Annotated in this window: 61 protein-coding genes and 1 tRNA gene (2 of these 62 running past the window's edge); 35 read left to right on the top strand and 27 right to left on the bottom strand. The window is 59.9% G+C overall.

Going from position 1 to position 54,333, the window contains the following annotated elements; all coding sequences use genetic code 11:
- From HU727_RS00275 to HU727_RS00290, 4 genes are all read right to left on the bottom strand, one after another.
- Window positions 1–293, bottom strand: the 5' end (the start) of a protein-coding gene (locus HU727_RS00275; RefSeq protein WP_186532225.1) for an alpha/beta fold hydrolase. 592 nt of this gene lie to the left of the window's left edge; only the first 293 of its 885 coding nucleotides appear in the window; it begins with the start codon at window positions 291–293; its stop codon lies beyond the left edge, outside the window.
- Window positions 294–607: 314 nt separating this feature from the next.
- Entirely contained in the window at window positions 608–1,300 is a 693-nt protein-coding gene (locus HU727_RS00280) for a pseudouridine synthase (RefSeq protein ID WP_186532224.1), read from the bottom strand.
- A gap of 33 nt (window positions 1,301–1,333) precedes the next feature.
- Entirely contained in the window at window positions 1,334–1,564 is a 231-nt protein-coding gene (locus HU727_RS00285; RefSeq protein ID WP_186532223.1) for a cysteine-rich CWC family protein, read from the bottom strand.
- Window positions 1,557–1,748 (bottom strand): hypothetical protein, encoded by a 192-nt coding sequence (locus HU727_RS00290; RefSeq protein ID WP_186532281.1) that lies wholly within the window; start codon window positions 1,746–1,748, stop codon window positions 1,557–1,559. The genes HU727_RS00285 and HU727_RS00290 overlap by 8 nt, the downstream gene beginning before the upstream one ends.
- 135 nt (window positions 1,749–1,883) lie before the next feature.
- Here HU727_RS00290 and HU727_RS00295 point away from each other — a divergent pair, with 135 nt between their 5' ends.
- Window positions 1,884–2,288, top strand: a complete 405-nt coding sequence (locus tag HU727_RS00295) for a hypothetical protein (protein ID WP_186532222.1) — start codon at window positions 1,884–1,886, stop codon at window positions 2,286–2,288.
- Between the two features lie 57 nt (window positions 2,289–2,345).
- Here the strand turns inward: HU727_RS00295 and dspII are convergent, their stop codons facing one another.
- Window positions 2,346–3,458 (bottom strand): enoyl-CoA hydratase/isomerase DspII, encoded by a 1,113-nt coding sequence (gene dspII / locus HU727_RS00300; protein ID WP_186532221.1) that lies wholly within the window; start codon window positions 3,456–3,458, stop codon window positions 2,346–2,348.
- Window positions 3,459–3,590: 132 nt separating this feature from the next.
- Between dspII and ung the strand changes: the two genes are divergently transcribed.
- Window positions 3,591–4,286, top strand: coding sequence for a uracil-DNA glycosylase (gene ung, locus HU727_RS00305; protein WP_186532220.1), 696 nt, complete (start codon window positions 3,591–3,593; stop codon window positions 4,284–4,286).
- Between the two features lie 37 nt (window positions 4,287–4,323).
- Here ung and HU727_RS00310 read toward each other — a convergent pair whose 3' ends face one another.
- Genes HU727_RS00310 through HU727_RS00325 form a run of 4 tightly spaced genes read right to left on the bottom strand, consistent with a single transcriptional unit; the run spans window position 4,324 to window position 8,362 of the window.
- Entirely contained in the window at window positions 4,324–5,361 is a 1,038-nt protein-coding gene (locus HU727_RS00310; RefSeq protein ID WP_186532219.1) for an AbrB family transcriptional regulator, read from the bottom strand.
- The gene (locus HU727_RS00315; RefSeq protein ID WP_186532218.1) at window positions 5,354–6,868 is read right to left on the bottom strand and encodes a tripartite tricarboxylate transporter permease; all 1,515 of its coding nucleotides are present in this window, start codon (window positions 6,866–6,868) and stop codon (window positions 5,354–5,356) included. Before HU727_RS00315 ends, HU727_RS00310 begins: the two co-directional genes overlap by 8 nt.
- Window position 6,869: 1 nt before the next feature.
- The gene (locus HU727_RS00320) at window positions 6,870–7,328 is read right to left on the bottom strand and encodes a tripartite tricarboxylate transporter TctB family protein (protein ID WP_186532217.1); all 459 of its coding nucleotides are present in this window, start codon (window positions 7,326–7,328) and stop codon (window positions 6,870–6,872) included.
- Between the two features lie 56 nt (window positions 7,329–7,384).
- Complete coding sequence (locus tag HU727_RS00325; RefSeq protein ID WP_186532216.1) at window positions 7,385–8,362, bottom strand: Bug family tripartite tricarboxylate transporter substrate binding protein; 978 nt, start codon at window positions 8,360–8,362, stop codon at window positions 7,385–7,387.
- A gap of 459 nt (window positions 8,363–8,821) precedes the next feature.
- Between HU727_RS00325 and HU727_RS00330 the strand changes: the two genes are divergently transcribed.
- Window positions 8,822–9,493 (top strand): response regulator, encoded by a 672-nt coding sequence (locus tag HU727_RS00330; RefSeq protein ID WP_186532215.1) that lies wholly within the window; start codon window positions 8,822–8,824, stop codon window positions 9,491–9,493.
- Entirely contained in the window at window positions 9,486–10,871 is a 1,386-nt protein-coding gene (locus HU727_RS00335) for a sensor histidine kinase (protein ID WP_186532214.1), read from the top strand. The genes HU727_RS00330 and HU727_RS00335 overlap by 8 nt, the downstream gene beginning before the upstream one ends.
- 99 nt (window positions 10,872–10,970) lie before the next feature.
- Here HU727_RS00335 and HU727_RS00340 read toward each other — a convergent pair whose 3' ends face one another.
- Both HU727_RS00340 and ygfZ read right to left on the bottom strand, forming a co-directional pair.
- Window positions 10,971–11,792 carry an HDOD domain-containing protein gene (locus HU727_RS00340; RefSeq protein WP_186532213.1) on the bottom strand — a complete coding sequence of 274 codons (822 nt, stop codon included), beginning with the start codon at window positions 11,790–11,792 and terminating at the stop codon, window positions 10,971–10,973.
- A 34-nt stretch (window positions 11,793–11,826) separates the two neighbouring features.
- Entirely contained in the window at window positions 11,827–12,768 is a 942-nt protein-coding gene (gene ygfZ / locus HU727_RS00345) for a CAF17-like 4Fe-4S cluster assembly/insertion protein YgfZ (RefSeq protein WP_186532212.1), read from the bottom strand.
- A gap of 150 nt (window positions 12,769–12,918) precedes the next feature.
- Here ygfZ and HU727_RS00350 point away from each other — a divergent pair, with 150 nt between their 5' ends.
- Window positions 12,919–13,173 carry an FAD assembly factor SdhE gene (locus tag HU727_RS00350; RefSeq protein ID WP_186532211.1) on the top strand — a complete coding sequence of 85 codons (255 nt, stop codon included), beginning with the start codon at window positions 12,919–12,921 and terminating at the stop codon, window positions 13,171–13,173.
- Window positions 13,157–13,609 (top strand): protein YgfX, encoded by a 453-nt coding sequence (locus tag HU727_RS00355; RefSeq protein ID WP_186532210.1) that lies wholly within the window; start codon window positions 13,157–13,159, stop codon window positions 13,607–13,609. Before HU727_RS00350 ends, HU727_RS00355 begins: the two co-directional genes overlap by 17 nt.
- On the opposite strand, the gene nadB is transcribed toward HU727_RS00355, so the two are convergent.
- Complete coding sequence (gene nadB, locus HU727_RS00360; RefSeq protein WP_186532209.1) at window positions 13,578–15,194, bottom strand: L-aspartate oxidase; 1,617 nt, start codon at window positions 15,192–15,194, stop codon at window positions 13,578–13,580. The genes HU727_RS00355 and nadB overlap by 32 nt on opposite strands.
- Window positions 15,195–15,751: 557 nt before the next feature.
- Here nadB and rpoE point away from each other — a divergent pair.
- From rpoE to HU727_RS00380, 4 genes are all read left to right on the top strand, one after another.
- On the top strand, window positions 15,752–16,333 hold the full coding sequence (gene rpoE, locus HU727_RS00365) for an RNA polymerase sigma factor RpoE/AlgU (RefSeq protein WP_003172477.1): 582 nt from the start codon (window positions 15,752–15,754) through the stop codon (window positions 16,331–16,333).
- A gap of 30 nt (window positions 16,334–16,363) precedes the next feature.
- Window positions 16,364–16,951: a sigma-E factor negative regulatory protein gene (locus HU727_RS00370; protein ID WP_186532208.1), complete on the top strand. Its 588-nt coding sequence runs from the start codon at window positions 16,364–16,366 to the stop codon at window positions 16,949–16,951.
- Window positions 16,952–16,959: 8 nt separating this feature from the next.
- Window positions 16,960–17,925 carry a MucB/RseB C-terminal domain-containing protein gene (locus HU727_RS00375; protein ID WP_186532207.1) on the top strand — a complete coding sequence of 322 codons (966 nt, stop codon included), beginning with the start codon at window positions 16,960–16,962 and terminating at the stop codon, window positions 17,923–17,925.
- 208 nt (window positions 17,926–18,133) lie between these two features.
- Entirely contained in the window at window positions 18,134–19,564 is a 1,431-nt protein-coding gene (locus HU727_RS00380) for a DegQ family serine endoprotease (RefSeq protein WP_186532206.1), read from the top strand.
- Between the two features lie 78 nt (window positions 19,565–19,642).
- On the opposite strand, the gene HU727_RS00385 is transcribed toward HU727_RS00380, so the two are convergent.
- Window positions 19,643–21,076 carry a M48 family metalloprotease gene (locus tag HU727_RS00385; protein ID WP_186532205.1) on the bottom strand — a complete coding sequence of 478 codons (1,434 nt, stop codon included), beginning with the start codon at window positions 21,074–21,076 and terminating at the stop codon, window positions 19,643–19,645.
- 97 nt (window positions 21,077–21,173) lie between these two features.
- On the opposite strand from HU727_RS00385, the gene HU727_RS00390 reads away from it, so the two are divergent.
- Together HU727_RS00390 and HU727_RS00395 are read left to right on the top strand one after the other, a co-directional pair.
- Window positions 21,174–21,416 carry a sulfurtransferase TusA family protein gene (locus HU727_RS00390; protein ID WP_186532204.1) on the top strand — a complete coding sequence of 81 codons (243 nt, stop codon included), beginning with the start codon at window positions 21,174–21,176 and terminating at the stop codon, window positions 21,414–21,416.
- Window positions 21,417–21,448: 32 nt separating this feature from the next.
- The gene (locus HU727_RS00395; RefSeq protein ID WP_186532203.1) at window positions 21,449–22,519 is read left to right on the top strand and encodes an AI-2E family transporter; all 1,071 of its coding nucleotides are present in this window, start codon (window positions 21,449–21,451) and stop codon (window positions 22,517–22,519) included.
- A 118-nt stretch (window positions 22,520–22,637) separates the two neighbouring features.
- Here the strand turns inward: HU727_RS00395 and HU727_RS00400 are convergent, their stop codons facing one another.
- Window positions 22,638–23,111, bottom strand: a complete 474-nt coding sequence (locus HU727_RS00400) for a peroxiredoxin (protein WP_186532202.1) — start codon at window positions 23,109–23,111, stop codon at window positions 22,638–22,640.
- Window positions 23,112–23,121: 10 nt separating this feature from the next.
- Complete coding sequence (locus tag HU727_RS00405; RefSeq protein ID WP_090282208.1) at window positions 23,122–23,682, bottom strand: glycine cleavage system transcriptional repressor; 561 nt, start codon at window positions 23,680–23,682, stop codon at window positions 23,122–23,124.
- 328 nt (window positions 23,683–24,010) lie between these two features.
- On the opposite strand from HU727_RS00405, the gene dapA reads away from it, so the two are divergent.
- The 8 genes from dapA (at window position 24,011) to HU727_RS00445 (ending at window position 30,860) form a co-directional block, all read left to right on the top strand.
- On the top strand, window positions 24,011–24,889 hold the full coding sequence (gene dapA / locus HU727_RS00410; protein WP_186532201.1) for a 4-hydroxy-tetrahydrodipicolinate synthase: 879 nt from the start codon (window positions 24,011–24,013) through the stop codon (window positions 24,887–24,889).
- Window positions 24,890–24,906: 17 nt separating this feature from the next.
- On the top strand, window positions 24,907–26,022 hold the full coding sequence (bamC, locus tag HU727_RS00415) for an NlpB/DapX family lipoprotein (protein ID WP_186532200.1): 1,116 nt from the start codon (window positions 24,907–24,909) through the stop codon (window positions 26,020–26,022).
- 6 nt (window positions 26,023–26,028) lie between these two features.
- Window positions 26,029–26,790, top strand: coding sequence for an MBL fold metallo-hydrolase (locus HU727_RS00420; protein WP_186532199.1), 762 nt, complete (start codon window positions 26,029–26,031; stop codon window positions 26,788–26,790).
- 28 nt (window positions 26,791–26,818) lie between these two features.
- Window positions 26,819–27,532, top strand: coding sequence for a phosphoribosylaminoimidazolesuccinocarboxamide synthase (purC, locus tag HU727_RS00425; protein ID WP_186532198.1), 714 nt, complete (start codon window positions 26,819–26,821; stop codon window positions 27,530–27,532).
- 84 nt (window positions 27,533–27,616) lie between these two features.
- Window positions 27,617–27,706 (top strand) — tRNA-Ser (locus HU727_RS00430).
- 121 nt (window positions 27,707–27,827) lie between these two features.
- The gene (gene chrA, locus HU727_RS00435) at window positions 27,828–29,183 is read left to right on the top strand and encodes a chromate efflux transporter (protein WP_186532197.1); all 1,356 of its coding nucleotides are present in this window, start codon (window positions 27,828–27,830) and stop codon (window positions 29,181–29,183) included.
- Between the two features lie 196 nt (window positions 29,184–29,379).
- Window positions 29,380–30,264, top strand: coding sequence for a manganese catalase family protein (locus HU727_RS00440; protein ID WP_186532196.1), 885 nt, complete (start codon window positions 29,380–29,382; stop codon window positions 30,262–30,264).
- Window positions 30,265–30,350: 86 nt separating this feature from the next.
- Window positions 30,351–30,860 (top strand): ferritin-like domain-containing protein, encoded by a 510-nt coding sequence (locus HU727_RS00445; RefSeq protein WP_186532195.1) that lies wholly within the window; start codon window positions 30,351–30,353, stop codon window positions 30,858–30,860.
- Between the two features lie 48 nt (window positions 30,861–30,908).
- Here HU727_RS00445 and HU727_RS00450 read toward each other — a convergent pair whose 3' ends face one another.
- A complete protein-coding gene (locus HU727_RS00450; protein ID WP_186532194.1) occupies window positions 30,909–31,898 on the bottom strand; it encodes a ribonuclease Z in 990 nt (329 codons plus the stop codon).
- Between the two features lie 221 nt (window positions 31,899–32,119).
- Between HU727_RS00450 and HU727_RS00455 the strand changes: the two genes are divergently transcribed.
- The 3 genes from HU727_RS00455 (at window position 32,120) to HU727_RS00465 (ending at window position 35,080) form a co-directional block, all read left to right on the top strand.
- Window positions 32,120–33,700 (top strand): histidine kinase famiy protein, encoded by a 1,581-nt coding sequence (locus tag HU727_RS00455; RefSeq protein WP_264081964.1) that lies wholly within the window; start codon window positions 32,120–32,122, stop codon window positions 33,698–33,700.
- Between the two features lie 152 nt (window positions 33,701–33,852).
- Window positions 33,853–34,083: a hypothetical protein gene (locus HU727_RS00460; RefSeq protein WP_186532192.1), complete on the top strand. Its 231-nt coding sequence runs from the start codon at window positions 33,853–33,855 to the stop codon at window positions 34,081–34,083.
- Window positions 34,084–34,102: 19 nt separating this feature from the next.
- Window positions 34,103–35,080, top strand: coding sequence for an SDR family oxidoreductase (locus HU727_RS00465; protein ID WP_186532191.1), 978 nt, complete (start codon window positions 34,103–34,105; stop codon window positions 35,078–35,080).
- A 119-nt stretch (window positions 35,081–35,199) separates the two neighbouring features.
- Here the strand turns inward: HU727_RS00465 and HU727_RS00470 are convergent, their stop codons facing one another.
- From HU727_RS00470 to HU727_RS00480, 3 genes are all read right to left on the bottom strand, one after another.
- Complete coding sequence (locus tag HU727_RS00470) at window positions 35,200–35,721, bottom strand: DUF4142 domain-containing protein (protein WP_186532190.1); 522 nt, start codon at window positions 35,719–35,721, stop codon at window positions 35,200–35,202.
- A 50-nt stretch (window positions 35,722–35,771) separates the two neighbouring features.
- The gene (locus HU727_RS00475; protein WP_186532189.1) at window positions 35,772–35,996 is read right to left on the bottom strand and encodes a hypothetical protein; all 225 of its coding nucleotides are present in this window, start codon (window positions 35,994–35,996) and stop codon (window positions 35,772–35,774) included.
- Window positions 35,997–36,156: 160 nt separating this feature from the next.
- Window positions 36,157–36,348 (bottom strand): YegP family protein, encoded by a 192-nt coding sequence (locus tag HU727_RS00480; protein ID WP_186532188.1) that lies wholly within the window; start codon window positions 36,346–36,348, stop codon window positions 36,157–36,159.
- Window positions 36,349–36,623: 275 nt separating this feature from the next.
- Here HU727_RS00480 and HU727_RS00485 point away from each other — a divergent pair, with 275 nt between their 5' ends.
- The 6 genes from HU727_RS00485 to HU727_RS00510 all read left to right on the top strand — a co-directional run bounded on the left by HU727_RS00485 (window position 36,624) and on the right by HU727_RS00510 (window position 42,331).
- Window positions 36,624–37,589: a glycosyltransferase family 2 protein gene (locus HU727_RS00485; protein WP_186532187.1), complete on the top strand. Its 966-nt coding sequence runs from the start codon at window positions 36,624–36,626 to the stop codon at window positions 37,587–37,589.
- A 3-nt stretch (window positions 37,590–37,592) separates the two neighbouring features.
- A complete protein-coding gene (locus HU727_RS00490; RefSeq protein ID WP_186532186.1) occupies window positions 37,593–38,303 on the top strand; it encodes a class I SAM-dependent methyltransferase in 711 nt (236 codons plus the stop codon).
- Window positions 38,300–38,686: a GtrA family protein gene (locus HU727_RS00495; protein WP_186532185.1), complete on the top strand. Its 387-nt coding sequence runs from the start codon at window positions 38,300–38,302 to the stop codon at window positions 38,684–38,686. Before HU727_RS00490 ends, HU727_RS00495 begins: the two co-directional genes overlap by 4 nt.
- Complete coding sequence (locus HU727_RS00500) at window positions 38,683–40,788, top strand: DUF6311 domain-containing protein (RefSeq protein ID WP_186532184.1); 2,106 nt, start codon at window positions 38,683–38,685, stop codon at window positions 40,786–40,788. The genes HU727_RS00495 and HU727_RS00500 overlap by 4 nt, the downstream gene beginning before the upstream one ends.
- A 92-nt stretch (window positions 40,789–40,880) precedes the next feature.
- A complete protein-coding gene (locus HU727_RS00505; RefSeq protein WP_186532183.1) occupies window positions 40,881–41,801 on the top strand; it encodes a LysR substrate-binding domain-containing protein in 921 nt (306 codons plus the stop codon).
- Between the two features lie 164 nt (window positions 41,802–41,965).
- The gene (locus HU727_RS00510) at window positions 41,966–42,331 is read left to right on the top strand and encodes a 5-carboxymethyl-2-hydroxymuconate Delta-isomerase (protein ID WP_186532182.1); all 366 of its coding nucleotides are present in this window, start codon (window positions 41,966–41,968) and stop codon (window positions 42,329–42,331) included.
- Window positions 42,332–42,334: 3 nt separating this feature from the next.
- Here the strand turns inward: HU727_RS00510 and HU727_RS00515 are convergent, their stop codons facing one another.
- Both HU727_RS00515 and HU727_RS00520 read right to left on the bottom strand, forming a co-directional pair.
- Complete coding sequence (locus tag HU727_RS00515; protein WP_186532181.1) at window positions 42,335–43,270, bottom strand: LysR family transcriptional regulator; 936 nt, start codon at window positions 43,268–43,270, stop codon at window positions 42,335–42,337.
- Window positions 43,271–43,446: 176 nt separating this feature from the next.
- Window positions 43,447–44,625, bottom strand: coding sequence for a cyanate transporter (locus HU727_RS00520; protein WP_186532180.1), 1,179 nt, complete (start codon window positions 44,623–44,625; stop codon window positions 43,447–43,449).
- A 404-nt stretch (window positions 44,626–45,029) separates the two neighbouring features.
- Here HU727_RS00520 and HU727_RS00525 point away from each other — a divergent pair, with 404 nt between their 5' ends.
- From HU727_RS00525 to HU727_RS00545, 5 genes are all read left to right on the top strand, one after another.
- Window positions 45,030–46,679: a phosphoethanolamine transferase gene (locus HU727_RS00525; RefSeq protein WP_186532179.1), complete on the top strand. Its 1,650-nt coding sequence runs from the start codon at window positions 45,030–45,032 to the stop codon at window positions 46,677–46,679.
- Window positions 46,680–46,842: 163 nt separating this feature from the next.
- On the top strand, window positions 46,843–47,976 hold the full coding sequence (gene rnd / locus HU727_RS00530) for a ribonuclease D (RefSeq protein WP_186532178.1): 1,134 nt from the start codon (window positions 46,843–46,845) through the stop codon (window positions 47,974–47,976).
- Entirely contained in the window at window positions 47,973–48,266 is a 294-nt protein-coding gene (locus tag HU727_RS00535) for a YcgL domain-containing protein (protein WP_186532177.1), read from the top strand. The genes rnd and HU727_RS00535 overlap by 4 nt, the downstream gene beginning before the upstream one ends.
- 105 nt (window positions 48,267–48,371) lie before the next feature.
- Complete coding sequence (locus HU727_RS00540; RefSeq protein WP_186532176.1) at window positions 48,372–49,304, top strand: D-2-hydroxyacid dehydrogenase; 933 nt, start codon at window positions 48,372–48,374, stop codon at window positions 49,302–49,304.
- Between the two features lie 102 nt (window positions 49,305–49,406).
- On the top strand, window positions 49,407–49,856 hold the full coding sequence (locus tag HU727_RS00545; protein WP_186532175.1) for a YcgN family cysteine cluster protein: 450 nt from the start codon (window positions 49,407–49,409) through the stop codon (window positions 49,854–49,856).
- 147 nt (window positions 49,857–50,003) lie between these two features.
- Here the strand turns inward: HU727_RS00545 and HU727_RS00550 are convergent, their stop codons facing one another.
- The 4 genes from HU727_RS00550 to HU727_RS00565 form a co-directional block, all read right to left on the bottom strand.
- Entirely contained in the window at window positions 50,004–50,381 is a 378-nt protein-coding gene (locus HU727_RS00550; RefSeq protein ID WP_186532174.1) for a YgaP family membrane protein, read from the bottom strand.
- Window positions 50,382–50,462: 81 nt separating this feature from the next.
- Window positions 50,463–50,933, bottom strand: coding sequence for an RNA methyltransferase (locus tag HU727_RS00555; RefSeq protein ID WP_007911337.1), 471 nt, complete (start codon window positions 50,931–50,933; stop codon window positions 50,463–50,465).
- A gap of 103 nt (window positions 50,934–51,036) precedes the next feature.
- Window positions 51,037–51,408 (bottom strand): YajD family HNH nuclease, encoded by a 372-nt coding sequence (locus tag HU727_RS00560; RefSeq protein ID WP_007911336.1) that lies wholly within the window; start codon window positions 51,406–51,408, stop codon window positions 51,037–51,039.
- A 49-nt stretch (window positions 51,409–51,457) separates the two neighbouring features.
- A complete protein-coding gene (locus tag HU727_RS00565) occupies window positions 51,458–52,144 on the bottom strand; it encodes a spermidine synthase (RefSeq protein WP_186532173.1) in 687 nt (228 codons plus the stop codon).
- A gap of 79 nt (window positions 52,145–52,223) precedes the next feature.
- Between HU727_RS00565 and HU727_RS00570 the strand changes: the two genes are divergently transcribed.
- Window positions 52,224–52,508: a hypothetical protein gene (locus tag HU727_RS00570; protein ID WP_186532172.1), complete on the top strand. Its 285-nt coding sequence runs from the start codon at window positions 52,224–52,226 to the stop codon at window positions 52,506–52,508.
- Here HU727_RS00570 and HU727_RS00575 read toward each other — a convergent pair.
- Window positions 52,505–52,978 (bottom strand): cyclic nucleotide-binding domain-containing protein, encoded by a 474-nt coding sequence (locus HU727_RS00575; protein ID WP_186532171.1) that lies wholly within the window; start codon window positions 52,976–52,978, stop codon window positions 52,505–52,507. The two genes, HU727_RS00570 and HU727_RS00575, sit on opposite strands and share 4 nt — an antisense overlap.
- Window positions 52,979–53,088: 110 nt before the next feature.
- A protein-coding gene (locus HU727_RS00580) for a S9 family peptidase (RefSeq protein ID WP_186532170.1) crosses the window boundary here: on the bottom strand, window positions 53,089–54,333 show its 3' portion. The gene runs 810 nt beyond the window's last position; only the last 1,245 of its 2,055 coding nucleotides appear in the window; the start codon falls outside the window, past its right edge; its stop codon occupies window positions 53,089–53,091.

Below are 54,333 nucleotides of genomic sequence, written 5' to 3' on the forward strand. Positions count from 1 at the left end.
ACGTGCTCGGCGGCGAAGTGGTCGATCAGCTCCAGCAGAATCTGCCCTTCGACTTCCTTCGTCAGATGTTTCTCGTGCAGGTTGTGGACTTTTGACCGGCCCGCGTAGGGCTGGTCGTAGCAGACCACGTTGAATTGCGGGTGCAGGTTTTTCACGGTCTGTGCAAACGACGCAGTCGTGGCCATCGAGCCGTTGACCAGAATGATGGTCTTTTCTGCGGCGTCTGCGCGATAGAACTCCGTGTAAACCCGATACTGACCCTGTATATCCAGCACAGCGATTTCTGGCCTCATGTCGTAAGACTCCTGGCAAGCAAGCGGGTATGCGCGCAATCGAGATTGCACGAGCTTTGTGACAGGTAGGCATACGCCTGGAATTTGCTGGCCCATGTCGATCCGGTACGGCAGGTCGACGGGTATTGTTATTGGCGGGCAGTCTGCCGGCTGAGGCGCAGCCCTGGGGCTGACGACCGGCAAAAAGTTTCTTGGAAGTATGTTGTGACTCATCGGTCACATTTCGGCCGACGTCCTGATTCAAGCAGGGGAGTCAGGATCACGCAAGTGCCGCCGGTAAATTGTTCGACAACTTCGGCTGAGCGGTCGGCTGCTTAGAACAAACGAATCTCTTCGGTGCGCAAAGCGCGGTACTCGCCCGGTTTTAGCGCGCTATCGAGGGCCAATTCGCCCATGGATTCGCGGTGCAGGCGCAGCACTTTGTTGTTGAAGAAACCAAACATGCGCTTGACCTGATGGTAGCGGCCTTCAACGATACTCAGCCGTGCCGAACGTGGGCCGAGCTGCTCCAGTTGCGCCGGTTGCGTGGTCAGATCCTCGAAGGCGAAATAGATGCCCTCGGCAAACGTCAGCGCGTATTGCGCACCGATGTCCTGTTCGGTTTCAACGTAGTAGACCTTCGGCAGTTTGGTCTGCGGCTGGGTCAGACGTCGCGACCAGGCGCCGTCGTTGGTGATCAGCATCAGCCCGGTGGTGTTGAAATCCAGGCGCCCGGCAATGTGCAGATCGTCCTTGTCCGGTTCATCGAGCAGGTCGAGTACGGTCGCATGCTGCGGATCCCGAGTGGCGCTGACGTAGCCCGGCGGTTTGTGCAACATGAAATAGCGCGCCGGTTTGCCGTTCTGCAGGACCTCATCGTCGACTTCAACCCGGCTGAATTCGAGCACTTCACTGTGCGGATCGCTGACGACTTTTCCGTCAACCCGCACGCGCTTTTCCACCAGCAACAGGCGAACCTGCTGACGGTTGTAGCGGGGCAGATTGCTGAGGAAACGGTCGACGCGCATGGTCAGATTTCGACGGATAAAGGGCCGCGCATCTTACGGGATCGGTGGCCGGCCTGCTTGCAGTTGCGCCTCGACCTGCGCGCAACGCGGGCACAGACAGGCTTTATCGCGCAACTCGGCCGGCAGCGCTTCGAGCACAGCGGGGTCAATGCTGACGCCGTAGCACCAGCATTCGCTGTCGGCGGTGCGCGGATCGGCGAGGCTGCAATCGTTGCGTGCGCCGCAGGCCGGGCAGTGGTCGGGTTTGACGTCGGTATCAGGCATAGGTCGAGTTCGGCATTTCCATGCAGGTGCGATTGCGCCCGCTTCGCTTGGCGCGGTACATCCCATGATCGGCGCGGAGCAGCAGGCTGTGCAAGGTGTCATCATTGATCAGATCAGGATCGGTCGGACCAGGGCTTCCTGGTTTGGCGATCGAAAGGTCATCCTGCGGATAAACAAGATTCATAATCACTTGTTTCAACGTGTTGCAGGAACGCACCAGATTCCGAAAATGCTGTCTGAATCTTCGTCAGTCACAGAATAAATGACTGTCGCCTGCCAGCGTCGCTGGTGTGGCCAACCCGCGGTCCAGGAGGCCGCCATGTATCGCCGAATCCTATTGCTTGCCGTGATGCTTTTTTCCCTTGGCGGATGCGTCCCTTATTCCTACGGAGACAGCTATTACAGGTCAGAGGTCTACACATCACCCGCACCGGCCTACTACAACGGTGGCGGCTCTTATTACCGCAGCGGCGGCACCTATTACACGCAACCGCGCTACTACCAGTCAGCGCCGCGGTACTACCAGCAACCGCGTTATTACCAGGCGCCACGCCACTACCAACCGGCGCCGCGTTATTACGAAAGCCGTCGCTGGCACGGTAACGATCGCGGACGTTGGGAAGGCCACCGTCGCGGCGGTTGGGACAACGACCACCGTGGTCGCGGCAACTACGACCGCCACAGCGGCCGCCGTGACCACAACGGCCGTGGCAACCGCTGGTAATCAACCGCAAATGAAAGCGGCGCATGAAGCGCCGCTTTTTTTTGCCTTGCGATTCGCTCAGTAAGCCGTCAAATCCGCCAGTGGATGCCGGCCCTCCCAAACCTTTTGAAAATGCGCCTCGACCACCGCGTCCGGCACGTTATGGATATCCGGCCAGTGCCAGTGCGGCTTCTGATCCTTGTCGATCAAGCGTGCGCGCACGCCTTCGCTGAATTCCGGATGCCGACAGCAGTTGAGACTCAGGGTGTATTCCATCTGAAACACCTCTGCCAGCGACATATGCCGGGCGCGGGTGATTTGTTCCCAGACCAGATGGGCGGTCAATGGCGAGCCCTCGGTCATGGTTTTCGCTGCGCGGGCGATCAACGGGTCGCTGCTGTCGCGGTGCAGGCTGATGGCTTTCCAGGCGCAGGCAACGTCGCTCACGTCGAGCAGTTCGTCGATCTGCTGACGACGCGGCAGCCACTGCGCTTCGGGCATTTGCCCGAGGGCCTCCTGTTGCAGGGCCTTGAGCAGACTGTTGAGTTGCATGTCGGTCTGTTCCTGCCAGTTCAATTGCAGCAGGCCTTCGATCAGGTCCGGCTGCTGGTCATCGAGCAGGAAGCGGTCGGCCAGATCCAGATCCAGCGCATCTCGTCCGTTGATATGTGCACCGGTCAAACCGAGAAACAAGCCGAGCTTGCCCGGCAACCGCGCGAGAAACCAACTGGCACCGACGTCGGGGTACAGGCCAATGCTGATCTCCGGCATTGCCAGACGGCTGCTCGGCGTGACGATCCGTGTGCTGGCACCCTGCAACAGGCCCATGCCGCCGCCGAGCACATAACCGTGGCCCCAGCAGATCAACGGTTTGGGGTAGGTATGCAAACTGTAATCCAGACGATATTCCGCGCTGAAAAACTGCGCTGCCAGCGGCGGCACTTCGCCGGGATGGGCGCGGCAGGCTTCGACCAGGCTGCGCACCTCACCCCCCGCGCAGAAGGCCTTGGCGCCGTTGCCACGCAGCAGCACGCAGACGATTTGTGGATCCTTGGCCCAGGCGTGCAGTTTGTCGCTCAGGGCGTTGATCATCGGCAGGGACAGCGCGTTCAGCGACTTTTCGGCATCCAGGCTGGCGATGCCAATGCGCGCGCCGTCGGTGCCGGTAAGTTCTTCGAAGTGCAGATTCATCGTGACCTCGATCGGAAATTTGAACGATCAGTATGATCGCTGTGGGGGAAAGTGCCGGATCTGCGTCAGATCAATTGACAAGCGTGGTCGGCTTTCCTAGGGTTCGCCCCATTGTTTTTGCCGGGTAAGACCATGACTGCTGACGACCGTATCAAACTCGAACCGAGCTGGAAGGAGGCACTGCGTGCTGAGTTCGACCAGCCCTACATGGCAGAGTTGCGCAATTTCCTGCAGCAGGAGCGGGCGGCCGGCAAGGAGATCTATCCGCCGGGGCCGATGATTTTCAATGCGCTGAATTCGACGCCGCTGGATAAAGTCAAAGTGGTGATCCTTGGTCAGGATCCGTATCACGGCCCGGGCCAGGCTCACGGTCTGTGCTTTTCGGTGCAACCGTGTGTGCCGGCGCCGCCCTCGCTGGTCAACATCTATAAAGAGCTGAAACGCGACCTCAATATCGATATTCCCAACCATGGCTACCTGCAGAGCTGGGCCGATCAGGGCGTGCTGATGCTCAACACCACCATGACTGTCGAGCGCGCCAACGCCAATGCGCACAAGGACAAGGGCTGGCAGCACTTTACCGACCGGATCATTGAAGTGGTCAGCGAAAAGCAGCCGCATCTGGTGTTCATGCTTTGGGGCGCCCATGCGCAGAGCAAACAGAAGCTGATCGACGCGACCAAACATCTGGTGCTGACCTCGGTGCATCCGTCACCGCTGTCGGCCTATCGCGGCTTTCTGGGTTGCGGGCACTTCAGCCGGACCAATAAGTTTCTGGAGCAGAACGGCGAAACACCGATTGAGTGGCGTCTTCCGCCGCTCACGTAAGATTGTTCCCACTCGGAGCGTGGGAATGATCAGTCGCTCAGGACTCTGGAATACGATTCCAGTACTTGAACAACGGCTCTGCCAGAAACAACACGAACAACAGCCGCATCACCTGCATCGCCGTTACCAGCGGTACCGACAGTTGCAGGGTCTCCGCTGTCAGGCTCATTTCGGCAATGCCGCCGGGCATCATACCCAGCGTCAGTGAGCGCAGATCTAGATGGGTCATCGCGCTCAGACCCAACGCCGCCAAAGTCGCGATCAGCATGGTCAGCACCGTGCCGATCAACGTCCGCCCCATGAACGAAGGCGCGCGACGGAAGAACTGTCGATTGAAATGACACCCCAGGCCGCTGCCGATCAACCACTGGCCGATCTGACTGCCGCCGTTGGGCAGGCTGATATGCAAATCGCAACCGATGCTCACCGCCGCACTCACCAGCAGCGGCCCGAACAGCCACGGGTTGGGTTGGCGCAAACGCTGCCAGAGCCAGGCGAGCAGGGCGCCCGCCGGAAACAGAACCGCCAGCCAGCGCCAATCGACGCTGCCGGCGTGAGAAACAGGTGTGCCGTCGCCAAGCAAATATTTGAACGCTGCCGGCACGCATAACACCACCACCAGCACCCGCAAACTTTGCCCCGCCGCCACGTGGCTGAGCAGTGCGCCGTTGCGCGCGCCGAGGTTGACCATCTCCCCGGAACCACCGGGCATGCTCGAAAAAAACGCAGTGGCGCGATCCTCGCCGGTGCGGCGCATCAGCCACACGCCAACCACCGCTGACAGGCTGGTGACCAGTGCGCCGAAGAAGATCAAACCGAAATGACTGAGCACCTGCTCCATCACCATCGGGGTGAAGTGCAGGCCGATACCGATGCCGACGATCCACTGGCCGCACTTGCGGCCGCCAGGGATTTCGGCCAGTTGCCAGGGGGTCAGGCAGCGCACGAGAATGATCGCCAGCAACGAGCCGACCATCCACGGCAACGGCCAGCCGATCTGGCTGGCGATGAAACCGCCAAGCAGACCGACCAGCGGGGTTCCCCACCAGGATTTGAAGGACGAGCGATCAGACATCGACGATGGCGCGACGAGCGACCGCGCGTTTGCGCCAGATGCGGATCAGCGGCAAGACCAGCATAAATGCAGTCAATACCCAGACACCGAAGGTGATCGGGCTCGACCAGAGGATCTCCAGCGCACCGTTGGAAATCGACAATGCACGACGCAGGTTTTGCTCCATCAGACCACCCAGGATGAAGCCCAGCAGTACCGGCGACAGCGGGAAATCAAGCTTGCGCAGGATGTAGCCGAAGATGCCGATGCCGACCATCAGGAACAGGTCGAAGGTGGTGGCGTGAACCGCGTAAACGCCGATCCCGGTGATGATCGCGATGACCGGCACCAGTGCCCAGTTCGGCACGGCGAGGATGCGGGTGAAGATGCGGATCATCGGGATATTGAGGATCACCAGCATGATGTTGGCGATGAACAACGACGCGATCAGGCCCCAGACGATGTCCGGTTGTTGCTGGAACAGCAGCGGGCCCGGGGTGATGTTGTACAGCGACAACGCGCCGATCATGACCGCCGTGGTGCCCGAACCTGGCACGCCCAGCGTCAGCATCGGCACCAGTGCGCCACAGGCCGAGGCACCGATCGCGGTTTCCGGCGCAGCGAGGCCACGGGCGTCGCCCTGACCGAACGTGCCGCTGGCACCGGCGATGCGTTTTTCGGTCATGTAGGCCACGGCACTGGCCAGCGTCGCGCCGGCGCCCGGCAACACGCCCATGATGAAACCGAGCAGCCCGCAACGAATGTTCACCGTGAACACCGATGCCGCTTCCTTGAAATTGAACATCATGCGCCCGGTGGCTTTCACCGCTTCCTGGCCGCGATGGGTTTTTTCCAGCAGCAGAAGAATCTCGCTGATGGAGAACAGGCCCAGCACCAGCACGACAAATTGAATGCCGTCAGTCAGGTGGATGTTGTCGCCGGTAAAACGGTACACGCCGCTGTTGGCGTCGATGCCCACCGTGGAGAGAAACAGGCCGATCAGCGCCGCGATAAAGGTTTTCAACGGTCGGTCGCCGGCCATGCCGCCGAGACAGACAATTGCAAACACCATTAGCACGAAATATTCCGCCGGCCCGAAGGCAATCGCCCATTTCGCCAGCAGCGGGGCGAACAGCACCATGCCGCAAGTGGCGATGAACGCGCCGATGAACGAACTCCACGCCGACAGCGACAGTGCCACACCGGCCATGCCTTTGCGGGCCATCGGGTAGCCATCAAGGGTGGTCATCACGGTCGATGCTTCGCCTGGGATGTTCAGCAGGATCGAGCTGATCCGGCCGCCGTATTCGCAGCCCAGATACACCGCTGCGAGCAGGATCAGCGCCGACTCCGGCGGCAGGCCAAGGGCGAAGGCAATCGGAATCAGCAGCGCCACGCCGTTGATCGGGCCGAGGCCCGGCAGCAAGCCGACGACGGTGCCGATCAACGTGCCGGTGAGCGCGGTAACGAGGTTGTACGGGCTCAGCGCGACGCCGAAGCCTTGACCCAAATAACCGAGGGTATCCATATCAGTTCTCCAGCACGTCGAGCAGACCAAGGGGCAGCGGGACTTCCATCACGCGGTCGAACAGCAGATACAGACCGATGGCCATCAGCGTGGTCACCACGACGCTCGGCACCCAGCGTCCGCCATACAGGCGCGCCATCGGAATACCGATCGCCACGCTGCTGAGGATGAAGCCCAGCGGTTCGAACAGGCCGGCAAATACCAGCAACAGCGCGACGCAGATAGCAATCTTGGTCAGCGTTTCGCGGTCCAGCGGTGGCTCGTCCTCGGTGTGTTTGATTGGTGCCGGACGGAACACCATGTACAGCAGCGCTGCGCCCATCAGGCCGAGCATCAGCAGCGGGAAGGCGCGGGGGCCGACTGGTTCGTAGGAAAAAGCCGCCTGGTACGGCCACGCCATCAGAGCCAGGCCGGCACATACCAGCAGCAGCACCGAGGCGAAAATGCGTTGAATAAGCATGAGAACTCCTGTGCCGCGTCCCCGGAACCGGGAACGCGGCCGCTAGACAGAGACGATCACTGGATCAGGCCGAACTCTTTGGCCAGCACTTTGTAGTCCGCGACTTGCTTCTTCACGTAGGTGTCCAGTTCCGGCCCGGTCATGGCGAACGGAAACAGTTCACGCTGATCGCGCAATGTAGCGAACTCGTCGGATGCCAGCAGTTTGTCGAAAGAGTCTTTCCACCACGCGTAGTCTTCGTCGCTGACTTTTGGCCCGAGGTAGAAGCCGCGGACAACCGGCCAGACGATGTCGTAGCCTTGTTCGCGAGCGGTCGGGATGTCTTTCATTTCCGGCTCGTCGAGACGCTTGTCGGCGAACACCGCTAGCAGGCGCATGTCACCGCTCTGGATGTGCGGCATGGAGTCGGAAATGTCGGTACTGCCGACCTGAATGTGGCCGCCGAGCAGGGCCGTGGCGATTTCGCCGCCGCCTTCGAGCGCCACGTAACGCAGCTCGCGCGGGTTAATCCCCGCAGCCTTGGCGATCAGGGCAGTCTGCATCCAGTCCTGGCTGCCGACGGTGCCGCCGGAGCCGATAACCACCGAGCCCGGATCTTTCTTCAGTGCCTGAACGAGATCGTCGAGGGTCTTGTAGGGCGAATCGCTTTTCACCGCGATGGCGCCATAACTGGTGCCGACCGCCGCAAGCCAGCGCACGTTAGTTTCATCGAAACGACCAAACTTGCCCTGGGCCAGGTTCAACAGCGAACCGCTCGACCACGCCACCAGCGTGCCGGCGTCGGCCGGACGTTGCGCGACCACCGCGTTGTAGGCCACCGCGCCAACACCGCCGGGCATGTAGGTCACGCGCATCGGCTTGCTCAGCAGCTTCTGGTTGACCAGTGCGCTTTGCACCAGCTTGCAGGTCAGGTCGAAACCGCCGCCCGGGGACGCCGGAGCAATACATTCCGGGCGTTTCGGTTCGGCCATGAGTTGGCCGGCGAACAGCATCGCGCCAGCGGCTAGAGCAACTTTACGCAGTGATAAGTTCATCTGAGTCTCCTTGGGAGTTGTTGTTATGGACGTGCAGAATTACCAAAGGGCAACGCTTCGCTCAGCAGCAGGCGCAATCGTTCGTAGCGCGAGCGCATTGACTGGAATATCGGAAGGGAAAACGGCGCGGCCCGACGTACGAAAACCGGTCAGGGCAGGGTTGTAGCGGGGAGCGCAGGCCTGTGTAAGAGCCCGGGTTTGCATGGACGACATGCGGTGTACTCCGATTATTGTTCTTATTGGTCGAAAACGCTTCGTGGCGTTTTTCGTCATGCTGTGTGGCAGCAGCGGTGATAGTCGAAACTGTCCGTGGGCCGACTCTAACCGGCTAACCTTTCAGCAACCTTTCAGCAACCTTTCAGCTGCCTTTCACGGTTTTCGGGCTTCACAGCGGCGGTTGCGGCTGTAAACTCCGCGGCAAAGCGTGGCGTCGGCCAACCCTGAACGAGGTAAAAATCCATGCGTGTCCTGCTTGTCGAAGACCATCTGCCGCTGGCCGAAAGTGTGGCTCAGGCGCTCAAGAGCACCGGTCTGACCGTGGATGTGTTGCACGACGGCGTGGCCGCCGACCTGGCGCTGGGCAGTGAGGAATATGCTGTGGCGATCCTCGATGTCGGTCTGCCGCGCATGGACGGTTTCGAGGTGCTGGCGCGATTGCGCGCGCGCGGCAAAAACTTGCCTGTGTTGATGCTGACGGCGCGCAGTGACGTGAAAGATCGCGTCCATGGGCTCAATCTCGGGGCTGACGATTACCTGGCCAAACCGTTCGAACTGACTGAACTGGAGGCACGGGTCAAAGCGCTGTTGCGGCGCAGCGTACTGGGCGGCGAGCGTCAGCAGCGCTGTGGCGTGCTGGCCTATGACCTCGACACCCGGCGCTTCACCCTGGGCGAAGAATTGCTGACCCTGACGTCCCGCGAACAAGCCGTTCTCGAAGCGCTGATCGCCCGGCCGGGGCGAGTGATGAGCAAGGAGCAACTGGCGGCGCAGGTGTTCGGCCTCGATGAAGAAGCCAGCCCTGACGCCATCGAAATCTACGTGCACCGCTTGCGCAAGAAACTCGACGGCCAGCCTGTGGCCATCGTGACGTTCCGTGGCCTCGGTTATCTGCTGGAAAGCCGCGATGCATAAGCCCAGCAGTCTGCGCTGGCGTCTGTTGTGGAACCTTGGGTGGTTGCTGGTGGTGCTGATGCTCGCCAGTGGTTTGAGCGCGTACTGGAATGGTCGCGAAGCGGCCGACACCGCGTATGACCGCACGCTGCTGGCCTCGGCGCGAACCATCGCTGCCGGGCTGTCGCAGCGCGATGGCAGCCTCAGCGCCGACGTGCCTTACGTGGCGCTGGACACATTCGCCTATGACAGTGCCGGACGTATTTATTATCAGGTCAACGATATCCACAAGAAGCTGATTTCCGGCTACGAAAACCTGCCCGGCCCACCGCTCGGCACGCCGCGAACCGACAGCTATCCGGCGCTGGCGCGCTTTTATAACGCGACTTACAACGGCCAGAACGTGCGCGTGGTCAGCCTGCTCAAAGCCGTGAGCGAGCCGAACATGAACGGCATGGCGGAAATCCGGGTGGCCGAAACCGACGAAGCGCGGGTGAGCATGGCGCGCAGCCTGGCGGCGGATACTTTGCTGCGTTTGGGCATGCTGGCCGTCGGCGCCTTGTTGTTGGTGTGGTTTGCAGTGAGCGCGGCGCTGCGCCCGCTGGAGCGTTTGCGCACCGCCGTCGAGGAGCGTCAGCCCGACGACCTGCGGCCGTTGCCGCTGGTGGAAGTACAGCATGAATTGGGGCCGTTGGTGCGTGCCCTCAACCATTTCACCGAACGCCTGCGCGGTCAGTTTGAGCGGCAGGCGCAGTTCATCGCCGATGCCGCCCATGAGTTGCGCACACCCTTGGCGGCACTGAAGGCGAGGCTGGAACTGGGCCTGCGCTCCAGTGAGCCGGAGACCTGGCGCACGACCCTGGAGTCGTCTGCGCAAAGCACGGATCGTCTGACCCACTTGGCGAATCAGCTGTTATCGCTGGCCCGCGTCGAAAATGGCGCCCGGGCGATTGCCGAGGGCGGTGCGCAGTTGCTCGATTTGAGTCAGTTGGCCCGGGAACTGGGCATGGCCATGGCGCCTTTGGCGCACAAGCGCGGGGTCGCACTGGCGTTGGAGGCGGACGAACCTGTGTGGCTGCGTGGCGAGCCGACGTTGCTCAACGAACTGCTGAGCAATCTGGTCGACAACGCGCTGGCTCACACGCCGCCGGGCGGCAATGTGATTTTGCGCGTGACGGCACCGGCGGTGCTCGAAGTGGAAGACGACGGCCCAGGGATTCCGCTGGAAGAACGCGACCGGGTATTCGAGCGGTTTTACCGGCGTAATCAGCAGGTCGCGGGTTCAGGGCTGGGGCTGGCGATTGTTGGCGAGATCTGCCGGGCGCACCTGGCGCAAATCACTTTGCATGATGGCGAGCAGGCGGGGTTGAAGGTGCGGGTCAGTTTTATTGCGGGGTGAGCGCCGTGTCCTCTTCGCGAGCAGGCTCGCTCCCACATTGAAAATGCATCGTTCCTGTGGGAGCGAGCCTGCTCGCGAAAGTCGCGCCTGGGTCCCGGATCAGTAAAACATCGTCCGCGATTCTTCCAGGTCCGCGCACAGTTGCCTGTTCTCTGGATCAATGCCCAGCTTCCTGAACGCCGGGACATTCAGCGGATCAATCCGGGCAAACGGATGGTCGGTGCCCTTGCGGCAATACAGATTCGCCACTTGCACCACATCGACGTAATCGATGCGCGACGACTCGCGATTGAAATCCTGATAGAGCAACGGCAGTTGCACCAGGCGCTCGGGGAAATCCCATACCCGCAACAATTTCTCGCCCAGCAACGGATGAATCTGCTCGATCACGTGGGTAAGGCTGACGGCGTCTGACAGCAATTCATTGTGATCTTCGGCGTAAGTCAGAATCGGCAGCACGCCGATCTGATGCACCAGCCCGCCGAGTGCCGCCTGATCGGGTTTGAGTTGGGTGTGACGGCGACACAACGCATAGCTGACGCCGGCAATCTCCAGGCTGCTGCGCCAGACTTCGCGCATTTTCTGTTCAACGACCTCGGAGCGGGCATTGAAGATCTGCTCCATCACCAGCCCGATTGCCAGATTGCTGCTGTAGTTGATGCCCAGGCGGGTGATGGCGGTGTGCAGGTCGGTGACTTCCTGCGCGGCGCGCAACAGCGGACTGTTGACCACTTTGATCAGGCGCGCCGACAGGGCGGTGTCCCGGCCGATGACTTTGCTCAGATCGCTGACGCTGATTTCCGGGTCTTCGGCGGCCTTGCGAATCTGCAGGGCCACTTCCGGCAACGTGGGCAGAACCAGGTCATCGTTATCGATGGCCTCAACCAAATCCTGTTGGACCTTTTCCGCCAGTTCGCTCATTTAGACTCTCTAGGGTGTTGCAACAATGCTGCGATCAGCGCTGGATTTCGCGGTCGCGATCCAGTTCGTAGGGCAGGTCGAGCACGTGCAACGCGGGGCCTTCAGGGGCGCCCAGATGCAAATCGCCGGCTTCGGCAGCTTCGGCCTGCAACACGGCCAGGAGTTCAATGTTTCCTTCGCCATTGGCCGCGAGCACCACTTCGCCGATCGCACTGTTGTGACTCGGAGCGAACAGCGGCGTGCCGGGCTCAGGCAACTCGGCCGCGTTCAGGCTCAAGCGGTACAGGCGACGCTTGAGCTTGCCCAGGTATTGCATGCGCGCGACGATTTCCTGGCCGGTGTAGCAGCCTTTCTTGAAACTCACACCGCCAACGGCTTGAAGATTGAGCATTTGCGGGATGAACAGCTCGCGGGTGCTCGGCATGACCTGGCCGATGCCGGCGCGGATCTGGCCCAGCAGCCATTGGTTGAGTTGCGCCTCAGGCAGCGTTGTGGCCAGTTTGGCTTTGATCGCGTCAGCCTGCTCGGCGGGCGCCCAGAGTTCGGCGCGGTCGGGCGAGACGCGAATCGCGATCAGACCTTCGTGGCGCACGACACTGTCGGTTTCCACTGCCAGGTCCAGACCGAGGCTGGCAAGGGCGGCGTCGCCGTGCTCCAGGCCGAAGCGCACCCAGGCGGCGCTTTCATCGGTCAGTTTCGATTTGGAGAACACCGCGTATTTTTTCAGGTCCGCCAGCTGCGGCTCTAGCAACTCGCTGGCCATGGCCAGCACCACGCCGTCACCCTCGAGCAGGATGCGGAAGCTCGATTGCATCCGGCCTTTCTGCGTGCAGCGGGCGCCGAGGCTGGCGCGGGTGTCACTCAGGTAATTGATATTGCAGGTCAACTGGCCTTGCAGGAATTTTCCGGCGTCCGCACCGCGAACCGCGAGTACGCCTTCATGAGACAGGGTGCAGAAAAAAGCAGAATCGGCCATGGGTCATCGCAGGGTAAATAGACTGGGGCACATCATAAGGGCGCGTTGTTGAAATGGGTAGTTGATAAAGGATCAAGGGTGCCCGACCAAAGCCGACTGTGCGACCCGCCTCGGGGCTGTATACTTGCCGCCAATTTCGAGGAGGGCCTCATGGTCGAACAAGTTGAACTGAATCGCCTCTTTTGGCACAGCCGTCGCGGCATGCTTGAGCTTGACGTGTTGCTGGTGCCGTTCGTGCAGGAGGTTTACGCCACGCTGAATCAGGTGGACCGTGATCTGTATGTTCGCCTGCTCGAGTGCGAGGACCAGGACATGTTCGGCTGGTTCATGGAGCGCAGCGAATCCGAAGATCCGGAGCTGCAGCGCATGGTTCGCATGATTCTGGACCGTGTTCAGCCCAAGTAATACGTTCGAATGCCGCTGGCATGCCTCACGGCAGTTGCTGGCGGCGTATCTGTTGGCCCAGGCATTCGCTCTGGGCTCGATGTTTGTGCTGTCGATTCCGCTCTGGGCCAGTCTGCTCGGCGCTTGTGGCTGTCTCGTTCATGGGGCCTGGGCGTTGCCTCGCCAGATTCTGCTCATCCATCCCCACGCTTTTCGCGGCTTGCGGCGCGACGGCGATGGCTGGCAAGTCTGGAATCAGGCTCATGGCTGGCAATCCATGCAATTGCGGCCGGACAGCCTGGCGTTGCCATTGATCGTGGTGTTGCGCTTCCGGTTGCGTGGGGAGTGGCGGGTCAGGTCGATCTGCGTGCCACCGGACTCGCAGGCGGCGGATCTGCACCGGCGCCTGCGAGTGCGGCTCAAGTTCAGCCGGCGTAGGTGGGCGGCACCAGAATAGTGTCGAGCGCCTCGGGCAGCAGGTCGGGGTAGTCGAGGGTGTAATGCAGCCCGCGGCTTTCCTTGCGCTCCATGGCCGAACTGATCATCAACTCGGCGACTTGCGCCAGGTTGCGCAGCTCGATCAGGTCACGACTGACTTTATAGTTGCTGTAGAACTCGTCGATCTCGTCCAGCAGCAGGCGCACCCGGTGCTGCGCCCGCTGCAGGCGCTTGTTGGTGCGCACGATGCCGACGTAGTCCCACATGAACCGACGCAGCTCATCCCAGTTGTGCGCAATGATCACGTCCTCGTCGGAATCGGTCACCTGGCTGGCGTCCCAGGCGGGCAGGGCGCTCGGCGCTGCGACATCGTCCAGCTGCGCGAGAATGTCCGCGGCTGCCGAGCGCGCATAGACGAAACACTCCAGCAGCGAGTTGCTGGCCATGCGGTTGGCGCCGTGCAGACCGGTGAAGCTGGTTTCGCCAATCGCATAAAGCCCCGGCACATCGGTGCGGCCGTTCTGATCGACCATGACGCCACCGCAAGTGTAATGCGCGGCGGGGACGACGGGGATCGGCTGTCGGGTAATGTCGATGCCGAAGCCCAGGCAGCGTTCATAAACAGTGGGGAAGTGACTTTTGACGAACGATTCGGGCTTGTGACTGATGTCGAGGTAGACGCAGTCGACCCCCAGACGCTTCATTTCATGGTCGATGGCTCGGGCGACGATGTCCCGTGGCGCTAATTCTGCGCGCTTGTCGAAGCGGTGCATGAAGCGCTCGCCATTGGGCAGCTTCAAATGCGCGCCCTCGCCGCGCAGGGCTTCGGTGATCAGGAAACTCTTGGCTTGCGGATGGTACAGGCAGGTCGGGTGAAACTGGTTGAACTCCAGGTTCGCCACCCGGCAGCCCGAACGCCAGGCCATGGCGATGCCGTCACCGCAGGCTCCGTCGGGGTTGCTGGTATAAAGGTAGACCTTGGCCGCCCCGCCAGAAGCGAGAATCACAAAGCGTGCGCCGTAGGTGTCGACTTCGCCGCTGGCGCGGTTCAACACGTAGGCGCCCAGGCAGCGATCGCCTTCCAGGCCCAGACGCCGTTCGGTAATCAGGTCGACAGCCACTCGCTGTTCCAGCAGTTCGATGTTCGAACGCTCTTTGGCCTGGGCCAGCAGGGTTTTGAAAATGGCAGCGCCCGTGGCATCGGCTGCGTGGATGATGCGTCGATGGCTGTGGCCGCCTTCACGGGTGAGGTGAAACTCAAAGCCGCCGTCTTCGGTGCCAGACTGCTCGTCACGGGTGAACGGCACGCCTTGATCGATCAGCCACTGGATGGCTTCGCGGCTGTGCTCGACGGTGAAACGCACCGCGTCTTCGTGGCACAAGCCGCCGCCTGCGTTGAGCGTGTCGTCGACGTGAGATTCGATAGTGTCGGTGTCATCGAGCACGGCGGCGACGCCACCCTGAGCCCAAAAAGTCGAACCGTTGGCGAGATCGCCTTTGCTCAATACGGCAATGCGCAAATGACCGGGCAAGGTCAGTGCGAGACTCAGACCGGCAGCACCGCTGCCGATGACCAGAACATCGTGTTGGAACTGTTGGCTCATTTCAGGATTCCGCTCAAAGCGACCCGGGTCGGGGTTGGCGCAAGACAGCTTGATCGGCGAGTCGAGACAGCCACACAGCCCACTAGTATATAGAGGGGTTGGGCGGCACAATAGCCGGGCCCAGATGGCATTGTGAGACTACTGCGTCGTAAAAAGCGCTGTGCTTCGTCGGAAGTTTTCTTCTCAGGTTTCAGGAATACGCACCTGTATCGGCGCTGAAACAGACTTTTCTGACCCAGGTTCAACAATGTCAGGTGGGTACGCCTATAAATAATTGGAACTTTTGCCAAAGGCCCAAGATCAATAGACGGTGCCAGAAACCACGGACAGTGTCGGCTTCAGTGCGGAATCTTCGGTTGGATTCCTGCCGGCGAAACCGATAACAAGACTATTCGCGCAGCCGGTTTATCCCGCGCTGCGTTTTTCGTGCGTGCCAAATCAGAGCCCGCAGGAAACTTGCTTGGAGGGGGAGAACTTTTGCGAAAAGCCCGAGTCTATGTTTGCAAGTCTGGTCGTTTAGTAATGCAAGTCTCCTCCGGGCTTATCGAGGAGTGTTCATGCTAACCCAGGAAGAGGATCAGCAGCTGGTCGAGCGCGTACAGCGTGGCGACAAGCGAGCTTTCGATCTGCTGGTGCTGAAATATCAGCACAAAATTCTCGGGTTGATCGTGCGTTTTGTGCACGACACCCATGAAGCCCAGGACGTTGCTCAGGAAGCCTTTATCAAGGCGTATCGAGCACTTGGAAATTTTCGCGGTGACAGTGCGTTTTATACGTGGCTCTACCGTATTGCCATTAACACGGCAAAGAACTACCTGGTTTCCCGCGGCCGTCGGCCGCCGGATAGCGATGTAAGTTCCGAGGATGCAGAGTTCTACGATGGCGATCACGGCCTCAAGGATCTCGAATCACCAGAACGTGCATTGCTGCGGGATGAGATCGAAGGCACTGTCCATCGGACCATCCAGCAACTGCCAGAGGATTTGCGTACGGCTTTAACTTTACGTGAATTCGATGGTCTGAGTTACGAGGACATTGCGAGCGTCATGCAGTGTCCGGTGGGTACCGTGCGCTCCCGGATTTTCCGCGCTCGGGAGGCCATCGATAAAGCCCTGCAACCGTTGTTGCAGGAAAACTGAGACAGCGGCGACAGCCAAGAGAGGAACGCCATGAGTCGTGAAGCCCTGCAGGAATCGCTGTCCGCAGTGATGGATAACGAAGCGGACGAACTGGAATTGCGTCGGGTGCTCAGCGCACTGGATGATGTTGATACCCGTGAGACCTGGGCTCGTTACCAGATCGCTCGGGCAGCCATGCACAAGGATCTGCTGCTTCCGCGTCTGGATATCGCTGCGGCAGTGTCTGCTGCGCTGGAAGACGAAACGGCCCCGGCCAAAGTATCCCGTAGCCCATGGCGCAATCTGGGTCGCCTCGCTGTTGCCGCTTCGGTAACCGTTGCCGTTCTGGCCGGTGTTCGCCTGTACAACCAGGACGAAATCGCCGGTGTTGAACTGGCGCAGCAGTCGAACCAGCCTACACTTGCCACTCCACAGGTCAAAGGCCCGGCGGTTCTGGCAGGCTACAGCGAAAGCTCGGAAGCGACCGGCCCGATGGCCAATGGCGTTCTGCAAGGTCAGCCAGGCTGGCATGATCAGCGTCTGCCAGGTTACCTGCGTCAGCATGCGCAGGAAGCGGCTCTGAAAGGCACCGAAAGCGCGCTGCCATACGCACGTGCTGCAAGTCTGGAAAACCGTTAAGGAGGATCATGCGCGCCATCCCTCTACTTTCGCTTCTGCTCAGTGGCTGGTTCATTGTTCCAGCCCACGCTGACGAGGCCCAGGACTGGTTGACCCGTCTGGGCCAGGCCGAGCAGCAGCAAAGCTTCAACGGCACTTTCGTTTACGAGCGCAACGGCAGTTTTTCCACGCATAACATCTGGCATCGCGTCCAGAATGGTCAGGTCCGCGAGCGGCTGTTGCAGCTCGATGGCTCGGCTCAGGAAGTCGTGCGCATTGATGGGCGAACTCAATGCGTCAGCGGCACCCTGGTTGCAGGGCTGGGGGATTCTCCCAGTGCTGCTGCGCGTGCGCTGGACCCCAAAAAACTCAAGAACTGGTACGACCTTGCCGTCGTTGGGAAGTCGCGCGTAGCGGGTCGTGATGCGGTGATCGTGTCGCTGACTCCTCGCGATCAGCACCGTTACGGTTTCGAACTGCATCTGGACAAGAAAACCGGGCTACCGCTCAAGTCGTTGCTGCTCAACGATAAAGGGCAGTTACTCGAGCGCTTCCAGTTCACCAGTCTCGACACCGACGAAATTCCTCCGGACAACGAACTGTTGGCAGGCGCCGATTGCAAGCCGATTACGGTCGGCAATGACAAGGCCTCTGCAGCGAAAACCGTTCAGAACTGGCATTCAGACTGGCTCCCTCCGGGCTTCGAGCTGACCAGCAGCAGTTCGCACAAAGATTCGCAGACCAAGACGCAGGTCAACAGCCTGATGTATGACGACGGTCTGGCGCGTTTCTCGGTGTTTCTCGAACCGCTGAATGGCGCGACGGTCACTGATACCCGCACGCAGCTTGGACCGACCGTTGCGGTTTCCCGTCGCCTCACCACGCCGCAAGGTGAAATGATGGTAACGGTGGTGGGTGAAATCCCGATTGGCACCGCCGAACGAATCGCTCTATCGATGCGTAATAGCGATGGCGCTGCGACCAGCAAGCAGTGAGCTGATTTCAGTCATTTCCACTTCGTCGCCGAGACGTCGAAATGTTTGCTGAGCATTTTCATTTGCAAATCCCCTGAAAATTTTTTATAGGTCACAGCCTCACGGCTCTGGCCTTGTTTGTTGTTCCCGGAACAAAAAATGCCGGTCTGTGGTTTCCGGTGTTCCTTGCTCCATATCGCTTAACCCTGCTCGTCGTAACGGGAGCTGTATGTCGATACCTAGTTTGAAGTCTTATCTTTCCATCTTCGCCACCGTGCTGTTGCTCGGTCAGGCGGTTCCTGCTGCGCAAGCGGCCGATCTGCCTGATTTCACCCAACTGGTTGAGCAAGCCTCGCCAGCGGTGGTGAACATCAGTACCACGCAGAAACTGCCGGACCGTCGAGTGAACCAGCAGATGCCGGACCTGGAAGGCCTGCCACCGATGCTGCGTGAATTCTTCGAGCGCGGCATGCCGCCTCAGCAGCGCTCGCCGCGTGATGGTCGCCAGCGTGAAGCGCAATCGCTGGGCTCGGGGTTTATCATTTCTCCTGATGGCTACATCCTCACCAACAACCACGTGATTGCCGATGCGGACGAAATTCTCGTCCGTCTGGCGGATCGCAGTGAGATGAAAGCCAAGCTGGTCGGCACCGACCCGCGCTCCGACGTGGCGTTGCTGAAAATTGAAGGCAAGGATCTGCCAGTGCTCAAACTCGGCAAATCTCAGGATCTGAAGGCCGGCCAGTGGGTCGTGGCGATCGGTTCGCCATTTGGCTTCGACCACACGGTGACCCAAGGCATCGTCAGCGCCGTGGGTCGTAGCCTGCCGAACGAAAACTATGTGCCGTTCATCCAGACCGACGTGCCGATCAACCCGGGTAACTCTGGTGGCCCGCTGTTCAACCTGAACGGTGAGGTGGTCGGCATCAACTCACAGATCTACACCCGTTCCGGTGGCTTCATGGGCGTGTCGTTTGCGATCCCGATCGACGTGGCGATGGACGTTTCCAACCAGCTCAAGAGCGGTGGCAAAGTCAGCCGTGGCTGGTTGGGCGTAGTCATCCAGGAAGTGAACAAGGACCTCGCCGAGTCATTCGGACTGGACAAGCCGGCCGGTGCGCTGGTAGCGCAGATCCAGGATGACGGTCCTGCCGCGAAGGGCGGCCTGCAGGTCGGTGACGTGATCCTCAGCATGAACGGTCAACCGATCGTCATGTCCGCTGACCTGCCACATCTGGTCGGCGCGCTGAAGGCTGGCGCCAAGGCCAATCTGGAAGTCATTCGTGAAGGCAAGCGCAAGAATGTAGAGCTGACCGTTGGCGCGATCCCGGATGAAGACAAGGAACTGGCAGGTCTGCCGAAATCCGGCGCTGAGAGCAGCAGCAATCGTCTCGGTGTGGCGGTCGGCGAACTGACGGCGGAGCAGAAGAAAGCCTACGACCTCAAAGGAGGCGTGGTGATCAAGGAAGTGCAGGACGGTCCTGCAGCGCTGATTGGTCTGCAGCCGGGTGACGTAATCACCCACCTGAACAACCAGGCCATCGGCTCTGCCAAGGAGTTCACCGACATCGCCAAGGCGCTGCCGAAGAACCGTTCGGTGTCGATGCGCGTGCTGCGTCAGGGCCGTGCCAGCTTCATCACCTTCAAGCTGGCCGAATAAGCCAGCGGCAAGGTAAAAAAACCGCCTCGAAAGAGGCGGTTTTTTTGTGCCTGAAGCTTTGGTCTTGCCGAGAACAAGTCAGCCCATCATGTCTTTGACCATGCGTTCCTGCTCCATCAGTTCGCGCTGACGCGCATCGATTCGCGAAGACAGCGGGAAGTTGTTGCCGGCCTTGCGCTTGGCGAAATCCAGTTGCTGGATCGCCTGACGGTAATCGCCCACCAGCGCAAAGTACTCGGCGCGCGCCTGATGCAGGCCGATGATGTTGCCCGACAGACCGCGGGTTTCGGCGACCTGATACCAGACGTCCGGATCATCCGGTCGTGACTTGAGCAAGCTGTCCAGTGCCTTCTCGGCATCGGCGGCACGATTCTGTTTCAGCAGAAGATCGACGCGCACCTGATTCAGCGGATAGTTGCCCGGATATTGCGACAGCATCCGGTCCACTCGTGACTGCGCATCAGGCAGGCGATTATTGGTGATGTCCAGGTCGACCTGAGCGAGGTTATAGATGATCTCGTTCGGTGACCTGGCCAGCAATTGTTTGAGATTCTCGCGCGCTTCGTTCAACTGGCCGCCCTTGATCTGGGCGATGGCCAGGCCATAGCGCGCCACATCGTTTTTCGGGTTCTCGTCGAGCAAGGCGCGGAAGCGCTTGGCGCCTAGCCCCGGGGTTTCCTCGTAGATCAGCTGCACCCGCGCCCGAATCAGCTGATAGCGCATGCTGTCTTCGATGCCGCCCGGTTTCGCCTGCTCGGCGCGGTTGCGGGTGTCGGCGATACGCGATTCGGTGACCGGGTGAGTCAGCAGGAATTCCGGTGGCTTGGCGTCGAAGCGGTATTGGCGCATCAGGCGTTCGAACATGGTTGGCATCGAACGCGGGTCGTAACCGGCCTTTTCCAGATTGAGGATGCCGATGCGGTCGGCTTCCTGTTCGTTCTGTCGCGAGAAGCGTCGTTGCTCTTGCAGCGCCGCTGCCTGGGTGCCCGCGATGGTGGCGATACCGGCGTCGCCGCCACCTGCTGCAGCGATGACGATGCCGGCCAGTAGCGCGGCCATCATTGGCACCTGCATGCGTTGCGAGGCTTCCACTCCGCGGGCAAAGTGGCGTTGCGACAAGTGCGCCAACTCGTGCGCCAATACGGAAGCGTACTCGCCCTCGGTCTGGGCGTTGAGGAACAAGCCGCCGTTGACCCCGACCACGCCGCCTGGTGCCGCAAAGGCGTTGAGCTGCGGGCTGTTGATCAGAATGAATTCGAGGCGTCGGTCGGAGACCTGACTGGTCTCGACCAGCTTGTACACGCTCGATTCGACGTAATCCTTGAGCTGCGGATCGTTGAGCTGGGAAACCTGACTGCGCAGCATGGCCAGCCAGGCGCGACCGAGCTGGTATTCCTGTTGTGGCGAGACAATGGCAGAACTGGCGTCGCCGAGTGACGGCAGATCGTCGGCAAAGCCTGGTGAGGCGAGCAGGCAAGCGAGCGTCAGCAGGGTAGGGCGCAGAAAAGTCATGCACAAAGCCTTAGAAGACAAAGACCTTACTGTAGCCGGACACCGAAGCTGCGACCAGATATTCTAGGCAGCTCGACAACCCGAACTGGAGTGACGCATGACCGACGCTGCTGTAGCCCATGACGTGGAACTGGATGCCAGTGGCCTGAACTGTCCTCTGCCGTTGCTCAAGGCAAAAATGGAACTCAATAAACTGCAGAGCGGCGCCGTGCTCAAGGTCATCGCCACGGATGCAGGCTCGCAACGCGACTTCCGTACCTTTGCCAAGCTGGCCGGTCACGCGCTGTTGCGTGAAGAGGACGAGGCTGGCGTCTACCGTTACTGGTTGAAAAAAGCCTGAATCGACCGCGTTAAAAATCGAAGGGATTATTGATGTTCAAAGTGTTACGCGATTGGATTCAGCGCTACTTCTCCGATGAAGAAGCCGTGGTGCTGGCGGTGCTGCTGTTTCTCGCCTTTACCGCCGTGCTCACCCTGGGGGGAATGCTCGCGCCAGTATTGGCGGGCATGGTGCTGGCGTATCTGATGCAGGGTCTGGTGGTGACTCTGGAGCGATTGCGCGTGCCGGGTGGCGTGGCGGTGGGCTTGGTGTTTGCCCTGTTCATGGGCGTCCTGACGCTGTTTATCGTCGTGGTGCTGCCGCTGCTCTGGCATCAATTGATCACGCTGTTCAATGAACTGCCGGGCATGCTCGCCAAGTGGCAATCGCTGCTGCTGCTATTGCCGGAACGTTACCCGCATCTGGTGTCTGACGAACAAGTGCTGCAAGCCATCGAAGCGGCGCGGGGCGAGATCGGCAAGTTTGGCCAGTGGGCGCTGACCTTCTCATTGTCGAGCTTGCCGCTGCTGGTGAACATCATGATTTATCTGGTGCTGGTGCCGATCCTGGTGTTCTTCTTCCTCAAGGATCGGGCGATGATCGGCGAGTGGGTGCGCGGGTATTTGCCCCGCGAGCGCGCGCTGATCACCCGCGTCGCCCAGGAAATGAACCGGCAGATCGCCAATTACATTCGTGGCAAAGGTATCGAGATCGTCATTTGCGGCGGCGTGACCTACATCGCGTTCATCGCCTTGGGCCTGAACTACGCAGCACTGTTGGCGCTGCTGGTCGGACTGTCGGTGGTGGTGCCGTATGTTGGTGCCGTGGTGGTGACGGTGCCGGTGCTGCTGATCGCACTGTTCCAGTGGGGCTGGAGTGACCAGTTCATCTATCTGATGGCTGTCTACGGAATCATTCAGACACTGGACGGCAACGTGCTGGTGCCACTGTTGTTCTCGGAGGCGGTCAATCTGCACCCGGTGGCGATCATCTGCGCGGTGTTGCTGTTTGGCGGCCTGTGGGGATTCTGGGGCGTGTTCTTTGCGATCCCGCTGGCGACCCTGTTCAAGGCAGTGCTGGATGCGTGGCCACGCAAGGAGCCGGCGGTAGCGCCGCTGCTTTAGCGGTTGATCCGGTTTTGTAGAGAAGCTATTCGCGAGCAGGCTCGCTCCCACAGTTGATTGCATTCCAATGTGGGAGCGAGCCTGCTCGCGAAGGCGTATTTAACTACACGCAAAAACATCAGGCCTTATTCAAAGCCTCAGCCGCCGCCAGCACAGCATCAACATGCCCCGGCACTTTCACGCCACGCCATTCCTGACGCAGCACGCCGTCCTTGTCAATCAGGAAAGTGCTGCGATCCACGCCCAGGTATTCCTTGCCATACAGCTTCTTAAACTTGATCACGTCGAACAACTGGCAGACCGCTTCGTCCTTGTCGCTGATCAGCTCGAAAGGGAATGCCTGCTTGGCTTTGAAGTTCTCGTGGGACTTGAGGCTGTCGCGTGAAATCCCGAGCACTTCGGTATTGGCTGCCTGGAATGCCGCGTACTGGTCGCGAAAGCCCTGACCCTGAGTGGTGCAGCCCGGCGTGCTGTCCTTCGGATAAAAATAAATCACCACTTGCTTACCCTTCAGGGCAGACAGACTGAAGGTCTGCCCGCTGGTGGCAGGGGCTTCGAAATCTGCAACCGGTTGGTCGATGACGACGGCCATTAAAGCTTCCTTACATTGGGTTTTGTGGGCGCCAGGGTTCGATCAGTGCGTCCAGGTTCATCGCATCCGAAAAATCCAGGAACTGATCACGCAGCCAACTGATCTGGGTGCCGGCCGGCAGGGTCACGGTGAATGTGGCGTTGAGCATGGTGCCGCCGGTCTGCGGAGCCTGATAGGTATCGCAGGTCAGGTTTTCCAGCTCGACGTTGTGATCCATGAAGAACTGGCACAGCTCATTGATAATGTCCGGGCGATACGCCGAACTGACGTAAGCCACATAGGGCAACGCCTGCGGGCGATTTTCCAAAGGTGCGCTGCGCACCACATTGACGGTGAAGGCGTGTTTTTTCGCCAGCCCAGGCAGGCTGCCTTCCAGTCGGGCGAGGGCGTCCCAGCTGCCGGAGATCTCGAGGACCAGCGCGCTGCACTCGCCGTGGCGGGTCAGGCGGGAGGTGACCACGGCGCAGCGGTTTTCATGGCTGGCGCGGCACAGGACGTTAGTCAGCTCCATGGGGTTGGCGCCGAGGGCACTGATGACAAGGAATTGTTCGCGAACTGTGGGGGTGGACATGCAGCATTCCTAAAGCGATGAGCGGTCGGTAGGTTGACGGGCATGGTGGCCGGGGAATGCCTGTTCTGGCGTTCCGTATGAAGAGCCCCGGTCAGCGCTCGCGGCTCGCTCCACTGTGCGGGAGCGCGTCGGTGCGACGCAGGAACGGGGCCTGGGAGGCCGAAAAGGGAGGCTGAAACCCGGCGTACACGCTGATCTGTACCGATCAAAGTCTGAAGGGTAGCGAAAAGCGACGCCAAGGGGAATGGCGGCGGCGCAGTACTTCGCTTGTGCAAGCATCTTGGCGCCAGTACCATTACCGCTCTCTTTTTCCGGCAGGAGCGGTTTCATGATTGCGGGCAGTATGGTGGCACTGGTCACTCCCATGGATGCACAAGGGCGTCTTGACTGGGACAGCCTCAGCAAACTCGTGGACTTCCACCTCAAGAATGGCACCCATGCCATCGTCGCCGTTGGCACCACCGGCGAGTCGGCAACCCTTGATGTAGAAGAGCACATCGCCGTCATTAAAGCCGTGGTCAAACAGGTTGCCGGGCGCATTCCGGTCATCGCCGGCACCGGGGCCAACTCCACCCGCGAAGCCGTCGAGCTGACCCGCAACGCCAAGGCCGCCGGCGCCGATGCCTGCCTGCTGGTGGTGCCTTATTACAACAAGCCGACCCAGGAGGGTCTGTACCAGCACTTCAAGCACATCGCTGAAGCGGTCGACATTCCCCAGATTCTCTACAACGTTCCCGGCCGCACTTCCTGCGACATGCAGGCCGAGACCGTGATTCGCCTGTCCACCGTGCCGAACATCATCGGCATCAAGGAAGCCACCGGCGACCTCAAGCGTGCCAAAGCGATCATCGATGGCGTGAGCAAGGATTTCATCGTGTTGTCCGGCGATGATCCGACCGCGGTCGAGCTGATTCTACTGGGCGGCAAAGGCAACATCTCCGTCACCGCCAACGTCGCGCCGCGTGAAATGGCCGATCTGTGCGAGGCCGCGCTCAAGGGCGACGCCGACACCGCACGGGCGATCAACGAAAAACTGATGCCGCTGCACAAAGACCTGTTCATCGAAGCCAACCCGATTCCGGTGAAGTGGGCTCTGGTCGAAATGGGCCTGATGCACGAAGGCATCCGCCTGCCACTGACCTGGCTGAGCACACCTTGTCACGAAACGCTTCGCTTGGCCCTGCGCCAGTGCAGCGTCCTGGTTTAACTGAGGAAATACACCGCATGAAGCGAATGGCCGGACTTTCCGCACTTGCCTTGATTATCTCCAGCACCAGTGGCTGCGGATGGGTCTGGGGGCCGGAAGGTTATTTCCGCGACCGTGGAAGCGATTACCTGCAGGCGCAACAAACTGCACCGATGCAATTGCCACCGGATGTAAACACCTCCAAGCGTCTCGATCCGCTGTTGCCGATCCCGCGCAACGTGGCTGATGACACCGCCTCGGGCGAATACATTGTTCCGCGTCCTCAGCCTTTGTCGGCGGTTGCCGATGCCAGCGATTACTCGCTGCAGAAGAGCGGTGATTCGCGCTGGGTCGTGGCGCAGCATCCGCCGGCCGAAGTCTGGCCAGTGGCGTTGCAATTCTTCCAGGACAACGGTTTCCGTCTGGATGAGCAGCGTCCACAGACCGGCGAATTCACCACTACCTGGCAGCACTCCGACGAGCTGTCCGCCTCGATGGCCAAGCGTCTGAGTTCGGCCGGTATCGCCAGCGACAGCGAAACCCGCGTGCGCGTGCGCATCGAGCCGGGCGTGCAGCGCAACACCAGTGAAATCTACGTAGTCAGCGCCGAACGGCCTGCCGGCAGCACTGCCGACGTGGCCTTCACCAACCGTTCGGTCAACACTGGCCTGGACGCTGCGCTGGTCGACGACATGCTCGCGAGCATGAGCCGCACTGCCGAGAAGGGCGGTTCGGTGTCGATGCTGGCGTCGCGTGATTTCGACGCGCCGAGCCGCGTCAGCCTCAGCGAAGACGGCAGCGGCAACCCGGTGTTGAACGTCGGTACCGATCTGGACCGTGCCTGGTCGAGCGTCGGCCGTGCGCTGGAACAAGGCGAATGGCGCGTTGAAGACATCAACCGTAGCCTGGGCCTGTACTACATCAACCTGGCTGAAAAAGCCGAGAAGAAAGACGACAAGCCTGGCTTCTTCAGCAGCCTGTTTGGCAGCGCGCCGAGCAAGGAAGAAGTCGAAGCCCGCGCCGAGCGTTATCAGGTTCGCCTGAGCAAGGTGGGCGAGAACATCCAGGTCACCGTCGAGAAAAACATCAACACCGTCGCGCCGGCCGATGTCGCGCGTAAAGTGCTGAGCGTGATTCAGGACAACCTGGGCTGATCCGATATGCGTTTTGCCGTTCTCGGCAGCGGTAGCCAAGGGAACGGCACGCTGATCGCCAGTGCTGATACGTATGTGCTGGTGGATTGTGGTTTTTCCCTGCGGGAAACCGAAAAACGCCTGTTGCGCCTCGGGGTTCACCCGGCGCAACTGAGCGCGATACTCGTAACCCACGAACATGCCGACCACGTGCATGGCGTGGGTTTACTGTCTCGGCGCTACAATCTGCCGGTCTACCTCAGCCGCGGCACACTGCGCGGGATGCGCAAACCGATTGAACCCGCAGGCTTTCTGGCCGGTGGCGAGCAACTGCAGATTGGCTCTCTGAGCATCGGGGTCATTGCCGTGTCCCATGATGCGCAGGAACCGACCCAGTACGTATTCAGCGACATCGAACAGCGGCGCTTCGGCCTGCTGACCGACCTGGGTTCCTACTGCGAGCGGGTGCTGGATGGCTATCGTGACCTCGATGCGTTGATGATCGAGTCTAACCATTGCCGCGACATGCTGGCCCGTGGTCACTACCCCTACTTTCTCAAGCAGCGGGTGGGCGGCGAGCTGGGACATTTGAACAACCATCAGGCGGCTTTCCTGGTGGCCGAGTTGGGCTGGCAGGGTTTGCAACACCTGGTATTGGCCCATCTGAGCAGCAAGAACAACATGCCGCAGCTGGCCCGGCAATGTTTTGTCGACACCCTCGGGTGCGACCCGGACTGGCTGCAACTGGCCGATCAAGATTCAGGGCTCGACTGGCGCCACATCGCCTAGCCCACCTACTTAGCAAGCGGAGCCCATCATGGAAAAACGTGAAGAACTCTACCGCGGCAAAGCCAAATCGGTTTACAAGACCGACGACGCTGACCGCTTGATCCTGCTGTTTCGCAACGACACCTCGGCGTTCGACGGCAAGCGCATCGAACAGCTCGACCGCAAGGGCATGGTGAACAACAAGTTCAACGCCTTCATCATGCAGAAACTCGAAGCGGCCGGCATCCCGACCCAATTCGACAAACTGCTGGGCGACAACGAGTGCCTGGTGAAGAAGCTCGACATGATCCCGGTCGAATGCGTCGTGCGTAACTACGCGGCCGGCAGCCTGGTCAAGCGCCTGGGCGTCGAGGAGGGCATGAAGCTCAACCCGTACACCTTCGAGCTGTTCCTGAAGGACGACGCCAAGGGCGACCCGTTCATCAACGAATCCCACGTCGTGGCATTTGGCTGGGGCACTGCCGAGCAACTGGTTCGCATGAAAGAACTGTCGCTCAAGGTCAACGAAGTCCTGAGCAAACTGTTCGACGACGCCGGCCTGCTGCTGGTCGATTTCAAACTTGAATTCGGCGTGTTCAGCGACGGCTCCATCGTCCTCGGCGACGAGTTCAGCCCGGACGGCTGCCGTCTGTGGGACAAGGACACCATGAAGAAGATGGACAAGGATCGCTTCCGCCAGGGCCTCGGTGACGTCATCGAAGCCTACGAAGAAGTCGCCAAGCGTCTGGGCGTACCGCTTTAATCGACGCAAGCATCTGATAGCACGGAAAAAATTTCGCTTGGGGGGTTCGCAACCCGCGAAAGTGTTGTTATGATGCGCGCCGTTGGAGAGATGCCAGAGTGGCCGAATGGGACGGATTCGAAATCCGTTGTACCTTCACCGGTACCTAGGGTTCGAATCCCTATCTCTCCGCCATTATTGAACAAGACAAAGCCCCCGTAATCGTTACTGATTACGGGGGCTTTTTCGTTTCTGGCGTTTTGTTCGTCGTGCTTTTCGGGTACAACCTGCCGACTGCACATAAAGGAACAGCGTGATGGGTGACGTTCAGCCGTTGGAATCAGATGAGGGGCTGAGGCCGCAAGCGGTCAGTCTGCGCGAGGCGTTCTGGTTTTGGCTCAAGCTGGGCTTTATCAGTTTCGGGGGGCCGGCCGGGCAGATTTCGATCATGCACCAAGAGCTGGTCGAGCGGCGGCGCTGGATTTCCGAGCGACGGTTTCTGCATGCGCTGAACTACTGCATGTTGCTGCCGGGCCCTGAGGCCCAGCAGTTGGCGACCTATATTGGCTGGCTCATGCATCGAAGCTGGGGCGGGGTGATTGCCGGGGCGCTGTTTGTACTGCCTTCGTTATTCATCCTGATTTTCCTTTCGTGGCTGTACATCGCTTTCGGTGAAGTGCCTGTGGTGGCGGGTCTGTTTTACGGGATCAAGCCGGCGGTGACGGCCATCGTTGTGCAGGCGGCCCATCGCATCGGCTCGCGAGCACTGAAGAACAATTGGCTGTGGGTGATCGCGGCGGCGTCATTTACGGCGATCTTTGCATTCAACGTGCCGTTCCCGTTGATCGTGTTGGGTGCGGCAGTGATTGGCTATTTCGGCGGTCGTCTGGCGCCCGAGAAATTCAGGGCTGGCGGCCACAGCGCGGCAAAGAAGTCTTTCGGCCCGGCGTTGATCGATGACGATACGCCGTCTCCGCCGCATGCCCGCTTCAGTTGGATGAAACTGGCGTTGCTCGCCCTGATCGGTGCCGCGCTCTGGGCGCTTCCCATGGCGGCGTTGACCGCTCTGTTTGGGTGGCAGGGCACGCTGACGCAGATGGGCTGGTTCTTCACCAAGGCCGCTTTGCTGACCTTTGGCGGAGCGTACGCTGTGCTTCCTTATGTCTACCAGGGCGCGGTCGGCCACTACGGCTGGCTGACACCGACGCAGATGATCGACGGGCTGGCGCTCGGCGAAACCACGCCCGGGCCGCTGATCATGGTGGTGGCGTTTGTCGGTTTTGTCGGGGCTTACGTCTCGCAGGTGTTCGGTGCGGATCAGGTGTTTCTCGCCGGGGCGGTCGCCGCTGCGCTTGTAACGTGGTTTACCTTTTTGCCGTCATTCCTGTTCATCCTTGCGGGCGGTCCGCTGGTGGAATCGACCCACGATGAAATCAAATTCACCGCACCGCTGACCGCCATCACCGCCGCCGTGGTTGGCGTGATCCTTAATCTGGCGTGTTTCTTTGGTTATCACGTGCTCTGGCCGCAGGGCTTCAGCGCCAGCCTGGATTGGCCTTCGGCCCTGATCGCCATTACAGCGGCGATTGCACTGTTTCGCTTCAAGCGCGGGGTTATTCAGGTGTTGCTGGGCTGCGCACTGGTCGGATTGGTGGTGCATCTGCTGCGTTAGAAACCACACCGTCCAAGGCAACCCAATCTGGGGAAATGGCCGTACAAAGCGGCCGTTTCGCTTGTTGGCCCGGTTCAAACCATTTGTCCTGTTCCTTAAAACTTTTTGAAATTTCTCCAAAGACAACGCTTCACAAAAGGGTAGGCAGGCTGTTAACCCACAACTTGCCACGTCTATCCGCCTGAGGAGATTTGTCATGTTTTTACATAACAAGCGACTTCAATACACCGTTCGTGTGGCTGAGCCCAATCCTGGTCTGGCCAATCTGTTGCTGGAGCAATTCGGCGGCGCGCACGGTGAACTGGCTGCTGCCCAGCGCTATTTCACCCAAGCTCTGTCCGAGGATGATCCAGGACGCAAAGATCTGCTGATGGACATTGCCACCGAAGAGCTCAGTCACCTTGAGGTCATTGGCTCAATCATCGTCATGCTCAACAAGGGCGCCAAGGGGCGGATGGCGGAAGGCGTCGAGCAGGAAGGCGAGTTGTATCGCTCACTCAATGGCGCCGGCAATGATTCGCACATCACCAGCCTGCTGTACGGTGCCGGTTCGCCGCTGACCAATTCGGCTGGCGTGCCATGGACCGCGGCTTACATCGATACCATTGGCGAACCCACCGCCGACATGCGTTCCAACATCGCTGCCGAAGCACGCGCCAAGATCGTGTACGAACGCTTGATGAACGTGACTGATGATCCGGGCGTGAAAGAAGCGCTGGGGTTTCTAATGACCCGCGAGATCGCTCACCAGTTGTCTTTCGAAAAAGCCCTGCACTCGATTCAACCAAACTTCCCACAAGGCAAGCTGCCAGGCATGCCTGAGTTCACCAACGTCTACTTCAACATGTCGCAAGGCACCGAAAGCATGCGCGGCCCGTGGAATCAGGGTGATGAATGGGAGTTTGTCGAAAACCCCGGCCCAGCGGTCGACGGCGGCGACGGTCTGGCCACCGTGCAATTGGACAGCGCCGACGAAGCGCTGCTGGAAAACATGAAAATGCGCACGATGTCCGACCCAAACAGCGATCCGGTCACCGGTGCGGATCTGGGCTCCGGCGCTCAGCTCAAACCAGAGCTGTAACACGCAAGCCCCGATGCCGGGCGCGCCCAACACCAGCGGCGCGTCGCGGCTGATTACTGTGAACTCATCAAGAAGAGGATTCGACAATGGCTACTCCACAGGAAAACCTGCTCGACTGGTTGCGTGACGCCCACGCCATGGAGCAACAGGCCGAGCAGATGCTCAAGGCGCAATCCAAGCGTCTGGAGCACTATCCACAGCTCAAGGCGCGGATTGACCAGCACATCGAAGAAACCCTCGGCCAGCAGAAACTGATCGATGAATGCCTGCAACGCCTGGGGGGCGATTCATCGACGATGAAGGACCTGGGCGGCAAGTTGATGGCGTTCGGTCAGGCCGTTGGCGGGTCCTTGATGAGCGACGAGGTGATCAAGGGCGCCATGTCCGGTTACGTCTTCGAAAACATGGAAATCGCCAGCTACACCGTGCTGATCGCAGCAGCCAAGGCGGCGGGGGATACCCAGACGCAAAAAGCCTGCGAGTCGATTTTGCCGCAGGAAGTGGCCATGGCTGAATGGCTGCTTCAGCATCTGCCGCAACTGACCGAGGCGTTCCTGGTACGCTCGGCGGATCCGGATAAAGAAGCCAAGAAATAACACGGCCCACCAGCGTCCGTCCGCCAGCCGGGCGGACGCGGTATCGCTCTACGGGACGGCAGTCAGTGTTTTTCGCTCGATCGCCACGGGTTGCAAATGACCTGAGCGATCGAAGTGATAGCGCTGCAGATCCCGCGCAAGAATCAACTGGCCGTGATAAAGCGCAGCCGCCTCGCTGCGGACATCTTCTATCGACGGGCTCAGCGCCGGGTTGGCCTGATAGCGCGCGCTGAAATGCGTCAGCACCAGGTTACGAACACCGACGGCTTCGGCGAAACCGGCGACGGCGGCGGCGCTACTGTGGCCGTAATTGGCCCGGATGTGATCGATAGCCGCTTGCACAAATGTCGCTTCGTGCACGAGCACATCGGCCCCTTGTGCCACGTCCGCCAGCAGTGCCGGGTGATCGTTATCGCCACAGACAATAATGCGTCGATCCGGACGCGCCTTGAGCAGGTAATCCCGCGCACGCAGCCAGCGGCCGGCATAGTGCACATCCTGTCCATGGGCCAGTTGGCCCCACAGCGGCCCGCGCTCAATGCCTTCGGCGTCCAGTCGCTGCACGTCCAGACGTGGTTCAGGGTCGGACTCGGTGAACACATAACCATGACACGGCACACGGTGCGACAGCTCGACGGTTTGCACCTGAACGTTGACGTTGCCCCATCCAGTGAATGTTTCCACGGCATGCAGATTGATCTCGAACGGCAGATGCGAGTGCGTCACCGCCAGGCTCAGCGTCAGCCAGGGATGCAAGGCTGTCGGCAGGATGATGTCCAGCGGCCGCGTGCGCCCGGACATACCTGTACTCGCCAGCAAGCCCGGCAGGCCCAGGCAGTGGTCGGCGTGTACATGGGTGATGAATATCGCCCGCAGCTCGCTCAGCGACAGAGGTGTGCGCAGCACCTGATGTTGCGTGCCTTCACCGCAATCAATCAAATACCAGCCTTTGCCGCACGCCTCGATCAAGGCAGTCGCGCTGACATTGCGCTGGCGGGTCGGCACGCCTGCAGAGGTGCCAAGAAACAACAGGTCCACGGTGATTCCCCCTTACGGTCCGGATTTGTAAGCGCAGGCTGACGAACGGTGACAGCCGTGTGCAGCGGATCTCTGTGTGCTTTCGACAGTCAAGGTCGCGGTTCGGATCAATGAATGTTTTACGGCATTGGTCACAGATCTGCCCTCTGCGCGTGCGGCCTTGGCACTCCGGGCGATGAAGACGGTCTCAGCGAAACGGGATGTCCTTAACGGAGGTTCACTTGCCAAGAAAATCGAAGCCGATCGTCGACAGCGCCGATGTGGCCGTCATTTCACAGAACCGCAAAGATCTGTTCTTCGCGGCGGTGCAGGTCAGCCGTATGGCCATGATCGTGACTGACCCTGCGCAGGCCGATAACCCTATCGTGTTTGCCAACAATGCGTTTCTTGAACTCACTGGCTATGAGCTGGAAGAAGTCATCGGGCGCAACTGCAGGCTCCTGCAGGGTGAGCAAACCGACCCCGACGCATTGCAGCAGATCAAGCAAGCGCTGACAAACCAGCACGAAACCTGCGTGGAAGTGATCAACTATCGCAAGGACGGCTCATCGTTCTGGAACGAAGTGTTTATCGCGCCGTTATTCAATGAACGCGGGCAACTTGTCTATTTCTTTGCCTCGCAAATGGACGTCAGCCGCCGTCGCGATGCCGAGGACGGCTTGCGCTACACCGAAAACATGGAAGCGCTGGGTCAGTTGACCGGCGGCATTGCGCATGATTTCAACAATCTGCTGCAGGTGATGATCGGCTACATCGAGCTGATCCAGCACACCGCCAAGCGGCCGAACGCCGATCCGCAACGCATCGTGGTCGGCGCCGGGCACGCTCGGGCGGCGGCGGAAAAAGCGCGCCTGCTGACACAGCACTTGCTCGCTTTTTCGCGACGGCAGCGGCTGGAAGGGCGGGTCATCAATCTCAATGCACTGCTGGAGCGATCGACGCTGCCTTCGCAGGAGTCCCCTGATCTGGAGCCGCGATTCGAACTGGCCGACGATCTGTGGAATTGCCGCCTCGACCCGGTACACGCCGAAATGGCGCTGAATCATTTGCTGTCAAACGCCCGGGACGCGCTGGCGCATCACCCGCAGCCAGCGATTATCGTGCAGACCCGCAACGTCGAAGTCCCGAGCGCGACGGATTCGCACCAGGCCGGGCTGGCTGCGGGGCGCTACGTGTGTATCGCCATCGCCGACAATGGCGCGGGCATTGCCGCCCAACATCTTGAAAAAGTGATGGAGCCGTTCTTCACGACCAAAGAGGAGGGTAACGGCGCCGGCCTCGGGCTCTCGATGGTTTACGGGTTCGTCAAACAATCCGGGGGCACCGTCCGAATCGAATCCACACCGGGGCTCGGCACCACCGTGCGCTTGTTCTTTCCTGCCGACGACAATCAATTATGGGAATCAGGGGCGCCGTCAGGCTCGGAAAAGCTCAGGGGCACGGAACGTATTCTGATCGTTGAGGATCGTGCCGAAGTCGCTGAGCTGGCCCGGTTGGTGTTGTCCGATCATGGCTACCGAACGGAAACGGCCGCGGACGCGGCCCAGGCGCTGGCAATGCTGGACAGCGGCGACTACGAGTTGGTGTTCACCGATCTGGTCATGCCGGGCGAGATGGATGGACTGGCGCTGGCGCGGGAAATCAGCAAGCGCTACCCGTCCATGCAGATATTGCTGACAACAGGGTATTGCGAGGATAAATCGCAGCGCAATGAACTGGCTGATAACGAGTTCGAATTGATCGCCAAGCCCTACGCGCCGATTGATCTGCTGCGCAAACTGCGCTCGCTGCTCGATCGTTGAAACACCGCCAATGGCCTGACGGTGCCATCGATGGCGCAACGGTCAATGGGGAACGGTCGGGGTTAAAAAAACGAACTGTTGCCGCGCCGTGGACGTCCATCCTTAAGACGGCTTGACCAATGGCAAGCGCAGATCCCCAGGAGGCGTGTGCAATGAGCGATTATCCAATGGATGAAACCGATACCGATCACCGCAACCGGCAGTTCGCCCAGGCTCTGGGGCTGGACGCCTATGAGGTCGAGCTGTGGGTCAGCGCGATTGAAGAAGATGGCAGCGGCATGGGCTATGTCGTGCATTTCTCCAGCGAGACGCCGGTTGATGTGCTGGCCAAGGTGCAAGGCCTGGGCGAGGACCTGATGATCAATATTGGGCCAATCGACTGACCGTCAGGGAGGACGCGCCATGCAGGAACAACCGTTGGTGGTGATTTCCGGTGCCAGCGCCGGCGTAGGTCGCGCGGTGGCCCATCGCTTCGCCGCTGGCGGCTATCGAATCGGTCTGCTGGCGCGCGATCCGGCAGGACTGGCCGCCACGCAACAGGAGCTGCAGGCGTATGGCGTGCAGGTCAGCAGCGTCAGCGTCGATGTCGCCGATGCGCTCGCCGTGCAGGAGGCCGCTGAGCAACTGGAAGCCACGCTCGGGCCGCTGGCGATCTGGATCAATGCGGCCATGGTCACGGTGCTCTCGCCGATAGAACACTTGTCGGCCGCAGAGATCGAGCGCGTTACGCAGGTGACCTATCTGGGCACGGTTCACGGCACATTGGCAGCGTTGTCGTTGATGCGCCCGCGCAACAAGGGGCTGATCATTCAAGTGGGTTCGGCATTGTCGTATCGCGCCATTCCGCTGCAGGCGGCGTATTGCGCGGCGAAGTTCGCAGTGCGGGGTTTCACCGATTCATTACGCTGCGAATTGCTCCATGACCACAGCCGCATCCGGGTGTGCATGGTGCAACTGCCCGCCATGAACACGCCGCAGTTTGACTGGGCGCGCAACAAACTGCCCAAGCGCCCGCAACCGGTGCCGCCGATCCATGATCCGGATGTCGCGGCGCGGGCGATTTTCAGCGTGGTCAAACATCCACCCCGTGAGTTGTGGCTCGGTGGGGCGACGATCAAGGCGATTGTCGGCCAGTCGGTCATGCCGGGTTTGCTTGACCGGTTGATGGCCCGCGCGGCGTGGAAGGGGCAGCAGACCGATGAACCTGAAGACAACCAACACCCGGACAACCTGTTCGAACCGCAGCCGTCCCTGCACCAGACACGCGGTCGCTTCGTCGGGCGATCGCGCGATTCAGCGCTGGCGTTGACTTCGACTCAGGTGACGGCGGTTTCGGCAGTAATCGCCGTGCTTGTCGCCGTAGTTCTTCTACAATTTTGAGCCTCTACGGCGAAACCATCGATAGCCGAAACCGGCCAAGATCAGGGTGTCGAGGTCGGCGAGACTGCCGAACAATGGGTTTCATGGGCTCTCCTTGAACCGTTTTCTGCGAACTCGATCTAGGGCTCGGGTGCGGTCAGTGCGCCGGCTGAAGGCTTGAGTTTTTCCTGAAGGTCCCGGGCTTTTTTTGCCTGTTTCTCGATACCCGGCAAGTCAGATTGGGCGAAGGCCTTGAGCTGCGGATTTTGCGATGACATGGCTTCTTTCTTGAACAGCATCAGCCTTTGCTCGAGGGTTTCGGCCTGGCTGTCGATGTAAATGCGGTCGAAGGATTCGTCCCTTGATTCAAGGCGCAGCTGCCTGGCTTTCGATGCCGTCGACGGCTCGCCGGGAACCGCCATACGCTGGCTTTGCGCCAATTGCCTCAACTGTTTATCGAAACGTTCGTGGTCGGCGATCATCTGCTTGGCAAAGTCTCTGACCTCGGGCAAGGCGCTCTTTTCCAGCGCGATGCGTGCGCTGTTGTTCTGGAACAGGCTCTGCTGGGCCGCTTCTTCGATGAAGGCGTCGATTGTTTCCGCGTTGCCCGGCTGGGTGCCCAGCGCCAGGATTGCGAGGCAAATCGCGGCAAGTGATTTCATGGCGAATAACCCTCCGCAGATTCAGTGGACGGTGGCTGTCTCCGAACAGCTCACGGCTGCTGGTAGTGGCCGGGAGTGTTGTTGCCTTCGTCGTGTCTGGTGCGTTTCTGCACCTGGACATCGCTCAACGTAGCCGCTTTTAATTCGGGGAAAGCAGTCTTGAGTAGCGTTTCTGCCAGACCGGGGTCCAGCGTGTCGCCATCATGGGTCAGCGAGCGGCTCTGTGGCTGGTTGTCGAGGATGAAGCTGATGAGGAAATGGTGCTCATGGGACATGGCTGAAATCCTTGAGTGCATGGCAGCAAAAATTGCAGTACATGCACCTTTGATGAGCACCGCTGACGAGCATTCAAATAAAGGCTTTGAATGGCGACAAACGGCGCAAGCCTCAAATGAACCCTCTCCCGGCAGGAGAGGGTGCTGAAGGCGATGTCGCTCAAATCTCCTTGATCGGCGTCTCTCCCTGCACGCCCTTGATCAGCGAGATCACGTGCAGGCAATCAGCCTTGTTCACATACGATTCGCCACTCGCAACGGTCTCGTGATTGCGCGCGCGCAGCCGCCAGCGCCATTGGCCTTTGCCAGTGCTCGGTGTGCCTCGGATTTGTCGGTATATCTCGAAATACATACGGTTCGCTCCCTGCGAGTTGTGTGCGACAGCCTGTGTGGCGCATCGACGCAAGCCTAGCGCAGGCGTTTTTTTTGGCTATCGAGGATTTGTTTCCAATCGTTCGCGGATGTTTCTGAAAGACCCAGCCCAGAGCACCGCAACCGACTTGCGAATTGGCCGATATGACGCCGCCCCCCGCTTGCGCGACTGGCCGTGCTCCTGCTTAATACGGAACGGCTCATGGTGTCGACATACCTTCGACGACCGACAAACACTATAAAAAGAGCACTCCTTTGACTGAGCACGGAACGCAACAGGCCGGGAAGGTGACGTTGTCGCTGGTGATCCCCGTTTTTAACGAAGAGGAGAGCCTCGACACGTTTCTCTTGCGCATCGATGAGGTCTTTCAGACACAAGCGTCGATCGACCTTGAACTGGTATTCGTCAATGACGGCAGTACCGATGCGACGCTTGAACACCTGCTTGAGCGTCAGCAGGGCGATTCGCGTCTGCGCATCGTCGACCTGAGCCGCAATTTCGGCAAGGAAGCGGCGCTGTCCGCCGGTTTGCACACGGCAACCGGGAAGATTGTGGTACCGATCGATGTCGACCTGCAGGATCCGCCTGAAGTCATTCTGCAGATGATCGAGCGTTGGCGCGAAGGTTACGAAGTGGTGCTCGGCCATCGCGTCAGCCGCCGCAGCGACACGTGGGCCAAGCAGACTTCCGCGCACTGGTTCTATCGTCTGCACAACCGCATCGCCGAGCAGCCCTTACCGGAAAACGTCGGCGACTTCCGCCTGATGGATCGCTGCGTGGTCGATGCCTTGTTGACCCTGCCCGAGTCGCGCCGCTTCATGAAAGGCCTGTTTGCCTGGGTCGGCTTTCGCACCACCCATGTCGATTACGAACGCCCCGAGCGCATGGCCGGGCAGAGCAAGTTCAATGGCTGGCGGCTGTGGAATTTCGCCCTTGAAGGCATCACCAGTTTCAGCACCGAGCCGCTGCGCGTCTGGACTTATCTGGGGGCGACGGTCTCGCTGGTGTCGTTTGCGTTCGCGATTTTCATCGTCTTGCGCACGTTGATCCACGGCGTCGATTTACCAGGCTACGCGTCATTGATGGTCGCGGTGACGTTTCTGGGCGGGCTGCAATTGATCGGCATCGGCGTGCTCGGTGAATACCTCGGCCGCACTTATATCGAATCCAAACGCCGGCCGGTTTTTCTGGTGCGTCGCGTCTACGACCCCAAGGACTGACCTATGGATCTCAAGGAAACCGACATCCTCGGCGACAGCATCGACGCGCATTGGTATTACTGCGCCAAAGCGGCTGCTACCCGGCGTTTGCTGGGTGACACGGCGATCCGTCGAATACTCGATGTCGGCGCCGGCTCGGGATTTTTCTCCCATCATCTGCTGACTCATACCGACGCGCGTGAAGCGTGGTGCGTCGACATCAGTTATCCCGCCGATTCAAGTGCCACCACCGCTGGCAAACCGGTGCACTACCGGCGCTGCATTGACAGCCTCGATGCGGATCTGGTGTTGCTGATGGACGTGTTGGAGCATGTCGACGACGACCTCGGCCTGCTCAAAAGTTACGTCGCCAAGGTGCCTTCAGGCAGCCGTTTTCTGATGACAGTGCCGGCGTTTCAGTTTCTCTGGAGCGGTCACGATGATTTCCTCGAGCACAAACGTCGCTACACCCTCGCGCAATTCGAAACGCTGGCGGACGATGCCGGGTTGACCGTGCAGCGCGGTGCCTATTACTTCGGTGCGGTGTTCCCGATCGCTGCGGCGTTGCGGTTATTGCCACAGGGCTCCAGGGGTGTGAAGCCGCAATCGCAACTCAAGCGGCATCACCCGCTGGTCAACACGGCGCTCAAGGCCCTTTGCCGTCTGGAATTACGCTTGATGGGGATGAATCGCGTGGCGGGTTTGAGTGTTTTCGTGCTGGCGCAGAAACCGTGATCGCCAGCGATAGATCCGCGCTGATCCGGCGCGGCGTCCGCTTTGCGCTGACCGGGCTGTTCGTCACCGCTTTGCATGCGGTGGTGGCGGTGTTGTTCATCCGTTTCATCGCACCCGAGCCGCCGCTGGCCAATGGTTTTGCATTTGCTGTGGCGACTGTGGTGTCTTATGTGATCAACACCACCTGGAGTTTTTCGGCCCGTTTGCATGGGCGCACGTTGCTGCGCTTCTTGTCGGTATCGGCCTGTGGATTTCTGTTGGCAATGTCTGTCGCCTGGGCCGCGCAAATGGCCGGCTTGAATGATCTGCTCGGAATAGGCGCAGTGGCCCTGACGATTCCAGCGTTTACCTTCGTTTTGCACAATTTCTGGACGTATCGATGAAGCTTTGCTCGACACCTCGGGCCACTGTGCTGTTGCCTGTGCTTTTGGGAATTCTGGCGTTTTTTATCGTGGTCGGCCCGCGTGCGCTGGACCCGACGAACATTGCGTGGCTGGGCGATGGCGACCCGGCCACCCATTACCAGGGGTGGGTGTTTTTCCGGCATTCTCCGTGGAGCTTTCCGTTGGGCCTCAATCCATCCTATGGACTTGAGTTGAGCAACGGCTTGATTTTTTCCGATTCTAATCCTCTGTTCGCTTTTTTGTTCAAACCGTTCTCGGCGCTGTTGCCTGAGCCGTTCCAGTATTTCGGGCTCTGGTTGCTGACGTGCTTCGTTCTGCAGAGCTGGTTTGCCTGGAAACTGCTCGGCCTGCTGACCCGCGACTCGGTGCTGAAGCTGCTCGGCGCCGGGCTGTTTGTATTCATTCCGGCCATGCTGATTCGCATGAGTGTGCACTTGTCTCTGGGGGGGCATTTCATGCTGCTGGCTGCGCTTTATCTGGCGCTGCGGCCATTCACGCCCAAACGTTGTCTGGCGTGGGGGACGCTGCTGGCGGTGGCGGCTTTGGTGCACGCTTACCTGCTGGCGATGATTGCACTGATCTGGCTGGCCGACCTTGCAGCCCATACCCTGCGGCGCCACCTGGCGCCGGGCAAAGCCCTGGGTGAGCTGGTCGGCCTGTTTTTGCTGGTCAGTCTGTGTTGCTGGCAGGCGGGTTACTTCAGCGTCGGCGACGACGGGCTGGCATTGATGGGCTACGGCCTGTTCCGTGCCAATGTGCTGAGCTTCCTTGACCCGGGTGAGTGGTCCTTTGCGTTGCGGGACATGCCCGGTGTATTGGGCGATGGCGACGGGTTCGCATTCCTTGGGCTCGGCGTGGTCTTTTTGCTCATCTGCGCTTTCCTGGCGTGGCTGCAACGTGGGACGGATGTTGGCATCAAAGCGCGCCGTTACCCGTTGCTGCTGCTCGCGCTGGCGGGCCTGGGGCTGTTTGCCGTCTCCAACAACGTGGGTGTCGGGCCCTTCGAGCTGCATATTCCGTTGCCGGATGCGTTGGTGGCCGTGGCGACGATATTTCGCGGTTCGGGGCGGATGGTCTGGCCCGTCATGTATATGGCCATTTTCGCCATCCTGTACGTTGTGATTCGTGGGCACGCTTCGCGCACCGCGCGGGTTCTGCTGAGCATTGCCTTGTTGCTGCAGGTGGCGGATACGCGGTCCGGCTGGGGAGAGTCACGCAAACTGTTCATGGTCACGCCCGCGTCACAATGGAAGACGCCGCTGGTTGATCCGTTCTGGGATCAGGCTGCGCGGCATTATCAGGCCGTGCGATGGCTGCGTCCGGAGAATTATCCGGAGCAATGGATAACGCTGGCCGAGTTTGCCGGGCGCCATCACTTGCCGACCAATGCCGTCTACCTTGGGCGCGTGAGTACTCGCGCCACCGAGGCGGCGCAGGCCGTGTCAGACCAGATGGTCAGCTCTGGCCGATACGCCGCCGATACGCTGTACGTGCTCGATAGCCGCAGCGTGTTGCCGGCAGCGCTGACCCTGAACCGCGAGACAGATGTGCTCGCCAGAATCGACGGTTTGAACGTGCTGGCGCCGGGCTGGAAGCGTTGCGCCGAATGTACGCCGATTACGGCGGTCGATCCGCTGACCCTGATCTCGTCCCTCAAGCCGGACGCCAGGGTGACCTTCGACGTTACAAGCCTGGCGACGTTTTTTCTGGGCAACGGATGGTCGAAAAGCGAACCGTGGGGGACGTGGTCCGAGGGCGACGAATCGCAAATCATTCTGCGACCCGAGGCTTTGGTGAAGTCATTTTTGCTGGAAGCCAATGCCCTGATTGCGCAGTCGCATAACGAGCAGTCACTGGAGATCTTCGTCAACGAGGTGCCGGTTTTGTCCACTCGCTTGCGCAAGCCCGAAGCGAACATCGTCAAGGTTGATCTGCCAGCCGACGTCCAGGAGCGGATCGAGCGTGAAGGTGTATTGGTGATTCGTTTCAGGTACGCCAACGCCATCACCCCGAGGGCCCTGGGCATGGGACTCGATCCGCGCAAACTGGCCATCGGAATTCGGGCTTTGACCCTCCATTGAACTGGCATGGCGCTTGATGGCGCACCGGCCCATGGACGCGCTTCATGGGCCTTTCTACACTGCCGCTAGTCCGGGGGCGCAGGGGGCAATGGATGAACCGCAATGAACTACGCAAGGCCGACATCAACCTGATGGTGGTGTTCGAGACCCTGATGCTCGAACGCAACGTGACCCGGGCAGCGGAAAAACTGTTCCTCGGCCAGCCCACCATCAGCTCGGCGCTCAACCGCTTGCGCACGATGCTCAACGACCCGCTGTTCATCCGCGTCGGTCATCGCATGGAACCAACGGCCCGCGCCGAAGACATTTTTCGCCATCTCAAACCAGCGCTGGATTCGCTCTCCGTGGCGCTCAGCCTGACCCGCGATTTCGACCCCGCCACGAGCACCATGACCTTTCGTATCGGCCTGTCCGATGACGTCGAATTCGGCCTGCTGCCGCCGCTGTTGCGTGCATTGCGTCAAGAGGCGCCGAACGTGGTGTTCGTCGTCCAGCACGTCGATTACTGGCGCATTCCCGACCTGCTTGCCGCTGGCGATATCACCGTCGGCATCAGCCAGACCCGTGGCCTGCCGGCCAATGCCAAACGCAAGTTGCTGCGGCATATTCAGCCGAGCATCCTGCGCGCCGATGCCTCGGCTACACCGCTGACCCTCGACGAATATTGCGCTCGTCCGCACGTTCTGGTGTCGCACACGGCCAATGTCTGTGGTTTCGCCGATGAGTGGCTGGCGGAACTGGGTCGCACGCGCCAGGTGGTGTTGTCGGTGCCGCAGTACAGCGCACTGCCGGCGCTGCTGGCCGGTACGGATCTGATCGCCAGCCTGCCGGATTACACCGCAGCGGCAATGGCGGCTTCCGGGCTGCTGTTCAAGGAACCGTTTCCGTTCAAGACGCCGACCCTGGACCTGTCGATGGTCTGGCTCAGCCACGTCGACAGCGACCCGGCCGAGCGCTGGCTGCGTTCGCGGCTGGAAGCATTCATGAGCGAACGGCCGCTTATTCAGATCTAACAGATGCCACGCATCCCTGTGGGAGCGAGCCTGCTTCGAAGCCGTTCGGCAGGCGCGGATGTGCAACCTGGCAGGACGCTTTCGCGAGCAGGCTCGCTCCCACAAAGGACGGTGTGTGATTGTGGTATATGTACGCCCCCGCATCCATCGACCGGAGATCCGCAATGCCACACCTGCACATGGAATACACCGCCAACCTGCCGCAGTTGAACCCAGACGTTGCCCTGATCCGGCTGAATAACACGCTGGTGGGTTCCGGTCAGTTCGGGGCGGAACACGATATCAAGAGCCGTGCAATCAAGGTCGAGACCTTCAAGGTCGGCACCGCCATGGGTGAACGCGCTTTCGTTCATGTGAAGCTGGCGTTGCTCAGTGGGCGCTCGGCGGAAATCAAGAAACAGTTGTCGCAAAGCCTGCTGACAGCGCTCCAGGACCTGTGTGAATGGCCAGCCGGCGTTGAGCTGCAACTGTGCGTCGAACTGCTCGATATCGATCGCGAGTCCTACAGTAAAGCGGCCATTGGCTTATAAGGCTCAAACCGATTCGAGCTCGCTGCACACCTCAATCACCTGCTCACGCAGCCAGACGTTGGCGCTGTCCTGATCGGCGTTCTGGCTCCATTGCATGTCGAGGGTGAAGCCCGGCAAGCCCTTCGGCGCCTCGCAATGATTGAATACTGCGTCGTTGGTCAGCAAGCGCTGGATACGCCGGGGCAGGGTGAGGATAAAGTCAGTGCCGGTGATCATCTTCAATGCGGCGCTGTAGCTGTTCGATCGCGCGACAATGTGACGTTTCTGCGCCTGGCGCGCCAGCCAGCCATCGACCATGTTGGTGCTTGAGGTCCAGGGCGTCGGAAACACATGCCGGCGTTCAGTGAAGGCTTGCAGACTCAGGCGCGGTTCCAGCGGCGTGGCGCGTTTGTCGAAGACGCAGACCAGATCATCTTCCAGCAACATCCGCGATTTCAGATCCGCATGCTGACGGTGGAAGTGGGGGCCGAAACTGATCACCAGATCGAGGCTGCCGTCGCGTAATTCGTCGGCCGGCACATCGGTTTCGAACTTGTGCATGTTGACCATTACCGGCAAGTCATCGAAGTCGAAGCGCTTCAACAGACGCGGCAAGATAAGTTGCTCGAAGTATTCCGGGGCGCAGATATCGAACGTGACCGCCTGCCGGCTCGGGTCAAAGGCCGGGGCCCCGGCGTGGCAGAGGTTGATGCTCTCGAGGATCTTCTGCACATGGCCATACATGCTGCAGGCCTTGTAGGTGGGACGCATGCCGGTGCGCGTGTTGATGAACAGCTCGTCTTCGAAACTGGTGCGCAGTTTTTTCAGGCAATAACTGACGGTGGACTGGCTGACAAACAGGGTTTCCGAAACATCGGTGACGCTGCTCTGCTCGTACACAGCGACGAAAACCATCAGATCCTGCATATCGAGCTTGCGAAGCAAATTACTGTTCAGCATGAGTTCCGTCTCGCTGTGCCCCTTGCGCAGAATTCGCGCAAACGTGTGCGTACGATCCTAACGGAACGATGGTGCCAGGAGAAACCCTTGTAGGACGTTTCACGGACACATCTGGGACAGAAACTTTTAGCAACACGACGTTGCCCATTTCGTGCGGAAAAGATGGCCAGAGGCCTCTAGATTGCACTCGGGAAGTGGCGTGCGTAGTGGCGCGGATCGAAACGGGTAACCATCAACAGCATGACCGCCATCACAGCAGTCAGCGCCCACCACGCGCCTTCGAAACTGCCCAGTCGATCGCGAATCATCCCTGCCAGCAGCGGCGACATTCCTGCGATCAGATAACCGATCCCCTGTACAAACGCGGTCAGGCCACCGGCGCGCTGCGGCTCGTCGCAGTGATCCAGCGCGACAATCAGGCTCATCGGAAACAGACCGCCAATGCCCAGACCCAGCAAGGCTGGCCAAAGCAGGGCCAGGCTCGGCGGGCCGGTCATCAGGCCACAAAAACCGCCGATGATCAGCAAAATCAATGCGATCAGCACGCCACGGCGATCACGGCTGCGATTGGCAATGGCCGGGACTGCGAGGCCGGCAATGACCTCCATCGCTGTCAGAAAACCCAACACCAGGCCGGCGTTTTGTTCGCTCCAGCCCTTCTCCACGTAATACGGTGCGAGCCAGGCGAGAACGCAGGTGTAAGACGCTGTTCCCAAACCAAAGAAAACGGCCAGTAACCAGGCGCGGGCGTTGCTGAAGAAGGACGCATTATTGGGTGCGGACAAGGCGGCTGGCCTGTTCGTCCTTTGCAGCCACCAGAACGCCAGCGCGAGCAGCGCCAACCCGGCCCAGATGGCCAGTCCCATGCGCCAGCTGCCGGTGCGGATCATCACCAGCGGTGCAAACGAAGCGGCAATCGCGGCGCCGCCCATGATGGACGTTACGTAGACACCCATGCACAACGCGACATTGTCAGGGAAACGCGACTTGATCAGCGCCGGCATCAACGCCTGAATCATCGCAATACCGAAGCCGGCCAATATCGCGCTGACGATCAGCTCAAGCGCCGAGTTGATAAACAACCGTGACAGCGTTGCCAGGCCAATGATCAGCAGGGACAGCAGCACCGTGCGCTGTTCGCCCAGGCGCTGGCTGATGGCAATGCCAAAAAACATCGCCAGCCCCATGGCCATCACCGGCAGCATCGTCAGCAACGAGGCGAGTGTGAAGCTCAACGGGATGTCGCCACGTATCGTCGACAACAGCGGCCCGATGGCGGCCATTGATGGACGCAGGTTGAGTGCGACGAGGACGATCGCCAGCATCAGCCATACAGCGGGGCGTGTTTGATTCATCAGCGGATCTTCGATTGCAGAGGCTGATGATTAGGCGTGGCGGCGCGCACATCGGCAAATCAGAAAATCGCGCAGCAAACCTAAAAACTCCATAACACCGCCTGTTCCCCTGTGGGAGCGAGCCTGCTCGAGAATGCGTTCCTTCAGACAAACATAGGCTTGCTGACACTCCGCTTTCGCGAGCAGGCTCGCTCCCACAGAGGAAATTGCGAAATGCCTGAATCTGAATAAAACCTGAACCATTCTCAAATACTTGCAAAGTTTAACGTTGTCGCCTCGGTACAACTAATCGTTAGCATCTTTTTCACGAAAAATTGATCTATGGCCACCTAAAGTTTGTCATGCCTCGGTGAATGATTTTTTCACAATTAACGAGGCTCTTCTTACAGGAACACTCACTCATCATGTTGAACTTAAAAGCCGCGCGCCCCGAATGGGTGACGTTGTTTGCCAGCGCCTTTTTGTTGATCGGTTTCAATCTGGTGCTCTGGCAACATTTGTTTGAAATCACCGCGGCCGATGGCAAGGGTATCGCCATGCGCGTGGCGTTCGGCGTGATGATTTTTGCAGCTTTCAATATCGTACTGACGTTATTCGCGTTCCGGCCGCTGCTTAAACCGCTACTGACGTTGCTGTTTTTAATGAGCGCCGGTGTGGCTTATTTCATGAGCCAATATGGCGTGATGATCGACGCAGGCATGTTTCGAAACTTCGCTGAAACCAACGTGACGGAAGTACGGGATCTGCTCTCGTGGAAGTTGTTTGCTTATATTTTCTTCCTGGGCGTTTTGCCGTGTTTATTGTTATGGAAACTGCCAATCAACTATCGACGCTGGCACCGTGAGTTGTTCAGCAAAGTCATCGTCAGCGTCGCGTCCGCAGCGGTGATTGGTGGTGTAGCGCTGGCGAACTACCAGGGGCTGTCTTCATTGTTTCGCAATCACCACGAAATTCGCCTGATGCTGGTGCCGAGCAATTACATCGGCGCCTCCATCGGCTATCTCCAGGAGCAAGTAGTCTCGGCGCAGCAGCCGTTCGTCAAGATCGGCGAAGACGCCCAGCGTAATCCTGACTTGAAGTTTCAGCCGCGCAGATCCTTGACCGTGCTGGTGGTGGGCGAAAGTGCCCGGGCGCAGAACTTCGGCATTCTCGGTTATGACCGTGACACCACGCCACAACTGGACAAGGAGGCGGGGCTGATCGCTTTCACCGATGTGCATTCCTGCGGCACTGAAACAGCGGTCTCGGTGCCGTGCATGTTCTCCAACATGGGTCGCAAGGATTACAACGCCAGCAAGGCAAAGAACGAGGAAGGTCTGCTCGATGTGCTCAAACGCGCCGGCATCGATGTGATCTGGCGTGATAACCAGTCCGGCTGCAAAGGTACCTGCGACCGCGTCACGGTACAGGACGTCAGCAAGTTGCAAGATCCTGCTCTGTGCGCCAACAGCGAATGTCGCGATGAAATCCTGCTGCAGGGTCTGCAAAGCTTTATCGATCATCTGGATAAGGACACCGTGCTGGTTCTGCACCAGATGGGCAGCCACGGCCCGGATTACTTCAAGCGCTACCCCAAGGAATATGAGCACTTCACCCCGGTCTGTGAAAGTAATGCGCTGAACAATTGCAGTCGCGAAAGCATCGTCAACGGTTACGACAACACGTTGGTGTACACCGACCATGTGCTGTCGAGCCTGATTGATGTGTTGCGCAGCAATCAGGACAAAGTCGACACCGCCATGCTGTATCTGTCGGATCACGGCGAGTCGCTGGGCGAGTACAACCTGTTCCTGCACGGCACGCCTTATATGCTCGCGCCCGAGCAGCAAAAGCATGTGGCGATGCTCGCGTGGTTTTCCGACAACTACCAGAAGGCCTACTCGGTCGACACTCATTGCCTGCAAATGAGCCGTGACAAGCCGCTGAGTCAGGACAACCTGTTCCACTCGATGCTCGGCCTGCTGGAAGTGCGCAGCACGGTGTATCAGCCAGCGCTGGACATGTTTGCCGGTTGCCGGGGCGCGGTGGTCGACGGCGTATTGGCCAAGGAGTGAGGCGGCATCCGCCCGTAGCGCATGCACGACGGTCGTTTCTCTTTCTCCTGTCAGACTATTCTTGCTGACAGGCAAGACATTTCCTTACAGCTCTTGTCCTTCTCAGGCGCGTAAATCCCCGGTGGCGATATATACTGCGCGCCATTCTTCAAGGGAGAGCCGTGTGGCTATCGATATTCACTGGATTCGCGACAACGAAAGTCTCGCGCAGTTTTGCGCCGAGTGGCAGCAACTGCCGTTCGTTGCCCTCGACACCGAATTCATGCGGGTCGACACCTTCTACCCGATTGCCGGCCTGCTGCAGATCGGCGACGGCAAGCGCGCCTACTTGATCGATCCGCTGACCATCAATGCCTGGCAGCCTCTGGCAGCGTTGCTTGAAAACCCGGCGGTGCTCAAAGTCCTGCACGCCTGCAGCGAAGACCTCGAAGTGCTGCTGCGCCTGACCGGCAGCCTGCCGGCGCCGCTGTTTGACACACAATTGGCGGCGGCCTATCTGAACCTCGGTTTCTCGATGGGGTATTCGCGGCTGGTGCAGGAAGTGCTCGGCATCGAACTGCCCAAGGGCGAAACCCGCTCCGACTGGTTGCAGCGTCCGTTGTCCGAGACGCAAATCAGCTATGCCGCTGAAGACGCCGTGCACCTGGCGGAAGTGTTCGTGGAACTGCGCCCCAAACTGTCCGACGACAAGTTTGCCTGGGTGCTGGAGGATGGCGCCGAACTGGTTGCCAACCTGCGCCGCGAAACCGATCCGTACGAGGTGTATCGCGAGGCCAAACTGGCGTGGAAGCTGTCCCGGGCACAGCTCGCCGTGCTGCGAGAGCTGTGCGCCTGGCGCGAGCGCGAGGCCCGCGCCCGCGACTTGCCGCGCAACCGTATCGTGCGCGAGCACTCGCTATGGCCCCTGGCCCGCACACAGCCGGATAATCTCGCGGCGCTCGGCAAGATCGAAGACATGCACCCGCGTACCGTGCGTCAGGACGGCCAGTTTCTGCTTGATCTGATCAAGCGCTCTGGCAGTGTGGGGCCTGATCAATGGCCGCCGGCAGTGCCGGAACCGTTGCCGGTCGAAGCGGCGGCGCTGATCAAGCAACTGCGCGCACTCGGTCAGGCCGAGGCCGAACGTCTGGGTATCGCCCCGGAACTGATGCTGCGCAAGAAAACCCTCGAAGCGCTGGTCAAAAGCGGCTTCCCCGAGGGGCCTTACCAATTGCCCGATTCGCTGCGTGGCTGGCGCCGCGAATTGATGGGTCAGAAGCTGCTCGACAGCCTGGCCTCTGCAGGAGAACAGCCTTGAAACGTATCTGCTCCATTTACCAAAGCTCCAAACGCAGCGGCATGTACCTTTATGTGCTCAAAAGCGATGCGCTCGAGCGCGTGCCAGAAGCGCTGATGCTGGCGTTCGGCAAAGCGAAACACTCATTCGATCTGGTGCTGTCGCCGGAGCGCAAACTGGCCAGCGAAGACATCACCTTGGTGCTGGAAAACCTCGACAAGCAGGGCTATCACCTGCAGATGCCACCGGCCGAGGATGAGTACATTGAGCACCTGCCCGAAGAGTTGCTGCGACGCAACGATCCGGTCTGATCCGCGAGGCCCTGTTCTGGGCCTCGATTAACCCTGGAACTGTTTTTACCGCGACGGTCGTCCTGAATCAGGCGATCGTCTGCACGGTTTGCGAAAGGTTTGAAGATGCGCGTTCTGATTGCTGAACACGACCACGCGATATACGCCCGGCTGCTGCGTCAGGCGCTGCCTGAGCTTGAAGTCCTGACGAGCGGCGACTCCGCCGAGCTGGCCCGTCAGGCCGCCGATTGCCCGGTGTGGCTGGGCCAGCCGGATCTGCTGGCGACGCTGTTGCGCCAGGGCCATCAACCGCAATGGCTGCAATCGACCTGGGCCGGCATTACGCCGCTGCTTGTCGACGGCTTGCGCCGCGATTACCGCCTGACCCGCGCGGTAGGGATTTTCGGCCAGGTCATGGCTGAATACGTTCTGACGTACATCCTCGGCCACGAACGTGAAGTGCTGGCGCGACTGGTCAGCCAGGTCGAGCGAAAATGGGACAACCGCAGCGGCCAGAGTCTGGTCGGGCGCAAGGTGCTGATCGTCGGCACCGGTGACATCGGCCAGAGTGTCGCGCAATTTCTCCTGCCGTTCGGCGTCGAGCTGTACGGCATCGCCAGCAGCGCCCGTGAACAGGCGCCGTTTGTCGAAGTCGGCTCACTGGCCGATCTGCCGCGACTGGTGGGCGAGGTGGATTACGTGGTCAATCTGCTGCCGAACACCGAATACACTCACGATCTCTATGACGCGGCGCTGTTCAGGCAATTCAAGCCGACCGGGTTGTTCATCAACGCCGGGCGCGGTGTCGCGGTAGTCGATGCCGACCTCGTGGAGGCATTGAAGGAGGGTCACCTGGCCGGTGCGGTAATCGACGTCTGCCGTCAGGAGCCTTTGCCGCAGCGGCACCCGTTCTGGACGGCCTGGGGCCTTCTGCTGACCGGGCACAGTTCGGCGCCGACCTCGCCGGCGCTGATGGTGCAGTTGTTTGTCGAGAATCTGAAGGCCTATCAGGCGAGCGAAAGCCTGCGCGGGGAAGTGGATTTCAACCGCGGCTATTGAGTTTCCTTGTCTGACATAACCGACAGTCGCCAGCGCTTGGCCCCCGCGTCCGCTGGCACTAGACTGGCGGCCTTTTCACCACCTGATGTTGATGCTCGAGCCATGGCTGCCAAAGTCGAACCGTTCTGGATACGCAAAACCCTCGATCAACTCGATCACGAGGAATGGGAATCGCTGTGCGACGGCTGCGGTCTGTGCTGCCTGCAAAAGCTCGAGGATGAAGAAGACAACAGCGTCTATTACACGCGCATTGCCTGCAAACTGCTGGATCTGAAGACCTGTCAGTGCAGCGACTATCCGAACCGCCTGCAATTCGTTCCCGACTGTATCCAGCTCACTCCGGGCCAGGCTGAAGCATTCAAATGGCTGCCGCCGACCTGCGGTTATCGTCTGGTCAGTGAGGGCAAGGACTTGCCGTTATGGCATCACCTGGTGTGCGGTGATCGCGATGCGGTGCACCATGAACGGATTTCCCAGTCCGGGCGGATGCTCGCCGAAGGCAGCGTGCCGGAGGATGACTGGGAGGATCACCTGATTTTTCGGGCGGGTTGAATTTTTCTCGCTTCAGGTAAATCGCTATCGCTGGCAAGCCAGCTCCCACAGGTTTTTCGCGTCGTACATCGATTTCGTGACGACCCGAATTCCTGTGGGAGCTGGCTTGCCAGCGAAGAGGCCATCAGCGGCGCTGAAGATCCCGGATCAAACCCCGGCCTTCGGCGAGACCAGCGAATCATTGCCGGTAACAGTGGCCGTTTCAGTGGCCACTTCAGCATTGGTCTTCAATTTGGTCAATTCTTCCCCGGCGCGTTCGATCTTCGCCCGCGCGTTGTTCATGTCTTGACGGCCCTTTTCCAGCAGGCTTTTCGCCGAGCAATGCCCAGTGATGCCACGGGCCATGGCCATGCCGCCGAGTGCCACCTGAATCAGGCCGAACACGCCGCCTCGGCGAAGGCCCTTGCCCAGCATGATTACGCCTCCGGTCAACGAGCCGATGCGTTCCCAGCCATGAACGTTTTTTTCGGAACCGGACTGAAACGGGGTGGATTCGATGCGTTCGACGCGTTTGAACTCGCTCATGATCTATCTCCAGGCAGGGTACGATTGATAGATAAGCTGACTGCCGCAGCTGTCAGCTTGTTCCATCGAATGTGCGACGCGTCAGCGGAATTTTGGTCCTGAGCGGGTGTTCAAGCCTTTGGCCATGCGATCGTAGAGCACAACGTTGACCGTGGCGGCCAGGTTCATGCAACCGGTGGTCGGGATATAGACGACGTCTTCGCACCAGTCACGAATCTCTTTATCCAGCGAGCCGTCTTCCGGACCGAAGATATACAGCGCACGATCCGGGTGGGTGTATTCGGGCAGTGGGCGAGCACCTTCGACCAGTTCCACGGCAACCGGCACGCAGTTGAGCGGCAGGATTTTTTTCAGGTCATCGATGCCGATCAGCGGGATGTCGTAGTGCACGCGTTTAGTGTCGGTGACGAAATCGGCGGCGCGTTCGTAACGCTTGCCGGTGTAGAACACCGACGCCACGCCGTAACAGCCTGCGGCGCGCATCACCGAACCGACGTTCTCCGGTGATTTGGGGTTATACAAACCAATGCAGCTGTACCGTTTGTCTGCCACGAGCGGGGTGCCTTCGGGAAAAAGAGGGCGATTATACGGGGATTGGAGGAAGGCGGGCAGACCGCTCATTCCCACGCTCCGCGTGGGAACGATCATGGCGGGCTCAGTCTTCTTTTTTCATCAAGCCTGCAAGGGCCGCAAACGGATTGTGCGTCGCCTTGGCGATTTTCGGCGTGCTCAGCGAGCCTTCGCTGAAGTATTGCTGGTCGGTGTACCGCGAATGCTCGTTGTCGTGGCAGTACAGGCACAACAGTTCCCAGTTCGAACCATCCTGCGGGTTGTTATCGTGGTTGTGGTCGCGGTGGTGCACGGTCAGTTCGCTCAGGCGCTTGCCGGAAAACTCACGGGTGCAGCGGCCGCAGACGTGCGGGTACATCTTCAGAGCCTTGTCGCGATAGCCCATTTCCTTGTCGCGCTGATTGTCAGCGAGGATGCGATCCAGCTTCGACGTATTGGTTGGAGTGGACGAACTCATGGGTTCACCTTTGTAGAAAGACTGATGACGGTTATGCAGCCAGTTTAGCTCAGCCCTTGAGCTTCTCCGCAATCCAGATTGTATGACGTGTGCCCTTGTTGCCGTGGGCGAAGACCTGGACTTCTTCGGCCTTGAAGCCGGCCTTCTTCAATTTGTCGGAAAACTGCCGATCAGCGCTGGCCGACCACACGGCGAGCACGCCTTTGGGGCGCAGCGCTTTGGCGCAGGCGTTCAGGCCTGCGGCGGAGTACAACCAGCTGTTGGCTTTCTGGGTCAGGCCTTCGGGGCCGTTGTCGACGTCGAGCATGATTGCGTCGAAACCGTTCGGTTCGCTTTGCAGCACGTTGGCCACATCTTCCTGACGAATCACCGTGCGCGGATCGAGCAACGGACGGCCGGACTTTTCGCCGAGCGGGCCGCGATTCCACTCGACCACGCCGGGCACCAGTTCCGCGACCACGACTTCGGCAGTTTTGCCTAGATGCTTGAGCGCCGAGGCGAGGGTGAATCCCATGCCCAGACCGCCGATCAGCACGCGCGAATCCGGTCGCCCGGCGACCTTGCGGCAGGGGATTTCGGCCAGTGCGTCTTCAGATCCGTGCATGCGCGTGTTCATCAATTGCCCGCCGTCGCCGCCCTGGATCTTGATGACGAAATCCTCGCCATACTCGAACAGGCACAGGGCCCCGCCGTTTTCGGGAATCGGGGTGGTGTCGAGCAGAACGAAACGTTTCATGGAAATCTCTACAAGGGGGAAGGCAAGCAGGCGCGTTGGGAGTAGCCTGAACACAGACTAAGGCCAAACGGAGCCCTTGATGAAGCGCACCATTCTAACGGTCATTACCCTGGCCGCGCTCGCGATTACTGCCGCGCAGGCCCAGCAAAACGTTCCCGTCGCTCCGACGCCGCAGCCCGGCTCGCCCGGCACCGCGACGCCGACGCCGTATCCGCAGATCACGCCGATCACGCTGCCCAAGTCCGGTGCTGGCAGCGGCAGTCCGCCGTTGGTGCCGATCGAAATGCCCAGCCCGCCCAGCAAGGATCAGCCAGTGCCGGGCATTGAACCGACCAGCAACAAGCCGAAGTCCCCTGGCGGTTAAACCTGTTGCGCCGCCAGTTGGCCGTCGGCCATGCGCAGGCGTTTCGACAGCGAGACGGCGAGGGCGCGGATGATCTTGGCGGCGATCTTTGGTGCGTCGTTAAGCATTTTTTCCAGCGAGTCCTTGCCCAGGTTCAGCAACTGACAATCGCTGGCAGCGATGCAGGTTGCCGAGCGCCGCTCGCCATCCAGCACGGCCATCTCGCCAAACGCCCGGCCGCTGCGCAGGGTGGCCATGGTGATGACCTGGCCATCAGGCCCGGTTTTCTGCACGGCGACCTGGCCGGTGTGGAGGATGCACATGAAACTGCCCGCATCGCCCTCGCGGAAAATCGCCTCGCCTTCAGCCACGGTGCTGATGCTGAAGTAACCGGAAGCGGCCGCGAAGTCGCTCAGTTGCAATTGATCGAACAGGCCACAGTCCATCAGCCATTCGCGGATTTCATTGTTCAGCAGGGTCGGTTCTGACATGTCGGTGCGGTCTTTTTGTTTTCACTGTTTCCAGGGGGCACACGGTCCCCACAGGGAATCGGTGGAGGTCTTGGGTCTGCAGTTAAGACCCAAGCCACCGGCAGAGTTCCTCAGGCAATGCCCAGAACCTTGAATACAAATGCATATTCGAGCGCTACGTCACGTAATCCCTGATAACGCCCGCTCATGCCGCCATGCCCGGCGCCGAGTTCGGTCTTGAGCAACAACAGGTTGTCGTCGGTTTTGGTGGCGCGAAGTTTCGCCACCCACTTGGCCGCTTCCCAATATTGCACGCGGCTGTCGTTGTAGCCGGCGATCACCAGCATCGGCGGGTAGGGCTGGGCAGTGACGTTTTCGTACGGCGCGTAGGCCTTGATCCGGTCATACACTTCCGGCTCTTCAGGATTGCCCCATTCGTCGTATTCAGTGACGGTCAGCGGCAATTCGGGATCGAGCATCGTGTTGAGCACATCGACGAACGGTACCTCGGCAATCGCCACGCCGAACAGGTCCGGACGCTGGTTGAGCACTGCACCGATCAGCAAACCACCGGCGCTGCCGCCGCTGATTGCCAGTTTTTCCGCTGTGGTGATGCCGTTGAGAATCAGGAATTCGGCGCAGGCGATGAAGTCGCTGAAGGTGTTGTGCTTGTGCTCCTGCTTGCCGTCGCGATACCAGGCCTCGCCCAGCTCGCCGCCGCCGCGCACATGGGCGATGGCGAAAGCCATGCCGCGATCCAGCAGGCTCAGTCGCGCGTGGGAAAACCACGGGTCGAGGCTGGAGCCGTACGCGCCATAACCGTACAGGTACAGCGGTACAGGTTTGCCGACCATCTCGCGCTTCATCACCAGACTGATCGGTACCTGCGTGCCATCCGGGGCGGTCGCCCACAAGCGCTGGCTGACGTAGGCATCAGCGTCGAACGGGCCAAGCACCGGGGTTTCCTTGAGCACGGCTTGCTCACCACTGGCGAGCATCAACTGACGCACCTGGGCCGGGCGATTCAACGCTTCGTAACGCAGGCGAATGCGGTCGCTCTGAAATTCCAGACTGTTCTGCACATAGAGGCTGTAGGCCGCGTCCGGCAGTTGCACGCGATACGGCGCCAGCCCCTGCGGATGTACCTCGATGATTGGCAGGCCACCCTCGCGCAAGCTCAGCGTCATGGCCTCGGTGTTGAGGCTCACACCGTCGAGCATCACGTCTTCGCTGTGCGCAATGAGGTTCTGCCAGTCGGCCTCGCTCGGCGGTACACCGGTGTCCGGGGCCTGATACAGGGCGAAGTTGATGCCGTCACGGTTGGTGCGGATAAACCAGGTCCACGTGCCATCGAGCTGGCCGTGGTCGACGTCGTA

The sequence above is a fragment of the Pseudomonas khorasanensis genome, assembly GCF_014268505.2.
GTDB classification, from domain to species: Bacteria; Pseudomonadota; Gammaproteobacteria; order Pseudomonadales; family Pseudomonadaceae; genus Aquipseudomonas; species Aquipseudomonas khorasanensis.

What these genes read in the sequence shown, in the direction of transcription:
- HU727_RS00385 (WP_186532205.1), bottom strand. Translation starts at nt 21,076, where the DNA reads ATGACTTTTCTGCGCCCTACCCTGCTGACGCTCGCTTGCCTGCTCGCC.
- nadB (WP_186532209.1), bottom strand. Translation starts at nt 15,194, where the DNA reads ATGAGCCAACAGTTCCAACACGATGTTCTGGTCATCGGCAGCGGTGCT.
- HU727_RS00545 (WP_186532175.1), top strand. Translation starts at nt 49,407, where the DNA reads ATGGCTGCCAAAGTCGAACCGTTCTGGATACGCAAAACCCTCGATCAA.
- HU727_RS00480 (WP_186532188.1), bottom strand. Translation starts at nt 36,348, where the DNA reads ATGTATTTCGAGATATACCGACAAATCCGAGGCACACCGAGCACTGGC.
- dapA (WP_186532201.1), top strand. Translation starts at nt 24,011, where the DNA reads ATGATTGCGGGCAGTATGGTGGCACTGGTCACTCCCATGGATGCACAA.
- HU727_RS00320 (WP_186532217.1), bottom strand. Translation starts at nt 7,328, where the DNA reads ATGCTTATTCAACGCATTTTCGCCTCGGTGCTGCTGCTGGTATGTGCC.
- HU727_RS00500 (WP_186532184.1), top strand. Translation starts at nt 38,683, where the DNA reads ATGAAGCTTTGCTCGACACCTCGGGCCACTGTGCTGTTGCCTGTGCTT.
- HU727_RS00315 (WP_186532218.1), bottom strand. Translation starts at nt 6,868, where the DNA reads ATGGATACCCTCGGTTATTTGGGTCAAGGCTTCGGCGTCGCGCTGAGC.
- chrA (WP_186532197.1), top strand. Translation starts at nt 27,828, where the DNA reads ATGGGTGACGTTCAGCCGTTGGAATCAGATGAGGGGCTGAGGCCGCAA.
- HU727_RS00565 (WP_186532173.1), bottom strand. Translation starts at nt 52,144, where the DNA reads ATGAAACGTTTCGTTCTGCTCGACACCACCCCGATTCCCGAAAACGGC.
- HU727_RS00295 (WP_186532222.1), top strand. Translation starts at nt 1,884, where the DNA reads ATGTATCGCCGAATCCTATTGCTTGCCGTGATGCTTTTTTCCCTTGGC.
- HU727_RS00285 (WP_186532223.1), bottom strand. Translation starts at nt 1,564, where the DNA reads ATGCCTGATACCGACGTCAAACCCGACCACTGCCCGGCCTGCGGCGCA.
- HU727_RS00575 (WP_186532171.1), bottom strand. Translation starts at nt 52,978, where the DNA reads ATGTCAGAACCGACCCTGCTGAACAATGAAATCCGCGAATGGCTGATG.
- HU727_RS00475 (WP_186532189.1), bottom strand. Translation starts at nt 35,996, where the DNA reads ATGTCCCATGAGCACCATTTCCTCATCAGCTTCATCCTCGACAACCAG.
- rpoE (WP_003172477.1), top strand. Translation starts at nt 15,752, where the DNA reads ATGCTAACCCAGGAAGAGGATCAGCAGCTGGTCGAGCGCGTACAGCGT.
- HU727_RS00335 (WP_186532214.1), top strand. Translation starts at nt 9,486, where the DNA reads ATGCATAAGCCCAGCAGTCTGCGCTGGCGTCTGTTGTGGAACCTTGGG.
- HU727_RS00325 (WP_186532216.1), bottom strand. Translation starts at nt 8,362, where the DNA reads ATGAACTTATCACTGCGTAAAGTTGCTCTAGCCGCTGGCGCGATGCTG.
- HU727_RS00290 (WP_186532281.1), bottom strand. Translation starts at nt 1,748, where the DNA reads ATGAATCTTGTTTATCCGCAGGATGACCTTTCGATCGCCAAACCAGGA.
- HU727_RS00340 (WP_186532213.1), bottom strand. Translation starts at nt 11,792, where the DNA reads ATGAGCGAACTGGCGGAAAAGGTCCAACAGGATTTGGTTGAGGCCATC.
- HU727_RS00540 (WP_186532176.1), top strand. Translation starts at nt 48,372, where the DNA reads ATGCGCGTTCTGATTGCTGAACACGACCACGCGATATACGCCCGGCTG.
- dspII (WP_186532221.1), bottom strand. Translation starts at nt 3,458, where the DNA reads ATGAATCTGCACTTCGAAGAACTTACCGGCACCGACGGCGCGCGCATT.
- ygfZ (WP_186532212.1), bottom strand. Translation starts at nt 12,768, where the DNA reads ATGGCCGATTCTGCTTTTTTCTGCACCCTGTCTCATGAAGGCGTACTC.
- HU727_RS00375 (WP_186532207.1), top strand. Translation starts at nt 16,960, where the DNA reads ATGCGCGCCATCCCTCTACTTTCGCTTCTGCTCAGTGGCTGGTTCATT.
- HU727_RS00520 (WP_186532180.1), bottom strand. Translation starts at nt 44,625, where the DNA reads ATGAATCAAACACGCCCCGCTGTATGGCTGATGCTGGCGATCGTCCTC.
- HU727_RS00510 (WP_186532182.1), top strand. Translation starts at nt 41,966, where the DNA reads ATGCCACACCTGCACATGGAATACACCGCCAACCTGCCGCAGTTGAAC.
- HU727_RS00420 (WP_186532199.1), top strand. Translation starts at nt 26,029, where the DNA reads ATGCGTTTTGCCGTTCTCGGCAGCGGTAGCCAAGGGAACGGCACGCTG.
- HU727_RS00470 (WP_186532190.1), bottom strand. Translation starts at nt 35,721, where the DNA reads ATGAAATCACTTGCCGCGATTTGCCTCGCAATCCTGGCGCTGGGCACC.
- HU727_RS00550 (WP_186532174.1), bottom strand. Translation starts at nt 50,381, where the DNA reads ATGAGCGAGTTCAAACGCGTCGAACGCATCGAATCCACCCCGTTTCAG.
- HU727_RS00570 (WP_186532172.1), top strand. Translation starts at nt 52,224, where the DNA reads ATGAAGCGCACCATTCTAACGGTCATTACCCTGGCCGCGCTCGCGATT.
- HU727_RS00515 (WP_186532181.1), bottom strand. Translation starts at nt 43,270, where the DNA reads ATGCTGAACAGTAATTTGCTTCGCAAGCTCGATATGCAGGATCTGATG.
- HU727_RS00280 (WP_186532224.1), bottom strand. Translation starts at nt 1,300, where the DNA reads ATGCGCGTCGACCGTTTCCTCAGCAATCTGCCCCGCTACAACCGTCAG.
- HU727_RS00490 (WP_186532186.1), top strand. Translation starts at nt 37,593, where the DNA reads ATGGATCTCAAGGAAACCGACATCCTCGGCGACAGCATCGACGCGCAT.
- HU727_RS00310 (WP_186532219.1), bottom strand. Translation starts at nt 5,361, where the DNA reads ATGTCTGATCGCTCGTCCTTCAAATCCTGGTGGGGAACCCCGCTGGTC.
- HU727_RS00380 (WP_186532206.1), top strand. Translation starts at nt 18,134, where the DNA reads ATGTCGATACCTAGTTTGAAGTCTTATCTTTCCATCTTCGCCACCGTG.
- HU727_RS00445 (WP_186532195.1), top strand. Translation starts at nt 30,351, where the DNA reads ATGGCTACTCCACAGGAAAACCTGCTCGACTGGTTGCGTGACGCCCAC.
- HU727_RS00395 (WP_186532203.1), top strand. Translation starts at nt 21,449, where the DNA reads ATGTTCAAAGTGTTACGCGATTGGATTCAGCGCTACTTCTCCGATGAA.
- ung (WP_186532220.1), top strand. Translation starts at nt 3,591, where the DNA reads ATGACTGCTGACGACCGTATCAAACTCGAACCGAGCTGGAAGGAGGCA.
- HU727_RS00440 (WP_186532196.1), top strand. Translation starts at nt 29,380, where the DNA reads ATGTTTTTACATAACAAGCGACTTCAATACACCGTTCGTGTGGCTGAG.
- purC (WP_186532198.1), top strand. Translation starts at nt 26,819, where the DNA reads ATGGAAAAACGTGAAGAACTCTACCGCGGCAAAGCCAAATCGGTTTAC.
- HU727_RS00525 (WP_186532179.1), top strand. Translation starts at nt 45,030, where the DNA reads ATGTTGAACTTAAAAGCCGCGCGCCCCGAATGGGTGACGTTGTTTGCC.
- HU727_RS00460 (WP_186532192.1), top strand. Translation starts at nt 33,853, where the DNA reads ATGAGCGATTATCCAATGGATGAAACCGATACCGATCACCGCAACCGG.
- HU727_RS00390 (WP_186532204.1), top strand. Translation starts at nt 21,174, where the DNA reads ATGACCGACGCTGCTGTAGCCCATGACGTGGAACTGGATGCCAGTGGC.
- HU727_RS00330 (WP_186532215.1), top strand. Translation starts at nt 8,822, where the DNA reads ATGCGTGTCCTGCTTGTCGAAGACCATCTGCCGCTGGCCGAAAGTGTG.
- HU727_RS00560 (WP_007911336.1), bottom strand. Translation starts at nt 51,408, where the DNA reads ATGAGTTCGTCCACTCCAACCAATACGTCGAAGCTGGATCGCATCCTC.
- HU727_RS00350 (WP_186532211.1), top strand. Translation starts at nt 12,919, where the DNA reads ATGGTCGAACAAGTTGAACTGAATCGCCTCTTTTGGCACAGCCGTCGC.
- HU727_RS00505 (WP_186532183.1), top strand. Translation starts at nt 40,881, where the DNA reads ATGAACCGCAATGAACTACGCAAGGCCGACATCAACCTGATGGTGGTG.
- bamC (WP_186532200.1), top strand. Translation starts at nt 24,907, where the DNA reads ATGAAGCGAATGGCCGGACTTTCCGCACTTGCCTTGATTATCTCCAGC.
- HU727_RS00465 (WP_186532191.1), top strand. Translation starts at nt 34,103, where the DNA reads ATGCAGGAACAACCGTTGGTGGTGATTTCCGGTGCCAGCGCCGGCGTA.
- HU727_RS00405 (WP_090282208.1), bottom strand. Translation starts at nt 23,682, where the DNA reads ATGTCCACCCCCACAGTTCGCGAACAATTCCTTGTCATCAGTGCCCTC.
- HU727_RS00370 (WP_186532208.1), top strand. Translation starts at nt 16,364, where the DNA reads ATGAGTCGTGAAGCCCTGCAGGAATCGCTGTCCGCAGTGATGGATAAC.
- HU727_RS00400 (WP_186532202.1), bottom strand. Translation starts at nt 23,111, where the DNA reads ATGGCCGTCGTCATCGACCAACCGGTTGCAGATTTCGAAGCCCCTGCC.